This window comes from Collinsella aerofaciens, assembly GCF_018785245.1.
In the GTDB taxonomy this organism is placed as follows: Bacteria; Actinomycetota; Coriobacteriia; order Coriobacteriales; family Coriobacteriaceae; genus Collinsella; species Collinsella aerofaciens_AD.
Map to the genome: position 1 here is coordinate 56,440 of NZ_WQPL01000015.1, position 52,804 is coordinate 109,243.

At 59.9% G+C, this 52,804-nt stretch carries 47 protein-coding genes and 1 riboswitch (1 of these 48 cut by a window edge); of the genes, 29 read left to right on the forward strand and 18 right to left on the reverse strand.

Translation table 11 applies throughout. The features are described 5' to 3' along the window. Nucleotides 1-656 carry the end of a B12-binding domain-containing radical SAM protein gene (locus GPK39_RS09720; protein ID WP_215673816.1) on the forward strand. It extends 1,597 nt beyond the left edge of the window, so the window shows 656 of its 2,253 coding nt (coding positions 1,598-2,253); its start codon lies beyond the left edge, outside the window; its stop codon occupies nt 654-656. A 186-nt stretch (nt 657-842) separates the two neighbouring features. Here GPK39_RS09720 and GPK39_RS03455 read toward each other — a convergent pair whose 3' ends face one another. Further along, nucleotides 843-1,637, reverse strand: a complete 795-nt coding sequence (locus GPK39_RS03455; RefSeq protein ID WP_338404386.1) for an IS30 family transposase — start codon at nt 1,635-1,637, stop codon at nt 843-845. Nucleotides 1,638-1,782: 145 nt separating this feature from the next. Here GPK39_RS03455 and istA point away from each other — a divergent pair, with 145 nt between their 5' ends. Both istA and GPK39_RS03465 read left to right on the forward strand, forming a co-directional pair. Then, a complete protein-coding gene (gene istA, locus GPK39_RS03460; protein WP_338404387.1) occupies nt 1,783-3,090 on the forward strand; it encodes an IS21 family transposase in 1,308 nt (435 codons plus the stop codon). Then, nucleotides 3,087-3,914 carry an ATP-binding protein gene (locus GPK39_RS03465; protein ID WP_149926431.1) on the forward strand — a complete coding sequence of 276 codons (828 nt, stop codon included), beginning with the start codon at nt 3,087-3,089 and terminating at the stop codon, nt 3,912-3,914. The genes istA and GPK39_RS03465 overlap by 4 nt, the downstream gene beginning before the upstream one ends. A gap of 85 nt (nt 3,915-3,999) precedes the next feature. Here the strand turns inward: GPK39_RS03465 and GPK39_RS03470 are convergent, their stop codons facing one another. After that, entirely contained in the window at nt 4,000-4,515 is a 516-nt protein-coding gene (locus tag GPK39_RS03470; protein WP_252204623.1) for a helix-turn-helix domain-containing protein, read from the reverse strand. A 510-nt stretch (nt 4,516-5,025) separates the two neighbouring features. On the opposite strand from GPK39_RS03470, the gene GPK39_RS03475 reads away from it, so the two are divergent. The 5 genes from GPK39_RS03475 to GPK39_RS03495 all read left to right on the forward strand — a co-directional run bounded on the left by GPK39_RS03475 (nt 5,026) and on the right by GPK39_RS03495 (nt 11,851). Next, entirely contained in the window at nt 5,026-7,026 is a 2,001-nt protein-coding gene (locus GPK39_RS03475; RefSeq protein ID WP_215673818.1) for an NAD(+) synthase, read from the forward strand. Between the two features lie 118 nt (nt 7,027-7,144). Further along, nucleotides 7,145-8,308, forward strand: coding sequence for a pyridoxal phosphate-dependent aminotransferase (locus GPK39_RS03480; RefSeq protein ID WP_215673820.1), 1,164 nt, complete (start codon nt 7,145-7,147; stop codon nt 8,306-8,308). Nucleotides 8,309-8,509: 201 nt separating this feature from the next. Continuing rightward, nucleotides 8,510-9,460, forward strand: coding sequence for an L-lactate dehydrogenase (locus GPK39_RS03485; protein WP_006234343.1), 951 nt, complete (start codon nt 8,510-8,512; stop codon nt 9,458-9,460). A gap of 114 nt (nt 9,461-9,574) precedes the next feature. After that, the gene (locus tag GPK39_RS03490) at nt 9,575-10,735 is read left to right on the forward strand and encodes a DUF2974 domain-containing protein (protein ID WP_006234342.1); all 1,161 of its coding nucleotides are present in this window, start codon (nt 9,575-9,577) and stop codon (nt 10,733-10,735) included. Between the two features lie 111 nt (nt 10,736-10,846). Then, nucleotides 10,847-11,851 carry a nucleoid-associated protein gene (locus tag GPK39_RS03495; RefSeq protein WP_215673822.1) on the forward strand — a complete coding sequence of 335 codons (1,005 nt, stop codon included), beginning with the start codon at nt 10,847-10,849 and terminating at the stop codon, nt 11,849-11,851. Nucleotides 11,852-11,954: 103 nt separating this feature from the next. On the opposite strand, the gene dapD is transcribed toward GPK39_RS03495, so the two are convergent. From dapD to dapA, 3 genes are read right to left on the reverse strand one after another with little or no spacing between them, the layout of a single operon-like run. Continuing rightward, a complete protein-coding gene (gene dapD / locus GPK39_RS03500; RefSeq protein ID WP_148332713.1) occupies nt 11,955-12,674 on the reverse strand; it encodes a 2,3,4,5-tetrahydropyridine-2,6-dicarboxylate N-acetyltransferase in 720 nt (239 codons plus the stop codon). A gap of 39 nt (nt 12,675-12,713) precedes the next feature. Continuing rightward, nucleotides 12,714-13,454, reverse strand: coding sequence for a 4-hydroxy-tetrahydrodipicolinate reductase (gene dapB / locus GPK39_RS03505; protein ID WP_215673824.1), 741 nt, complete (start codon nt 13,452-13,454; stop codon nt 12,714-12,716). Continuing rightward, nucleotides 13,447-15,756, reverse strand: coding sequence for a 4-hydroxy-tetrahydrodipicolinate synthase (gene dapA / locus GPK39_RS09475; RefSeq protein WP_252204625.1), 2,310 nt, complete (start codon nt 15,754-15,756; stop codon nt 13,447-13,449). Before dapA ends, dapB begins: the two co-directional genes overlap by 8 nt. 65 nt (nt 15,757-15,821) lie before the next feature. Continuing rightward, nucleotides 15,822-15,990, reverse strand: a riboswitch (Lysine riboswitch). Nucleotides 15,991-16,134: 144 nt separating this feature from the next. On the opposite strand from dapA, the gene GPK39_RS03520 reads away from it, so the two are divergent. The 7 genes from GPK39_RS03520 to GPK39_RS03550 all read left to right on the forward strand — a co-directional run bounded on the left by GPK39_RS03520 (nt 16,135) and on the right by GPK39_RS03550 (nt 20,913). After that, nucleotides 16,135-17,322, forward strand: a complete 1,188-nt coding sequence (locus tag GPK39_RS03520) for an N-acetyldiaminopimelate deacetylase (RefSeq protein ID WP_252204627.1) — start codon at nt 16,135-16,137, stop codon at nt 17,320-17,322. A gap of 102 nt (nt 17,323-17,424) precedes the next feature. Beyond that, on the forward strand, nt 17,425-17,706 hold the full coding sequence (locus GPK39_RS03525; protein ID WP_006234335.1) for a type II toxin-antitoxin system RelE/ParE family toxin: 282 nt from the start codon (nt 17,425-17,427) through the stop codon (nt 17,704-17,706). Further along, nucleotides 17,678-18,019 carry a HigA family addiction module antitoxin gene (locus tag GPK39_RS03530; RefSeq protein ID WP_055309779.1) on the forward strand — a complete coding sequence of 114 codons (342 nt, stop codon included), beginning with the start codon at nt 17,678-17,680 and terminating at the stop codon, nt 18,017-18,019. Before GPK39_RS03525 ends, GPK39_RS03530 begins: the two co-directional genes overlap by 29 nt. 83 nt (nt 18,020-18,102) lie before the next feature. Beyond that, nucleotides 18,103-18,372, forward strand: coding sequence for a hypothetical protein (locus tag GPK39_RS03535; RefSeq protein ID WP_195361209.1), 270 nt, complete (start codon nt 18,103-18,105; stop codon nt 18,370-18,372). Nucleotides 18,373-18,536: 164 nt separating this feature from the next. Then, a complete protein-coding gene (locus tag GPK39_RS03540) occupies nt 18,537-18,980 on the forward strand; it encodes an FxLYD domain-containing protein (RefSeq protein WP_215673828.1) in 444 nt (147 codons plus the stop codon). Between the two features lie 32 nt (nt 18,981-19,012). Continuing rightward, a complete protein-coding gene (locus tag GPK39_RS03545; protein WP_022094127.1) occupies nt 19,013-19,435 on the forward strand; it encodes a hypothetical protein in 423 nt (140 codons plus the stop codon). Between the two features lie 98 nt (nt 19,436-19,533). Further along, nucleotides 19,534-20,913, forward strand: a complete 1,380-nt coding sequence (locus GPK39_RS03550) for a serine/threonine protein kinase (RefSeq protein ID WP_215673830.1) — start codon at nt 19,534-19,536, stop codon at nt 20,911-20,913. A gap of 37 nt (nt 20,914-20,950) precedes the next feature. Here the strand turns inward: GPK39_RS03550 and GPK39_RS03555 are convergent, their stop codons facing one another. Both GPK39_RS03555 and GPK39_RS03560 read right to left on the reverse strand, forming a co-directional pair. Further along, a complete protein-coding gene (locus tag GPK39_RS03555; protein WP_117770125.1) occupies nt 20,951-22,084 on the reverse strand; it encodes a coiled-coil domain-containing protein in 1,134 nt (377 codons plus the stop codon). A gap of 234 nt (nt 22,085-22,318) precedes the next feature. After that, nucleotides 22,319-22,951: an MOSC domain-containing protein gene (locus tag GPK39_RS03560; protein WP_215673832.1), complete on the reverse strand. Its 633-nt coding sequence runs from the start codon at nt 22,949-22,951 to the stop codon at nt 22,319-22,321. A 234-nt stretch (nt 22,952-23,185) separates the two neighbouring features. On the opposite strand from GPK39_RS03560, the gene GPK39_RS03565 reads away from it, so the two are divergent. Both GPK39_RS03565 and GPK39_RS03570 read left to right on the forward strand, forming a co-directional pair. After that, the gene (locus tag GPK39_RS03565; protein ID WP_215673834.1) at nt 23,186-24,442 is read left to right on the forward strand and encodes a carboxylate--amine ligase; all 1,257 of its coding nucleotides are present in this window, start codon (nt 23,186-23,188) and stop codon (nt 24,440-24,442) included. An 84-nt stretch (nt 24,443-24,526) separates the two neighbouring features. Continuing rightward, the gene (locus tag GPK39_RS03570) at nt 24,527-25,273 is read left to right on the forward strand and encodes an aspartate/glutamate racemase family protein (protein ID WP_040358337.1); all 747 of its coding nucleotides are present in this window, start codon (nt 24,527-24,529) and stop codon (nt 25,271-25,273) included. A 124-nt stretch (nt 25,274-25,397) separates the two neighbouring features. Here the strand turns inward: GPK39_RS03570 and GPK39_RS03575 are convergent, their stop codons facing one another. The 5 genes from GPK39_RS03575 to GPK39_RS03595 form a co-directional block, all read right to left on the reverse strand. Beyond that, complete coding sequence (locus GPK39_RS03575) at nt 25,398-26,144, reverse strand: energy-coupling factor transporter transmembrane component T family protein (RefSeq protein ID WP_215673836.1); 747 nt, start codon at nt 26,142-26,144, stop codon at nt 25,398-25,400. After that, nucleotides 26,137-27,888 (reverse strand): ABC transporter ATP-binding protein, encoded by a 1,752-nt coding sequence (locus GPK39_RS03580; protein WP_215673838.1) that lies wholly within the window; start codon nt 27,886-27,888, stop codon nt 26,137-26,139. Before GPK39_RS03580 ends, GPK39_RS03575 begins: the two co-directional genes overlap by 8 nt. Before the next feature lie 212 nt (nt 27,889-28,100). Further along, nucleotides 28,101-28,673, reverse strand: coding sequence for a hypothetical protein (locus tag GPK39_RS03585; RefSeq protein ID WP_215673840.1), 573 nt, complete (start codon nt 28,671-28,673; stop codon nt 28,101-28,103). A gap of 404 nt (nt 28,674-29,077) precedes the next feature. Then, on the reverse strand, nt 29,078-30,877 hold the full coding sequence (locus GPK39_RS03590) for a C69 family dipeptidase (protein WP_215673842.1): 1,800 nt from the start codon (nt 30,875-30,877) through the stop codon (nt 29,078-29,080). Nucleotides 30,878-31,287: 410 nt separating this feature from the next. Beyond that, nucleotides 31,288-32,205, reverse strand: coding sequence for a diacylglycerol/lipid kinase family protein (locus GPK39_RS03595; RefSeq protein WP_022094107.1), 918 nt, complete (start codon nt 32,203-32,205; stop codon nt 31,288-31,290). Nucleotides 32,206-32,303: 98 nt separating this feature from the next. Here GPK39_RS03595 and rnd point away from each other — a divergent pair, with 98 nt between their 5' ends. From rnd to GPK39_RS03640, 9 genes are all read left to right on the forward strand, one after another. Beyond that, entirely contained in the window at nt 32,304-33,437 is a 1,134-nt protein-coding gene (rnd, locus tag GPK39_RS03600) for a ribonuclease D (RefSeq protein WP_195239117.1), read from the forward strand. A gap of 64 nt (nt 33,438-33,501) precedes the next feature. Next, the gene (locus GPK39_RS03605) at nt 33,502-34,206 is read left to right on the forward strand and encodes a zinc metallopeptidase (RefSeq protein ID WP_215673844.1); all 705 of its coding nucleotides are present in this window, start codon (nt 33,502-33,504) and stop codon (nt 34,204-34,206) included. Between the two features lie 115 nt (nt 34,207-34,321). Continuing rightward, the gene (xseA, locus tag GPK39_RS03610; RefSeq protein ID WP_423237414.1) at nt 34,322-35,773 is read left to right on the forward strand and encodes an exodeoxyribonuclease VII large subunit; all 1,452 of its coding nucleotides are present in this window, start codon (nt 34,322-34,324) and stop codon (nt 35,771-35,773) included. 42 nt (nt 35,774-35,815) lie between these two features. Continuing rightward, nucleotides 35,816-36,082 (forward strand): exodeoxyribonuclease VII small subunit, encoded by a 267-nt coding sequence (xseB, locus tag GPK39_RS03615; protein WP_006234311.1) that lies wholly within the window; start codon nt 35,816-35,818, stop codon nt 36,080-36,082. Nucleotides 36,083-36,131: 49 nt separating this feature from the next. Next, nucleotides 36,132-36,467 (forward strand): histidine triad nucleotide-binding protein, encoded by a 336-nt coding sequence (locus tag GPK39_RS03620; RefSeq protein ID WP_035137921.1) that lies wholly within the window; start codon nt 36,132-36,134, stop codon nt 36,465-36,467. A 41-nt stretch (nt 36,468-36,508) separates the two neighbouring features. Further along, nucleotides 36,509-37,399 (forward strand): LysR family transcriptional regulator, encoded by an 891-nt coding sequence (locus GPK39_RS03625; RefSeq protein ID WP_215673846.1) that lies wholly within the window; start codon nt 36,509-36,511, stop codon nt 37,397-37,399. Between the two features lie 119 nt (nt 37,400-37,518). Beyond that, nucleotides 37,519-38,679 (forward strand): MFS transporter, encoded by a 1,161-nt coding sequence (locus GPK39_RS03630; protein WP_215673848.1) that lies wholly within the window; start codon nt 37,519-37,521, stop codon nt 38,677-38,679. Nucleotides 38,680-38,799: 120 nt separating this feature from the next. Continuing rightward, nucleotides 38,800-39,978: an acetate/propionate family kinase gene (locus GPK39_RS03635; protein WP_154517274.1), complete on the forward strand. Its 1,179-nt coding sequence runs from the start codon at nt 38,800-38,802 to the stop codon at nt 39,976-39,978. A gap of 164 nt (nt 39,979-40,142) precedes the next feature. After that, nucleotides 40,143-41,321, forward strand: coding sequence for an acetate/propionate family kinase (locus GPK39_RS03640; protein ID WP_215673850.1), 1,179 nt, complete (start codon nt 40,143-40,145; stop codon nt 41,319-41,321). Between the two features lie 345 nt (nt 41,322-41,666). On the opposite strand, the gene pta is transcribed toward GPK39_RS03640, so the two are convergent. Next, nucleotides 41,667-42,647 (reverse strand): phosphate acetyltransferase, encoded by a 981-nt coding sequence (pta, locus tag GPK39_RS03645; RefSeq protein WP_117640338.1) that lies wholly within the window; start codon nt 42,645-42,647, stop codon nt 41,667-41,669. A 231-nt stretch (nt 42,648-42,878) separates the two neighbouring features. Here pta and glf point away from each other — a divergent pair, with 231 nt between their 5' ends. Both glf and GPK39_RS03655 read left to right on the forward strand, forming a co-directional pair. Next, on the forward strand, nt 42,879-44,081 hold the full coding sequence (gene glf, locus GPK39_RS03650) for a UDP-galactopyranose mutase (RefSeq protein ID WP_215673852.1): 1,203 nt from the start codon (nt 42,879-42,881) through the stop codon (nt 44,079-44,081). Next, nucleotides 44,074-45,105: a glycosyltransferase family 2 protein gene (locus GPK39_RS03655; protein ID WP_215673854.1), complete on the forward strand. Its 1,032-nt coding sequence runs from the start codon at nt 44,074-44,076 to the stop codon at nt 45,103-45,105. Before glf ends, GPK39_RS03655 begins: the two co-directional genes overlap by 8 nt. Before the next feature lie 373 nt (nt 45,106-45,478). Here GPK39_RS03655 and GPK39_RS03660 read toward each other — a convergent pair whose 3' ends face one another. The 3 genes from GPK39_RS03660 to GPK39_RS03670 form a co-directional block, all read right to left on the reverse strand. After that, nucleotides 45,479-46,480 (reverse strand): P1 family peptidase, encoded by a 1,002-nt coding sequence (locus GPK39_RS03660; protein WP_215673856.1) that lies wholly within the window; start codon nt 46,478-46,480, stop codon nt 45,479-45,481. Between the two features lie 101 nt (nt 46,481-46,581). After that, nucleotides 46,582-47,163: a Maf family protein gene (locus GPK39_RS03665; RefSeq protein WP_215673857.1), complete on the reverse strand. Its 582-nt coding sequence runs from the start codon at nt 47,161-47,163 to the stop codon at nt 46,582-46,584. Beyond that, nucleotides 47,160-47,702: a DJ-1 family glyoxalase III gene (locus tag GPK39_RS03670; protein WP_215673858.1), complete on the reverse strand. Its 543-nt coding sequence runs from the start codon at nt 47,700-47,702 to the stop codon at nt 47,160-47,162. Before GPK39_RS03670 ends, GPK39_RS03665 begins: the two co-directional genes overlap by 4 nt. A gap of 344 nt (nt 47,703-48,046) precedes the next feature. On the opposite strand from GPK39_RS03670, the gene GPK39_RS09805 reads away from it, so the two are divergent. Beyond that, nucleotides 48,047-48,208 (forward strand): zinc-ribbon domain-containing protein, encoded by a 162-nt coding sequence (locus GPK39_RS09805; protein ID WP_423237415.1) that lies wholly within the window; start codon nt 48,047-48,049, stop codon nt 48,206-48,208. Nucleotides 48,209-48,281: 73 nt separating this feature from the next. On the opposite strand, the gene rlmD is transcribed toward GPK39_RS09805, so the two are convergent. Together rlmD and ppk1 are read right to left on the reverse strand one after the other, a co-directional pair. Continuing rightward, the gene (gene rlmD / locus GPK39_RS03680) at nt 48,282-49,610 is read right to left on the reverse strand and encodes a 23S rRNA (uracil(1939)-C(5))-methyltransferase RlmD (protein WP_215673863.1); all 1,329 of its coding nucleotides are present in this window, start codon (nt 49,608-49,610) and stop codon (nt 48,282-48,284) included. 85 nt (nt 49,611-49,695) lie between these two features. Then, nucleotides 49,696-52,191 carry a polyphosphate kinase 1 gene (gene ppk1, locus GPK39_RS03685; RefSeq protein ID WP_252204631.1) on the reverse strand — a complete coding sequence of 832 codons (2,496 nt, stop codon included), beginning with the start codon at nt 52,189-52,191 and terminating at the stop codon, nt 49,696-49,698. Nucleotides 52,192-52,804: the final 613 nt, after the last annotated feature.

A 52,804-nucleotide genomic window follows, 5' to 3' on the forward strand; every position in this document is an offset into this window, starting at 1 on the left:
ATTTTTATATGCAAGAGGTCATAAACGGTAGCGACACAATTGACTTGCCCCAGCGGCTTCATATTTCAGAGGTGACCTGGATCCTAGATTCTATTCACGCTGTCAGGTATAAGGGACATTTGACCAAAGTAAAGCGACGGCTAACTAGTCTAAATCCAGCTGATCGAATCTGGCTGGATTCCAAGACCTCTGTCGTGCTCGTTGAGCCATTTGCCTACTTCTATAATTCTGAATACCATCATGTCTATGCTGTTTCCCAGTTGGTATACCTTAAGTTGGCCCGTTTATTGGAGGCCGATTGTAGCATTTCTCTTATCCTTGATCAGGGCGACCTCGAGCTGACAAGGGCGATAGAAGAACTGTTGCATTATGGATTGCTGAATACAAATATCGATGCCGATTATGTAATGCACGATAATGGTTTTCAATTGGTTAAAAGTTCGTTTGTGAAAGAAGTCGGACGCTCAAAAGAGGGGTTAAGAGTACTGCTGAGTTGTGCCACCCATAGAATGTGTGCGGTTAATGATTTTTCGTTCGCTTTGCTTTCGTTGTTTGAAAAGCCGATTACTAAGAACGAGGTGCGCGACATTTTGAAAAAAGAGGGACTATCGGCAAGGGTCGATTTCCAGTCTCAGCCGAACACATTAAGCGGATAGGCCGTTCCCGCAGTTAGCCGAACGCCCCCGGTGCCCCTCCCAGGCCCCGGGGGCGGCATTTTCCCAGTTGAAGGAACGGTGGAGATGTGTTTCGATGGGTCCGGTGGCCATGCTCCGCCCTCCGCCCGGCACCTCTTCCCAGACTCAGCCGGACGGTTGGTCCGTCTATTCCGTTTTCCCTTCAGACTAGGACAGCGGGGCATCGCCCCTCTCTGCGCGCGCCCGCCCTATCAGCCCCGGCGTCAGGTCGAGCTCGCCGAGCGGCACGTCCTCCACGCCGTAGGCGTCCAGCAGCGCCGCCGCGTCCTCCCCGAGCATCGCCCTGAAGGCGCGGGCGGGCGTCGTGAAGCCGAGCGCGCCGCGGGGCTCGGAGTTCACGTGCGACATGGCCAGCGCCAGGTCGGCCGGGGAGAGCCGGTCGAACCTGAGGCCGGCGCCCTTGGGCAGCAGCTTCCTTATCTCGACGTGGTTGCGCTCGCAGGCGCCCTTCTGGTCGCTCCGCCTGGGGTCGCAGTAGAACAGCCTCGTCTCGCCGGGCCCCTCGCCGAGCAGCGCCGCGATGGCGCCCTCGTCGGCGAACTCCGCGCCGTTGTCGGTGAGCACGGCGCGGAACACGCGGCGCGCCCCGTCGGCGCCGAGGACCGCCCGGACGCCCTCCAGGGCGGCCGCGACGCACCCGGCGGTCTTCCCGCCCAGCGGCAGCGCGAGCTGCAGCCTGCTGGGGCGGTGCAGCAGCGTGAGCAGGCACGCGGAGTCCTCCCGGGCGCCCTCGACGGTGTCCATCTCCCAGGCCGCGGCGCACGCGTCCTCCCCGAGGGCGAGGAACGCGGCATGCGACCTGCGGGCGGAGTGGCGCGTGGCCGCCCGCCCGGCGGCGCGCTTCCTCGGCCTGTAGCCGACCTTCCGCCTGAGCTCCATGTTCGTCATGCCGTCGTAGCCCGCCGAGACCCAGCGGTAGATGGTCGAGGGAGACAGGTCCACCGGCCCGCTGTTAGCGCCGGGCGATTTTAGCCGCTAATAGCCAAACTATTTTGACCAATCCCGGTCACCGAATAATGGCCACCGTGCCTCCCCGCCGCCACTACGCTGGTGGTGCCAACACGCCGGCGTTAGGAGGACCATTGAGGTGAACGAGAGACACGATGACCTACAGGAGATTATAGACGCGGCGCTCCGGGAGATGGCCGCGGAGGAGGGCGACGGGTTCGACCCGCAGGCATGCAACCTCGCTGAGTTCTGCAGGAGGACGGGGCTCACCCGCTCCCGCGCGAGGACGGTCAGGGCACACGGGTTCAGGGCCCTGCCCCACGGGAACAGCGGGAGGAGGGCCGCGCCGGGCGTGCTCGCCGGCCACACCGGCCTGGTGGACGACCTCCTGCGGAAGGGCGTCACCAACTCGCAGGTGATATTCGAGCGGCTGCTCGGCCAGGGCTACGCCGGCGGCCTCACCACGGTGAAGACCTACATCGCCGCGCACCGGGACCTCGTGCCCGCGAAGAGGCGGCAGGCGGCCCCGCAGGGCCGCCGCGGCCAGCGCTTCAGGACGGCGCCCGGAGAGGCCTACCAGATGGACTGGGGCTTCGTCGCGGTCGAGCGCCCCGGCGGCGAGCGGGCGCGGATCGCCTGCTTCGCCATGGTCTGCCACCATTGCGGGGGCGCCCACGTCGAGTTCTTCCCGAACGCGCGCCAGGAGAACCTCCTCATCGGGATGCTGCACGCGTTCTCGGCGCTGGGCGTGCCCGCGACCGTGCTCACCGACAACATGAAGAGCGTGGTCGTCCGCCGCGATGCCGACGGCCGGCCCGTCTGGCAGGCCGACTACGCCGAGTTCATGGGCGTCGTCGGCTTCCGCACCAGGCTGTGCAGGCCGCGCCACCCCTATACGAAGGGCAAGGTGGAGAGGCTCGTCCGCTTCGTGAAGGGGAACTTCCTCGCGGGAAGGTCCTTCACCGACCTTGACGCCCTCAACCGGGAGGCAGCCCTCTGGTGCGCCGAGCAGGGAGGCCGCTGGCGGCGCGCGGCGGCATGCGTCCCGATGCGCGAGCACGAGGCGGCGTGCTCGGCGAACACCAGGCCGCTCGAGGTCACGGCCGAGGTCGAGCGGTACCTGTGCCCGCGCCGGAAGATCTCCTTCGACGGCTTCGTGAGCTTCGAGGGGCACCGCTACGGCGTGCCCTACTGGTACGTCCGCCGCGAGTGCAGGGTGAGCCGGGAGGGGCGCGTGGTGCACATATACAGCGACGACCTCTCCCGCGAGCTCGTCGCCCACGCCGTCGGCGCCGGCGCCGACAGCTGGTGCGAGGGGCAGTGGGAGACATCGCCGGCGCAGCCCGAGGAGCTGCCGACCCAGCCGGTGGGGACCGTGGTCGAGCAAATCGCCCCGCCCAGGACGAAACCCGGTTTCGAGAGGTTCGACTTCGGGAGGGCCGAATGATGGCGGGCGCGGGGGCGAGCCCCTACGAGCTCGCGAGCGACGCCGCGTCGAGGCTCGGGATCGCCGTCGGGGCGGAGGAGCTCGCGACCCTCGCCTCGGACCTCGACCTCGGCGACGGGGAGATGGCCGCCGTGGCAGCCACCTTCTCCTACCTTGCGGAGAGGAGGAGGCTCGCCTCCATCGAGACGCTGCTGAGGCTGAGCAGGCTGCCCAGGCGCGAGCCCAAGACCTTCGAGGGCTTCGACTTCTCCAGGATCCAGGGCCGGGACGCGGCCGCGCTGGGCAAGCTCCCGTCGCTGGCCGACCTCTACGCGCACCGCAACGTCGCCTTCGTCGGGCCCGGCGGCATAGGGAAGACGCACCTCGCGCAGGCCTACGGGCGCGAGTGCTGCATGCGGGGGCTCAAGACCTACTACATAAAGGCGACCGAGCTCAGGGACAGGTTCCAGAAGGCCGTCCAGCGGGGAAACACCTCGCGGGTCGTCTCCTCGCTCGTCAAGCCGTCGTGCCTCATCGTTGACGAGGTGGGAAGATGCGTCTACGACAGGCCGTGCACCGACCTGTTCTTCGATGTCGTCGACAGGCGCTACGAGAAGGAGGGGCCGAACGCGATGGTCCTCACGAGCAACATCGCCCCGAGCGGGTGGGATGAGTTCTTCACGGGCGACGACACGCTCCTCTGCGCCCTCGACAGGCTGTTCGACAAGGCGTCGGTGTTCGTGATGCGGGGCCCGAGCTACCGCGGCAGGGGGCTTGACACCTACTCGGTGGAGGCCGTCCCCCAGGCGGTGAAGGTGAGGGGGATCCAGCCCGAGGGGATGTAGGGAAGCGATAGGAAAGACATAGATGCGGGCGTGTTGGCTAAAATGGGTCGGCCGGGATTGGTCAATCTCGGCCGACTATATTTGGCTAAATTATTCCGGCGCTAACACCGCCGTTGCGCGCCGCCATCTGCTCGGGCGACAGCCCCCGGCGCAGGCAGTCCCTGATGGCCTCCAGCCTCGCCGCGGCGGCGGGCTCGTCGGCGTCGATCCCGCGCCTGGAGGAGACGAGCACCGAGTCCGCGCACAGCTGCGCGGCGCGGGCCTCGTAGAAGACGTGCGGGCGGCGCTTGCAGCCCACCGCGCGGTAGCGGCCGCAGCCGTTGCAGCAGCGCGGCCACGCCGCCAGGCGCGGGCAGGCCGCCGACAGGTCGGTGCCGGCGTCGACGCGCTCGCCGCGCCTGGGCTTGGGCGCCGTGACGAACCTGTGCGACGACACCTCGGCGCTCACCGTCGAGGGCGACCTGCCCAGCTCCCTCGCGATCTCCCTGCACGAGGCCCTGCGCTCCAGCATCCTCTGGATGGTGTCCCGCTCGTGCCTGGTGAGCCTGCCGTAGGCCCTCGGAACCGCCCTCGCGGCGCCCTTCCCGTTCTTTCCGGACATGGTGTCCTCCGATCTCCCGGGGCCGGCCGGCCCGGCCCTCAGGGTATCGGATTCCCATATTCATCCGTACATGTACGGATGAATATGGGAGGTGTTCGGATGAAGTTGATATTCAAGGGACTATCGGCAAGCGAGGAGCAATTAAACAAGTTGGTTGATAATTGCATGAAAGCAGATATACTACAATTGATTAGATAGAGGAGGTTTCTGCATGGACGTTATTAACAAAGATCTCTTGGAGCAGCTGAAAGAGTTTCAGGAAGAGGGCGTCGTGGTAGAAGTGTTCGACTTTGAGGACTACATGGATAAATTCTGCCATTAGTTTCGGAATTTACTCGCCTCGCTTAAAGGAGAAGTCGATTATCGATTTCTCCTTTTTTAATTAAAGATATTTTTGAACTACATGCTCTTAGCACAGGTTGGCCTCTCAGTAAACTGGGAGGTTGCTTTGGCTAGTTAGAGATATGTGAACGTCCGTTAGACTGAATCTCAGGGTAGAAGGGGCCTCCAGTGTCCAGATCAACAAGGCAATGCTGCGTTTCGGCTAATAAGAACGATGGCTTTTTGCGTGTGGCGGCGGCGTCGCCGCAGATTCGCGTGGCCGATGTCGAGGGCAATGCCGAGGTTGCGTTAGCGGCTGTTCGCGCGGCTGTCGAGCGCGGCGTCCGTGCTCTGGTGCTGCCCGAGCTCAACTTGTGCGGCTATACCGCGGCCGATCTGTTCCATAACCGCACGCTGCTGCATGCCTGCGAGGCTGCTCTGGTGCATATCCTCGATGAGACTCGTGAGCTGCCGATTGTCTTTACCGTTGGCTTGCCCGTTGCGGTGGCAGAAAACATCAACAACTGCGCCGCCGTGTGCTGCGCGGGCGAGCTTTTGGGCCTTACGGCCAAGAAGTATCTGCCCAACTATGGCGAGTTCTACGAGCGCCGCTGGTTTGCTCCGGCGCCCGCAGATCCTGTGTGGGTCGAGTTTGCCGGTCAGGGTCCGGTTCCGCTGGGTTCGGGGCTTGTCTACCGCTGCTGTGATGAGGGTGCTGAGGACCTGGTGCTGGGCGTCGAGGTCTGTGAGGACCTGTGGGTACCTGCGCCGCCCTCGACCGAGATGGCGCTTGCCGGTGCGACGGTGATTCTCAACCCGTCGGCCTCGGACGAGATTATTGGTAAGGCAGATTACCGCCGCAGCCTTATCTCTAACCAAAGCGCGCGCCTGTACTGCGCCTATGCCTATGCGGACGCGAGTGAGGGCGAGTCCACGACCGATATGGTCTTTGCGGGCGAGAACCTCGTCTACGAAAACGGATCTAAGCTCGCCGCCACGAAGCTCCTTACCTGCGATATGGCGGTTGCCGATGTCGACCTCGACCGTCTGGTTGCCGAGCGCCGTCGCTCGACGACGTGGGCGCGCACCGACGATGCGCCGGAGGCCACGACCGTTGAGTTTTCGTTTGAGGGCGTGCTGGCCGAAGAACCTGTCCTGCGCGATGCCTGCGATATCGACCGCGTTTTCCCGCGCGCGCCCTTTGTGCCGGCCGACCACGGCGACTTGGCCGAGCGCTGCGAGACGATCCTCGATCTGCAGACTGCGGGCCTCAAGACCCGCCTTGCCCACACGGGTACCAAGGCTGCGGTTATCGGCCTTTCGGGCGGCTTGGACTCCACGCTAGCGCTGCTTGTGACCGTGCGTGCCTTCGATGCACTGGGGCTGCCGCGCACTGGTATCACAGCCGTGTCCATGCCCGGCTTCGGCACGACGCATCGCACCAAGTCGAATGCCGAGTCGCTCGCTCGCGACCTGGGTGTGAGCTTCCGCGAGGTTTCGATCCACGCGGCTGTGGAGCAGCACTTCAAGGACATTGAGCATGATCCAGCTGTGCAGGACGTGACCTACGAGAACAGCCAGGCGCGCGAGCGTACGCAGATTCTGATGGATCTGGCCAACCAGGCTGGCGGTTTTGTCATTGGCACGGGCGACCTGTCGGAGCTGGCGCTCGGCTGGGCTACCTATAACGGCGACCACATGAGCATGTACGCCGTCAACGCGAGCGTGCCCAAGACGCTTGTGCGCCATCTGGTACGCTATGCCGCCGATGTCTTTGGCGGGCGCATTGCCGAGGTCTTGCTCGATATCCTCGATACGCCGGTGTCCCCCGAGCTTCTGCCGCCCACGGGCGACGGCGAGATTGCGCAGAAGACCGAGGATTTGGTGGGCCCGTACGAGTTGCACGACTACTTCCTCTACTACCTGCTGCGTTTTGGCTTTGAGCCGGGCAAGATCTACCGCATGGCGCTCAAGAGCTTCGAGGGCGTCTACGACGCCAAGACCGTCCACACGTGGCTACGTACGTTCTACCGTCGCTTCTTTGCCCAGCAGTTTAAGCGCAGCTGCCTGCCCGATGGTCCCAAGGTGGGCTCGGTGACGCTCAGCCCGCGCGGCGATTGGCGTATGCCGAGTGACGCTAGCTCGCGTCTGTGGCTTGCGCAGATCGACGCGCTCAATCCAGTTGACTAAGGTTGGCTAAATTGAACCAATACGGGGGTTGCAAGCGTTACACTTTTGCAATCTGATGGCCCGTATCGCGCGGCGCTCTTGTCGGAGCGCCGCGTTTTTCATATCGAAAGGTGGCACCATGCAGGCATCGCAGCGTCTCGACCGCTTTGGCGCGGAGGTCTTCGCCTCGCTCAACAACAAGCTTCTCGCGCTGAAGGCTCAGGGCAAGACCATTTACAACATGAGCGTGGGCACGCCCGACTTTAAGCCGTACGACCACGTGGTCGAGGCGCTCACGCAGGCAGCCCAAGATCCCGAGATGTGGAAGTATGCCCTGCGCGACCTGCCCGAACTCAAGCAAGCCGTGTGCGATTACTATGAGCGTCGCTTTGGCGTTTCGGGCATTACGCCGTCTATGGTGCAGTCGTGCAACGGCACGCAGGAGGGCGTGGGCCATTTGGGCCTGGCCCTGCTCGATCCGGGTGACACCATTCTGGTTCCCGATCCGTGCTACCCGGTCTTTGAGGCGGGTGCCAAGATCGCCGATGCCAAGCTCGAATACTATCCGCTGGTTGCCGAGCATAATTACCTGCCCTATGTGGCGGGTATCGATCCCGAGGTGGCCGATCGTGCCAAGTATATGATCGTGTCGCTGCCCGCGAACCCGGTCGGCTCGGTGGGCACGCCCGAGATCTACGAGGAGATCATCACTTTCGCCCGCGAGCACGACCTGCTCATCGTTCACGACAACGCATACTCCGACATCGTGTTCGACGGCGAGCCGGGCGGCAGCTTCTTGCAGTATCCCGGCGCGCTCGAGGTGGGCGTTGAGTTCTTCTCGCTCTCCAAGTCGTTTAACGTCACCGGTGCGCGTATCGGCTTTTTGGTCGGTCGCGAGGATGTGGTCTCGGCCTTCGCCAAGCTGCGTGGTCAGATCGACTTCGGTATGTTCTTCCCGATCCAGAAGGCTGCTATCGCCTGCCTGAACGGTCCGCGCGATGAGGTTGAGGCGCAGCGTCTGAAGTATCAGGAACGCCGCGATGCCCTGTGCGACGGTCTTGAGGGCCTGGGCTGGGAGCGTCCCAACGCGCATGGTTCTATGTTTGTGTGGGCCAAGCTTCCCGGTGGTCGCACCGATTCCATGGCGTTTTGCGAGGAGCTCATGGAGAAGGCCGGCGTTGTGGTGACGCCGGGCGCGAGCTTTGGTCCTTCGGGCGAGGGGCACGTGCGCATGGCGCTGGTCCTGCCGCCCGATCAGATCGCTTTGGCTGTCGAGGCCATTCGCGAGGCGGGCCTGTATTAGAAACCTATTTCGACTCGTCAATAGCTCGAAACCGATTTCGTGCAGTTATTTTACGAATTCTGCAAACAATTTCGGTAAACGGTCGATTTTTGGCTGCGAATAGGAGCATAATCAAAGTCCCGATTGGATGTATTGGGATTACGGCAAGCCGCTCGGGTCGTTCCCGGGCGGCTTGTTTGTGGAGAGAGATGGGAGTTTCTAATGGTTAACGAGAAGAAGGTCGCTATTGTCGGTTGCGGTTTCGTCGGTTCGTCTTCGGCGTTCGCTCTGATGCAGAGCGGTCTGTTCTCCGAGATGGTCCTCATCGACGTGGACAAGAACCGCGCCGAGGGTGAGGCTCTGGATATCGCGCACGGCATGACGTTTGCCGAGCCGATGAAGATCTACGCCGGCGATTATTCCGATGTCGCCGACGCCGCCATGATCGTCGTCACCGCTGGCGCTGCCCAGAAGCCCGGTGAGACCCGCCTGGACCTGGTCAACAAGAACGTCAACATCTTTAAGTCCATTATCCCCGAGATTAAGAAGTCCGGCTTCGACGGCATTCTGCTAATCGTCTCCAACCCGGTTGATGTTCTGACCTATGCTGCCATCAAGATGTCCGGCCTGCCCGAGGGCCATGTCATCGGCTCCGGCACCGTGCTCGACACTGGCCGTCTGCAGCAGATGCTTGGTGCCCACGTCGAGGTTGACCCGCGCGACGTTCAGGCCTATGTCATGGGTGAGCACGGCGACTCCGAGTTTGTCGCTTGGTCCAGCGCCCAGGTTGCCGGCGTGCCGCTGAACACCTTCTGCGAGCTTCACGGCCACCTGGAGCATGAGGCTGCCGAGAAGCGCATCGCCGAGGACGTTAAGAACTCCGCCTACACCATCATCGAGAAGAAGCACGCCACCTACTACGGCGTCGCCATGGCCGTTAAGCGCATCTGCACCGCTGTTATGCGTGATGAGCAGACCGTTCTGCCCGTTTCCTCGCTCATGGTGGGCGAGTATGGCCTGTCCGATCTGGCCATCTCCATGCCGACGGTCGTTGGCCGCGACGGCGTCGTCTGCCGCGTCCCCGTGCCGCTGAACGATGACGAGCAGCATGAGCTCACCGCCTCCGCCAAGGCCCTCAAGGACATCATCGACAGCGTCGACTTCTCCTGCTAAATCAAGCTCGCTAGAGCGAAAAGCTACAATGAAGGCGTCCGGGTCCACACGGCCCGGGCGCCTTTTTGGTGCAAAGTAACCTGACCCCAATGCACCATAGTTGATGGGAGGGCCATGTCGGATTCGCCTAATTTTTTGACCTATGCCCAGACAGCGTTTGATCCGTTTGAGGAACGGCCGTTCTGCGCGGTGGATAGCCTGGTCTTTGCGTGGTTGTCCTATTTGCGTTTGCCGGGTGATATGGCGGAGCTGACGAACTGGCAGGGCCTAGACGTACGCGAGCTGCTGCGCGCCGAGTGCTACCAAGACATGATTGGCGACCTGTGGGATCCGGAGGGGAGTCGTGCCCTGTTGGAGGCTGTGGCAGCAAGCCCTCGCTACCGTGGCGTTCGTGTTTGCGGCTATCGTAGCGTGAGTGATGCCGAGACAACGGAGCAGTTTGCGGCCATGACGTTCCGATTTCCGGCGGGGTTTAGCTATCTTGCCTTCCGGGGGACCGACAGCACGATTGTGGGCTGGAAAGAGGACTTTAACATGGCGTTCCGGTGTCCTGTGCCGGCCCAGGAATCCGCGGCGCGTTATGTAGACGAGGCGGCGGATGCGATTGACGGGCCGCTTTTGTGCGGAGGTCATTCCAAGGGTGGAAACCTTGCGGTGTACGGTGCGGCGATGTGCCCCGATGTCGCCCGTGAGCGAATCGAACGGGCGTATTCCCATGATGGTCCGGGCTTCGTCGAGGAGTTTCTGAGCGGCAACGCCTTCGCCGATCTATCCGGTCGAATCGACAAGACGCTACCTCGGTCGTCGATCTTTGGCATGATGTTCGAGACACAGGAGGACTATGCCATCGTTGAGAGCACCGAGTTCAGCCTGCTTCAGCATAATCCCTTTAGCTGGGTGGTTGATGGTCGCGACTTCGTGTACTGTGAGCGCCTGTCCGCCGGTGCTCGATACGTTGATGGCTCCATTCGCGAGATGCTGCTTGCGGTGTCGCCTAACGAGCGCGAGCGTTTTGTAGATGCGTTGTTCTCCGTGCTTGAGGCTACGGGTGCTGAGCGGTTTGCGGATATCGCTGGGAATCTGCGCGAGAGCCTGCCCGTGATGCTCCAAGCTGCGCAAGGCTTTGACAAGGATACGCGACGCTTTGTCTCGCAGACTATCGTTGCGATTCTTAAGTGTGCGCTTCTGCCCAAACGTCCCCAGATCGACATGCCCGCTGCCGGCAAGAGCTTGGCAGAACAGCTCGAGGCTTGGCAGTCCGAGCTCCTGCGCTAACCATTGGTGCAAAGCAACCTGTCCCCGATGCACCAATCTTCGATGCGCCTGGGGCGGGATCGACCGCTATACTGGTTCGTGCCGAAATCGATCTAGAACGGAATGCCGTATATGAAAATCAATCACGCGATTCTGCATATCCTGGACTTTGACTCTGCCGTCAACGTTATGAGCCAGCGCGAGCTCGATATCGAGAGTCGTACCGTGCGCAACTTCGTGACCACACATCTGCGCCGCGCGCGTACCTCGGCCGACAACAAACGCGCCACGTTTGCCGAGAACTCTGCGTTTGGTGGTGAGCTCAAGGGCTATTTCTTTGGTGAGCGTGAGTTCGTGGATCTGTCTCAGCAGATTGCGGAGTTCATCTCTTCCGAACTTACCAAGGCCGAGAAAGCCGAGTCCACTGACGTGCTTGTGGCGGACTTTGATGACGATGAGGATGCCCGCTGGTTTGCCGTGATGCTGCTGGGCTCCAAGCAGGCTTTTATGCACGAGGTGGGTCGCGAAGAGGGCGAGGTGCGCAACGACATTGCGCGCCACTACGCCATTCTGCCGAATCCCTCGCAAAAGGTGCCGAGCTATGCAATCGTGCGTGCAAGCACCATGGAGATCGGCTATGTGGATAAGAAGCGCAAGATTGCCGGCGAGGATCGCATGCTCATTCCCGATGGCCTGCTGCAGTGCGACACGGGGGTATCGGGCAAGGAGGTCATCGACACCGTGACGCGTGTGGTCGAGGAAGTCGCCGAGGAGCACGGTGCCAACACGGCTGTAGCACTCGCCAAGGTTAAGGCTGCTGTTGCCGAGAAAGTTGAGGATGACGAGGAACTGCCCCCTTGGGATATCGTCGATGAGGTCTTTGAGGACGAGCCGGTTATCAAGGAGAGCGTGCGCGCGGCACTGACTGAGGAGAAGGTGCCTGAGCTTGTGCCCGTGGAGCGCAAGCAGGTCGAACGCGCGGCGGTGCGCAATCATAAGATCCGTACCGATACGGGTATCGAGATCAGCTTCCCGGCCGAGATGGGTTCGAACTCCGAGTACATCGAGTTTGTCAACGAGCCCAACGGCCTCATCTCCATCGAGCTCAAAAACATCGGGTCAATTGAGAATCGATAAACTGCGCTTGGACGCTGCAAAAAATAAAGGCCGAAGCCTCGGATGAGGGCTTCGGCCTTTTTACTTGGGGCTTAATACGCGGTTTGTCAAAACCGCGTAACTATTAAAGTTGACGTAAGCCCTCTTCCAGGCCGGTCTTGCTGTCGGTCTTCTCGTCGCGCATCTTGATGACGCGGGCGGGGACACCGGCCACGACGGCGCCGGCGGGGACGTCCTCGACGCACACGGCACCGGCAGCCACGACGGCGCCCTTGCCCACGCGCACGCCCTCCAAGACCACGGCGTTGGCGCCGATCATGACATCGTCTTCGATGATGACGGGCGTGGCGCTGGCGGGCTCCACAACGCCTGCCAGCACGGTGCCGGCGCCGATATGGCAGTTCTTGCCCACGGTGGCGCGGCCGCCCAGCACGGCGCCCATATCGATCATGGAACCCTCGCCGATAACGGAGCCGATGTTGATGATGGCGCCCATCATGATGACGGCACGGTCGCCAATCTCGACGCGGTCGCGGATGATCGCGCCCGGCTCGATGCGGGCGTTGATGCCCTTAAGGTCGAGCATGGGCACGGCGGAGTTGCGACAGTCGTTCTCCACATCGTAGTAATCGATGGAATCGGCGTTGGCGTCCAAGATGGCTTTAAGCTCATCCCAGTCGCCAAAGACGGTCTTGCCACGACGACCGCCGTAGACGTGCGCATTGCCCCACTGGACCTTCATGCCCGGCTTCTCGCGCACGTACAGCTTGACGGGCGTCTTTTTTGGCGCGGTGGCGATGTAGTTGATAATCTCCTGTGCATCCATCTCGGCTGCGTTGCTCATTTGCTGTCTCTCCTTTGGGTGGATCCGGTTGATACCTGGTTAGGCAAACATGATCTGGTCGAACGTATAGAAGCCGGGTTCGCGGGTGACGAGCTTCTGCGCGGCTGCTAAGGCGCCGTTGACAAAGATCTGACGGCTTGCGGCGCGGTGGGTGAGCGTGACCTCCTCGTCCTGGCCAAAGAAACTCACCTCGTGCACGCCGGCTACGGTGCCGCCGCGCAGCGAGTGCATGCCGATCTCCTTGGGGTCGCGCGCTCCGCACATGCCCTCGCGTCCGTAGACGGGGTGGTAGCCTGCCTCGGGCTCGGCCTCGACTACGGCGTCGAGCAGCAGCTTTGCGGTGCCGCTGGGGGCGTCGACCTTTTGGTTGTGGTGAGTTTCGACAATCTCGCAGTCAAAGCCGGGCAGCTCACGCGTGGCCTGGGCCACTAGATGACGCAGGGCTGCGATGCCGATGGAGTAATTGCCGGAGTGCATGACGCGGGCGTTCTGACCCAGCTCGCGCAGGCAGTCCATCTGCTCGGGTGTGTAGCCCGTGGTGCCGGAAACGAGTGCGGCGCCCGTGCGCTCGACATAGGCGACGACGGCATCGAAGGTCACGACGTTCGAGAAGTCGATAATCACATCGGCAGCCGGTGCGTTCTCGAGCTCGCTCAAATCGAAGCCAATCTGGGCCACGATATCAAAAACGGGCTGCCCGGCGGCATCGACAATGCTTTCGGCGGTGGTGCGGATGAGCGAGCCCATGCGGCCCGTTCCCATAATGACGGTCTTAATCAAGCAGACCAGCTCCCTTCAGAGCATCGGTAAGTGCGGATCGTGTGTCGTCTGCCATGGGGCACAGCGGCATACGGTAGTTTGCCTCGATCATGCCCATCTGGGCGAGCGCTTCCTTAACGGGGATGGGGTTGACCTCGCTAAAGAGGGCGTTGATGAGCGGCTGGCCGGCAATCTGGATATCGCGGGCGCGCGCTACGTCGCCGTCCAGATAAGCGCGGCACATGTCGTGTACGAGCTGCGGCTGCACGTCTGCCCACACGCTGATGGTGCCCGAGGCGCCCAGGCTCATGAGCGGCACGGTAAGCGCGTCCTCGCCCGAGTACATGCGGAAGTCGTCTGACAGCAGGTGGGCGATCTTGGCCGCGTAGGCGACGTTGCCCGAGGCCTCCTTGATACCCATGATGTTGGGGTGCGCGGCCAGGCGCTCTACGTTGCGCTCGCTGATACCGCAGCCGCAGCGGCCGGGGATGTTGTACAGGATGCAGGGGATGTCCACGGCATCGGCGACGGTTTTAAAGTGCTGATAGATACCCTCTTCGTTGGACTTGTTGTAGTAGGGGGTGATGAGCAGCAGACCGTCGGCGCCCAGGCCCTGATAGGTGAGCGACTTGGTGAGCATGGTCTGCGTGGAGTTGGAGCCCGAGCCGGCGATGACGGGGACGTGTCCTGCAACATGCTTGACCACGGCGGCGACGACGGAGTTGTCCTCGTCATCGGTCATCGTGGCACTCTCGCCGGTGGTGCCCAGGGTGAGGATGGCGTCGGTGCCGTTTTGCAGGTGGAAATCGATAAGGTGCTCGAGCGCGTCAAAGTCGACACTGCCGTCCTTTTTAAACGGCGTAACCAGGGCGACGATTGAGCCCTCGAGATTGCGGATGTCCATGTTCTTCTCCTTCGCCTCCGCGATCTGGATGCGTTTGTTCCATTGAGCTGCGACTGCTAGGCGCTCGTCTTGGGCGCGACGGCGGGCACTTTCGGCGCGCGACTTGGCCAGCAGCTCTCGGCCGCACGGCAGCACGTCGAGCGTGGCAAAGTAATCGCCCGGGCGCTCGGCGCGGCGGATAAGGTCGGCCGAGCCGTCGGGGCGCAGCAGCACCTCGGCGGAGCGCAGACGGCCGTTGTAGTTGTAGCCCATGGAGTAGCCATGCGCACCGGTATCATGGATTACAAGCAGGTCACCCATGTCGATATGCGGCAGCTCGCGATCGATAGCGAACTTGTCGTTGTTCTCGCACAGATTGCCCGTGATGTCATAGGTGTTCGTGACGGGCGCTGTGGCCTTGTCGGCGCCGCCCGGCTGACCCATCACCGTGATGTGGTGGTAAGCGCCATACATGGCGGGACGAATGAGGTCGACGGCACTGGCGTCCACACCGATATAGTCCTTGTAGATCTGCTTCTCGTGGATAGCCTTGGTGACCAGGCAGCCGTAGGGGCCCATCATAAAGCGGCCCATCTCAGTGCAGATGGCCACATCGCCCATGCTGGCGGGAACCAGGATCTCGTCGTATGCCGCGTGTACTCCCTCGCCGATGGCGCGAATGTCGTTGGCCTGCTGCTCGGGCAGGTAGGGGATGCCGACGCCGCCGGACAGATTGATGAAGGCGACGTGTGCGCCGGTCTCGCGCTCCAGGCGTACGGCAAGCTCAAAGAGGATGCGCGCGAGCTTGGGGTAGTAGTCGTTGGTGACGGTGTTGCTGGCAAGGAATGCGTGGATGCCAAAGTCCTCGGCGCCCTTGGCCTTGAGCATGCGGAAGGCCTCGAAGAGTTGCTCGGTGGTCATGCCATATTTTGAGTCGCCCGGGTTGTCCATGATGCCGTTGGAGAGCTGGAACAGGCCGCCTGGATTAAAGCGGCAGCTGACCGTCTTGGGGATGGGCCCCGCAACGCGCTCAAAGAACCCGATGTGGCTGATGTCGTCAAAGTTGACGATGGCACCCAGCTTGTCGGCGAGCTCAAAGTCGGCAGCCGGTGTGTCGTTGGATGAGAACATGATGTCGTGTCCCGTGATACCCAGTGAGCGGGCGATCATGAGCTCGGTATAGCTCGAGCAATCGCAGCCGCAGCCGTATTCGTTGAGAATGGAGATGAGCGCCGGGTTGGGGTTGGCCTTGACGGCAAAGTATTCCTTAAAGCCCGGGTTCCATGCAAAGGCGTCGCGCACTTCTTGCATGTTGCGGCGGATGCCCGCCTCGTCGTATAGATGAAACGGCGTGGGGAACTGCTCGACGATATGCTCGAGTGTCTCCTTGTCCACAAACGGCTGCTTGGCCGCATATGCCTCGTTGGGGGTCAATGCCATGTCCCGTAAACCTCGCTATCCAGACGGCGCCATCTGCGCATCGAATCCGCATAGCGTGGACCCAATGTCCGGATAGCGCTCCCGCATTGCTGCAGACAGTCCTGTGGGTGTTTCCCACAGGCCCACCAGGTTGTTCGTGCCCGAAAAACCCAGTTCGGCGGGTTTCGCCTCCCCACGGGGTCAAAGCCTGCTGGCTCGCCCGCGGTTCTTCGTGCCCGCGCCTCTATCAAGTGGTAAAGACCCTATCACGTTGCACTTTACCAAACAAGAGTATTCGTATATAACGTTTAAAAAATGCAGGGATATGCTGGAAACATGTGCGCCACAATCCTGTATCACAATAAGTTGCAACAGATGTGCCTCACGAAGGGATCCTCTATGACCGAGCTCCAAGAACTCCGTCGCTATCGCCGCGATCTCCATCGCATTCCGGAGCTCGATTTCGATCTTCCGCAAACCATTGCCTATATCGAGGGCGTGCTGGCACCGCTCACCTGCGAAGTGACCCATCCGTGCCCCAGCTGCGTCTGTGCTTTCTTCGACGCCGGCGTTGATGCCGCGCATGCCACGGCGATTCGCGCCGATATGGATGCGCTGCCCATCGCGGAGGCGACGGGAGCGGCCTTTACCTCGACCCATCCCGGCAAGATGCACGCTTGCGGACATGACGGACACATGGCCATGGCACTTGCCGCCGCGACGTATGTCGACCGTACGATTCGCGAGCAGCCGGGCGTCATTAGGCGCAACGTTCTCTTTGTGTTCCAGCCGGCCGAGGAAACGACCGGTGGTGCCAAGACGGTATGTGAGAGCGGTGTGTTCGAATGCTACGGGGTCGACCGCATTTTTGGCTTCCATGTGTGGCCCGATCTGCCCGCCGGCACGTTGGCGAGCTGCTCCGGTCCGTTGCTGGCGCGCTCGAGCGAGACGCATATCCATATTCACGGAACGAGTATCCATATCGCTAAGACCTATGGCGTTCCGGTCGAGGAGTCGCACGATGCGGCGCTGGCGGCTGCCAAGTTCTTGGTTGCCGAGCGCGAACTGATGGACGAGCTGGGTGCCGATGAGCCCTGTATCGGTAAGTTTGGTCTGCTGCAGGCTGGCACCGTCTGCAACGCCGTGGCGGGGGAGGCCCATGTTGCCGGTAGCTTGCGTGTGTTTACGGACGTCATGTTCGACCGTGCGCGCGAGGGCGTACGCCGTGTGCTCGACGAGGCGTGCACCGCAACGGGCTGCACGTATGATCTCGACTTTGCCGAGGGCTATCCACCGGTCGATAACGACCCCGAGCTGTTTGCCAACATCACGCCTGCCTTGCCCGGGCTGCAGCTTGTAGAGGAGCCGCTGTTAATTGCCGAGGACTTTGCTTTCTATCAGCGCCATCTGCCGGGCGTGTTCTTCTTGCTGGGCACGGGTATGCCAGAGGACCAAGACAACCCGAGTGATTCGGATGGCTGTCCCGCCTATGCCACAAGCGCTCTGCATACCGATAGCATGCTCTTCGACGAGGAAATCCTTCTCAAAGGCCTCGATGTCTACAAACGATTGCTTTTGCTTGACTAAGGCACAAAGGACTATTTGTTCTAGAAAACACGAACAAACGTACGATATAATAGAGATGTAAGTCTATAGAAACGTTTGACGTTACTAACGTAAGGCGATACTATGATTGCATCGTATAAAGATGAGGATACCGAACGCTTTGCCATGGGTGTGCGGGTCAGGAGGTTCGTGCCCTTTGAGCGTGTTGCGTTGAGGAAGATTCGCCAACTGCAGGTTTGTGCTTCGCTTGATGATCTTCGCGTTCCACCGGGCAACCGCCTGGAAGCTTTGAAGGGCGATCGTGCCGGTCAATATAGCATCCGTGTTAACGAGCGCTATCGGGTCTGTTTTGAGTGGAGACAGGAGATGGCTTGGAATGTCGAAATCGTCGATTATCACAAGTGATGAGACTTCGGCCGATTTGCTGTCGCCGGTGACTCCTGGTGAGCTTCTCAAAGAGGAGTTTCTTGTTCCCATGGGCATTTCTCAATATCGCCTTGCGAAAGAGACTGGGATTCCGGCTCAGCGTATCGGGCAGATTGTCTTGGGAAAACGTCGCGTGACGGCCGACACCGACCTCCGTCTTTGCCGTTATTTTGGCCTGACGGATGGTTATTGGCTGCGCGCTCAGGTGGCGTTTGACCTTGAGGCCGAGAAAAGGCGGATCGAACCGGAGCTGAATAAGATCGTTCCTGTCCAGCAGGCCGCTGCGTTGTAGTGCTCAAAGATATTGAGGTTGGAGTGACGATGGAACGACGCCGACAGTCTGCCGTTTATAGTCCCGGTGGGTGTGGATGCGGCTTGTTGTTGCTTCCGGTTATTGCTGTGAGCATTGGCGTGATGTTTGCGCTTGCTGGGCTGGCTGCGGCGGCACTCGTACTGTTTATCACTGCCATCGGCGTGACGATTTGGCTCTGCCGCAATCGCGAGCGACGCCGTGCCGGCGGTAAAACCAATGTCGGCTGGGTTGTATTCCTGGTCATTGCGTACCCGCTGAGTGTCAGCTACCTGGTGTTCTTTGTCCTGTTGATGGTCAGTGCCTTTACCGGGGAATCCGTCACGGTGGGTTGATGCGCTGCCGGCAGACGGTCGCGCAAAGTGCGTTTGCTCGGCGTTTGGATAACTGCATTGGCCGTTTACCGCAACCTTAGCTCTCAGCTAATGAATTCAAGTTCAATCCTTTCTACGATGTGCTGTATGCCGGCGCGGTAGCCGGATCGTAGGAAGGATGAATAATGGCAAAAGAGGGAAAGAAGCCGATCGGCAAGATTGTCCTAGGCGTCATCGTGGTGCTGGTTATCGTCGGTGCCGTGGGCTCTATGGGTGGCAATTCAACCGATTCGTCTGCGAGCGATTCGGCAAAACCTGCCGAGACGACACAGCAGGCTGAGGAGCAAAAAGAACCGCAAGAACCGTATGCCATTGCTGATGAGGCTGAAGACACCTCCAATCAGTTTGCCTATAAGATCACGGGCACGCTGACCAATAACACGGACAAGGAAAAGAGCTACATTCAGATTGAGTATGTTCTGTATGATGCCGATGGCAACCAGGTTGGAACGGCTCTTGCAAACACCAATCATCTGAAGGCGGGCGGCTCCTGGAAGTTCGAGGCGCTGGGCACGGTGTCTCCCGATCAGGTCGCCAGTTGGGAGCGTTCGGACGTAAGCGGTTTCTAGCATGTTGTATGCACTGGGGGAGGTGAAGTCGTATGCCCGATAAAAAGCTGACTGACGAGTTGCTCAATGAGCTTCTCGACGCGCCAAACATCGATGGCTATATCAAAGAACACGACTTTGCCGCCCCGTCGCTTTCGAACTACCTGAAGCAGCTACTGCAGGAAAAGGGCTTGGAGCGCTCGCGCGTGGTTCGTATGGCCGATCTCAATGAGACCTTTGGCTATCAGATCTTTACCGGTGCGCGTCATCCGAGTCGCAATAAGGTGCTGCAGATTGCCTTTGCGATGGCGCTGACGCTCAAAGAGACCAACCGTGCGCTGACGGCTGCCGGGGTAAGCGTCCTTAACTGCAAGGACCGCCGCGATGCGATTATCATCTTTTGCATCGATCGCGGGTGCAGCCTCCAAAAGGTCAACGAGGAGCTGTATCGCTTTGGCGAGGAGACGGTGAGCTAGCGGCTGATATCTGAGCCGGCGGAGCTGCCGAACAACGATGCAAACGAACAGGGCGCGGATGCCATGGGGTGTCTGCGCCCTGCGCTATGATGGAGGCTATGGATACTCAGACCCCAACATATTCCGATGACGAGCTGACCGCAGCGCTTGTCGAGCACCTGGCGTCGCTCGATCGCGACGACAGCTATCGCGTGGAGCGTGTACTTAAGCGCTCGTCCGTTGAAACAACCGAGCTCGTGTACTTTGAAGGAACCGGCGGTGGTTCGCTCGGCCCCTTTGTCCGTAAACGCATCGATGCTTCGGCTCAAATCGGCGGGGCATACGAGCGCCTGTTTGCCGCTCAGCGGGCAGGCAGGCGTTTTGAGCACCTGCCCAGAATCGTCGATTGTCGTCGTGTGGGCGACGAGCTCAACGTGGTTATGGAATACATCGAAGGGGAGACACTCGGGGCGCTGGTGGACCGTCTGGGAGCCACCCCCGATTATGCGCGTGAATTGTATCCTGCCCTATGCGATGCCGTGGGCGAGCTCCACGCCGGTTTTGCAATGGCGGGGGAGACGTCGGCGCCGGTGATCCATCGTGACCTCAAGCCGTCGAATATCATCGTGACGGGTGCCAACTATACGCCTGATGACGGCCTGACATTTTCATCGCTGGTGATTATCGACTTGGGGATCGCTCGCGTATGGCGCGACGGCGCCGATGCCGACACCGTCAAGTTTGGCACGCGACCCTATGCGCCGCCCGAGCAGTATGGGTTTGGGCAGACGAGTGTGCGCAGCGACGTCTACGCACTTGGCGCCCTGTTGTTCTTCTGCTTGATGGGAGTCGACCCTAAACCAGGGCTCGACATGCGCGAGCAATGCGAGGCGCGCGGCATTCCCACTCCACTTACCGATGCCGTCTGCATGTCGATGGCGCTCGACCCGGCCAAACGTTTTGCGAGTGCGGAAGCGTTGGGACGGGCGACGCGCGCGGCATACGATCTAAGTCGCCCCGTGCGGCCTCCTGCGCCTGCGCCTGTCCGTACTCCGGCCTCGGAGACGGCGTTGACGCCCCAAGGGCTCCAGAACCCCGCAGGGCTTCCTAGGCCTGCCGCCTCCGCTGCATGCGGTCTGCTCTCTCGCGTTCCGGAGTCTCTGGGGCGCATTTGGAATACGCTCGTCTGCTTCTCGCTGCTTGTGTTCTTTGCCGGAAGTCACTTTGCCGTCTTTCATCCCACCGGAGCAAACCAAAGCTACCCGACGTGGCTTCTCATAATCGAGTATTTTTTCTTTGTCGACGGCCTTACGGTGCTTATGCATTTTGCGCTGCTCGATAAGCGCCGTCTTCGTCGGCGATTCGCGCTGCTCGACAGCTATCGCGGCAAGAAACTCGCGAAACTCTGGCTCAAGGCATTGGGTGTGCTGCTCCTGTGCATGATCGTCATAGTCGCGGTTGCCAATGCGACTGGCGTCGTCGATACCTCCGCTACCTAAAAGAAAAGGGCCCCATTGGGGCCCTTTGCAGTTGCACTTAGATGCGGTTCATCTGAGCGGCGACTTTGTTGTACCAGTCCTGCCACGTGGGCGGGCAGTACTTTTTGGCCGCTGCCGGGGTAAGGGTGGAGCCGTAGTTGGCGCCCAGATAGGCAACGTGAGCGGAGATGCCCTCGCTCCAGCTGCCAAAGCTGCGCCAACCGCCGCCACGTGCACTCCAGCCCCAGGCGTTGTAAGAATTGGCACAATAAGCACCCTTGGTGCTCTCGATGCAGGCGATGGCGGGGGACCAACGGGGGTCGACACCGGTATTCCAAGCGGCGACGGCAAAGTTGTAGCCCTGGCCTGCCATGGGAGAGCCGGCGAGATAATTGTCGATGCGGCTCGTCCACTCATTAATGAACGAATCGTAATCGGAGCTACCGGTATTGGCGTTGTTCACCGTGGTGTCGATGGTGGTGTTGGTGTTGGTGGCCTGGCTGCTGGAATTGCTGCCACTCACGCCCTCGCCCGAGAGCTTTTCGGCGGCAGCGGCCTTATCGGCCTCAAGCTTGGCAAGCTCGGCGGCATTTTCCTGCTCGGCTTTTGCCTGCGCCTCGCTGCGGAGCTGCTGAGCCTGCGCCAGCGCATCCTCGGCGTTTTTCTGCTCTGCCTCAAGCTGAGACTTGGCCTGCTGGAGCTCGGCCTTGTTCTGCTCGAGTTCGGTTTGCATGTTATTGAGCTCTTCGATCTCGTCGACGCTCGAGCTCGTGATCTGGTTGGTGTATTTGCAGGTCGTGATGAACTCACCCAGGCTCTGCGCGTTGACCAGGAAGCTCACGATGGGATTGGTGCCCTTCTGATACTTGTACAGATCGCGCATGGCGGAGCTTGCCTTGGCCTGCTGCTCGGGAAGCTTAGCCTCGATTTCCTCGATGCTTGCCTCATTGGAGTCAATCTGCTTTTGCAGGTCATCGAGTTTGGTGCGGGCGTCATTGTAGGCGCTCGTGGCGGCTTCGATCTTCTGCTGGGCTGCGGAAAGCTGGTCCTGCGTTGCCTGCGAGGCGGCATACGCCGCAACGGGGGAGAGCATCGGCGTGGCCGTCAGCGCAACGGCGAGCGCGGCGCTCGTGATGATACGAGCCGGCTTCGACGCAATGAGCGCTGCGGTGCGATGATTCGAATGCTGCATCCAGTCCCTCTGCAATCAATCGTAGGTTATGGTTCGAACGGTATTCTACTACTGCTTTCGACCTCAACTTGAACCTTAAAGGTCCCAAAGGGTCAAGTTGAACTTGAGGCTTTGGCTTTGACCTGCAGTTATGATGAATTGTTGAGAAACCATAGAGTTCAACTTTAACGTTACAGAGCCCTGTTTGAGAGGAGTTTTGGTCTGTAAAAGCCATCTCAACGTGGGGTTTTACAACTACAGCGTGCCCTCCTGACGAGCCTGCTCAATCTCTTCGAGCGCCTCGGCGGGGGTGAACGAACAGGAGCCGTCGCCGAGTTTGACTACCTGGATATCGTCGCCGGTATGGACCCCTCCGCCCTTTAGTACCACGCCAAAAACGCCCTCGTGGGGAAAGATGCAGTCGCCAGCGAGATAGTAGATGGTGCAACGGGTGTGGCAGACCTTGCCGATTTGGCTGATTTCGACAAGCACCTCGCTGCCAAGCTTGAGCTGTGTGCCCAAGGGGAGCGAGAGCAGGTTGATGCCCCGGGTTGTGAAGTTCTCTCCGAAGTCACCCTTGCGCACATCGAGTCCGCGGGCCTGCGCCGTCTGGATGGACTCTGCGGCCAAAAAGGAAACCTGACGGTGCCAATGCCCGGCGTGTGCGTCGGAGGCGAGGCCAAATTGCTCTATAACGGTGTCGCGTCCATCGGCGACGGGCGACTTGCGCGTGCCCTTGTGTGCCGACGTGTTGATCGAGACGATGCGGGCGGGTCCGTTGTAGGCGTCGTTTGCCGTGCACAGGGGAGCGGTCGCTTTCGCACGTTCCGCCAGCTCGCGCCTCGCGGCATTGAGGATGGGATTATCGGTCGGATGGTCTTGGGGCACGTGTGCGCCTTTCGCTCGAAGATGTCAATACGTTGAATCCTACAACAACGGTAGGTTCATTGCCCATTGTCATACAACGGTGGGCGCCGTCTTCGTGCTGGCCTTCGTGCTGGACGATTACGTCGATTGCCATAGATACGGTGGAGCTTTGGGCGCCGGCGGCTTGGCACGCTAGAATAAATCAGTTGCGCAAAGACCGCCCGTTGTGTGGGCAGTTCATGATAGGAAGTTTCCATGGCATTGCAATTTACAGAGCGCGAGTTCATTCCCGTGCTGCTTGGTGGCGACATCAACGCCTATTCGGTGGCGCGCGCCTTCTACGAGGAGTACCAGGTCAAGAGTCTGGTCTTTGGCAAGTATCAGACGGGTCCCGCGTACCGCAGCCAGATTATCGACTACACGCCCAACGTGGATATCGACACCATGCCCGTGATGCTCAAAACCGTCAACGGCATTGCCCAAGCGCATGCCGACAAGACTATTGTCCTTGTGGGCTGCGGCGACAACTATGTCGCTCTCGTGGCTCAAGCCAAGGATGCTCATGAGCTGGCGGATAACATCGTCACTCCCTACGCGCCCTACAGCATGCTCGAGCAGTGCCAGAAGAAGGAGATCTTCTACGAGCTGTGCGAGAAGCATGGCGTGCCCTATCCACACACGTTTACCTTTACCAAGGCGATGCTCAATGCTCAGGGTGAGGCGCCTGCCGAAGTGCTCGACCAGATCGATTTTCCTTACCCGATGATTCTGAAGCCTTCTGACGGCATCATGTGGTGGCAGCATGAGTTCGAGGGCCAGAAGAAGGCCTATGAGATTGCCGACCGCGCCGAGCTGGAACAGGTCATTCGCGATTCGTATGCCAGCGGCTACACCGACGATCTGATCTTGCAGGATCGCGTGCCCGGCAACGACGAGTACATGCGCGTGCTCACCAGCTATTCCGACCGCAACGGCAAGGTGCGCATGATGTGCCTGGGCCATGTGCTGCTCGAGGAGCATCAGCCCCACGGTGTCGGCAACCATGCCTGTATCATTACCGAGCCCAACGACGAGCTCATGGGCGGCGTGCGCAAGTTGCTCGAGGACCTTCACTTTGTGGGCTATTCCAACTTTGACGTTAAGTACGACGAGCGCGACGGCTCGTTTAAGTTCTTCGATTTCAACACGCGCCAGGGCCGCAGCAACTACTACGTTACCAACAGCGGCTTTAACATTGCCAAGTATGTGGTGGACGAGTATGTGTTCAACCGTCCGTTTGAGCCGGAGTTTGTGACGGCTCAGGACGAGGCCCTGTGGATGGTCGTCCCCATGGGCGTCGTCGACAAGTACGTCAAGGATCCCGAGCTGCGCGCTAAGGTGCATCGCCTGGACAAGGAAGGCAAGGGCGCCGACCCTTCGTTTATGAAGGGCGACTTTGTCTTTAACCGCTGGCTGCGCATGTGGCACACCAAGCTGCGCCACTTTAAGCTGTTCAAGACGTATTACAAGTAGATGAGCGCGGCGCCCGTCCGGTTTGCATCGGGCGGGCGCGGGTATGATACGCGCAATTGCGCAAGCGTCACCAAGGAGGCGGCGATGGAAAAGCTGGGAGTTATCGGCGGCATGGGCGCCGAGGCCACGTCGTATTACTACGACCAGGTGGTGCGTCATACGGCTGCTGCCTGCGATCAGGAACATATCGACATGGTGGTGCTCTCCAAGTCGACCATGCCCGACCGCACGTTGGCCATTAAGACCGGCGAGCATGCCAAGCTGCTGGCGACCATGAAAGAGTGTGCCCAGGCACTCGAGTCGCTGGGCTGTGCGCACATTGCCATTCCCTGCAACACGTCGCACTACTTCTACGACCAGATCCAGTCGTTTACGAAGGTGCCGATTATCCATATGCCGCGTGAGTCGGTGCGCTATGCTCTGGCCGGTGCGGTGATGGGGGAGTGCGAGTTCGACCCCAACCTGAGTATGCCGGCCGAGCCGGTGCACAAGATTGGCATCATGGGCACCGACGGAACCGTGGGCGCGGGTGTCTACGGCCGCGAATGTAAGGCTGCGGGTGTTGAGGTTGTCTATCCCAGCGAGAAACGTCAGAACGATGTGATGTCGCTTATCTACGATGATGTGAAGGCCGGACGTGAGCCCGATATGGATAAGTTCGACCGCGTGATGTGGGAGTTCGCCCGTAGCGGCTGCGACCGCGTCATTCTGGCCTGCACCGAGCTCTCGGTGTTGCAAAAGTACCGAGAGATGCCCGAGATCACCCTCGACGCCATGGATGTCCTGGTGCGCGAATCCATCATCCGTAGCGGCGCTCCCTACCGCCTCTAGCTTCCGACCTGTCAAAAAGGGACAGGTTAATTTTGGTAGGTTTTATCTGGTGAAACAGTAAGGCCTCGGCTCGTTTGGTGCGAGCCGAGGCCTTTTGCGTTGGGCGGTTGCTGTCAGTGGTGAACTAGAACAGGAAGCCGATGGCGATGAGGACGATGCTGACGATGAGCACGGCGATGTCTAGGCCCTTGATGGGGTAGCGCTTGTACGAGCTGGCGCGCGTACGCAGATAGAAGCCGCGCTGTTCTGCCGCCAAGGCTGTGGCATCGGTCTTGCCCACGCTCGAGATGAGCAGTGGCACACACAGTGGCAGCATGAGCTTAAGCTTCTTGATGGGGTTCTTGGTGTCGTACTCGACGCCGCGTGCGGTCTGCGCCTCCATGATGGCGTTCATCTCCTGACCAAACACCGGCACAAAGCGCAGCGCCGTGGTAAAGGTGAAGGCATAGCGATACGGCACGTGCAGCACCTCGACGCAGGCGTTGGCAAGGTCGTTGAGCTTGGTCACCATGAGCATGAGGATGAGTGGTAACGCCACGCCCAGCAGGCGCAGGCAGGCCTTCGATCCTGTGATGAGACCCGTGTCGGTGATAAAGCTCCACACCACGTTGCCATCGCGCATAAAGGCCAGCTGGAGCACCAGCATGATAAGCGCGAGCGGAATCAGCAACTTGAGCAGCGAGAACAGACGGTCGACGACGCCGGCGTAAGCTCCCAGTGCGAGCGTGAGCGCCAGAAAGCCCAGCAGCGCCACGTAGGTGTCGGACAAAAAGATGCCGACGATGATGGCGGCGGCGAGGCCCAGTTTGACGACGGGATTCAGACGATGCAGCAGCGTATCGCCCGGCATGTAGTCGATGACGTTAACCACGGTGGACCATCTCCTTGGTAATTCGAACGACATCGGTGACCTCGCTCACCTGCGCAAAAGCGGGCGAGACGGAAGATGCCAGACGGCGCGAGAGTTCGATGACCTGGGGCGGCTCAACGTAGGCATGCTGCATGAGTTCGATGTTCGAGAACAGCTCGTGCGTGCGGCCGCGATCGAGGATGCGACCGTCGGCCATTACTACGATGCGCTCGGCAAAGTCGGAGACGACTTCCATGTCGTGGCAGACCATGATTACGGCGCAGCCACGCTCGGCCATGGTACGCACCGTTTCCATGACGGTCATGCACTCGCGGTAATCAAGGCCGCTCGTGGGCTCGTCGAGCACCACGATTTTGGGCTCTACGACCACGACGGAGGCGAGTGCCACCATTTGTCGCTGGCCGCGCGAAAGCGAGAAAGGCGCCTCGTCGGCCGGCAAGCCAAAGCGGTCGATGACGAGTTGGGCACGACGCAGAGCCTCGGCGCGGTCCATGCCGCCAAGCTCCAAGCCAAAGGCGACCTCGTCGAGCACGGTGTCCTTGCAGATTTGACGGTCAGGGTTTTGGAAGAGGGTTGCGACCTCGCGGGCAATGCGGCTCGTGGGGACGGTTGCGGTATCCAGTCCCGTGACGCGCACGCTGCCCGAGGCGGGCTTGAGCAGACCCGTGAGCAGCTTGGTGAGCGTGGTCTTGCCGGCACCGTTTTGGCCGACGATGCCCACGAGCTCGCCAGGATAGAGCGTCAGGCTAAGGTCGTGTACGGCGGCTCCGCCATTGGGATAGGCAAACTCAACATGGTCGAAGGTGAGTACGGGTTCGGCGTCCTTGGCATGAGGGCGCAACGACGGTGCATGCGGGGAACCGGCGGGCGCCTGGGCTTCGATAGCCGCGCGTGCGGGGTCGACGATGCCCGAAATCAGGCACTCGGCCTCATCGACATCCAAGCAAGGGGTACCGCTTACTAGACCATCGGTTTCGAGGCTATTGAAGATACGCGTGACGCGAGGGCAGTCGACGCCGATGGCACGAAGCTCGTCGGTATGCGCGAAGACCTCGTGTGGCTCGCCCTGCAGCGCGATTTCGCCATGGTTGAGCACGAGCACGCGGTTGCAGTACTCCGAGAGCAGGGCGACCTTTTGCTCAACGACGACGATGGTGATTCCAAGTGTGCGGTTTGCCTCACGCAGCGTCTCGAAGACCAACGTGGAGCTGGCGGGGTCGAGTGCCGCGGTGGGCTCGTCGAGAACCAAGACGCGCGGACGCATGGCGAGGATGGCGGCGATGGCTACCTTTTGCTTCTGTCCGCCCGAGAGGGTGGCGATCTCGCGGTCGCGCAGGTCGCTGATGCCGACGGTCTCGAGCGTTTCGCTCACGCGCTGCTCGATCTGGTCGTGGGGAACGCCAAAGTTCTCGAGGCCAAAGAGCATCTCGTCCTCGACGACCGAAGCGACCATCTGCGTGTCGATATCCTGCAGCACACTGCCGACGATTTGCGACACGTCGGTCAGCGAGACCTCGCAGGTGTCGTGGCCGTCAACCATGACGGACCCAAAGAACGTGCCGGTGTAGTGGTGGGGCACGGCACCCGACAGGCAGGCGGCAAGCGTGGACTTGCCGGCGCCCGAGGGCCCGATGATGCCGATGAAATCTCCCTTGTTCACGCTGAGCGAGATGTGGCTGAGCGCCTGCTCGGTTTGCGTGCCATAGGAGAACGAGACATCGTCGACGTTGATGATCGTTTCCATGGATACCTTTCATAGTCAATGGACGTTCTTACATGACCAGTCGTTTAAGAACGTCCCCAAAAGCTAGTCGTTTGGGACAGTCTTTGGTGGTGAAGCACGGAGACGGCTTTACGAGGGGCCCCAGGTTGGCGCGAGAAAGAGGAGCGAAGCGTACTTGGGTACGCGAGCGACGAATGAACGCCAAGATGGGGTGGCTCGTAAAGTCGAACGGGCTAGTTGAGCTTCAGGGCCTTCTGGATGGGCAAGTAGAGGGCGCCGACCAGAATGGCGTTAAAGACGGCGGTCATGGCGACGACGGGCAGCATGGCAGCGGCGAGCTCGCCCACCACGCCGAGCATGGCCATCTTGATGACCATGAAGATGACGCCCGAGACAAAGGTGGTCACGAAGGTTGCGACGATGGCGACGGCGGGTTTGACCTGGCCGTCCTTGGCGGCAGCGTTGACAATGACGGCCATGAGCATGGCGGCGATGCCCTCGGCGGCAAAATCGACGAACGGCGAGGTGGTGGTGATCTGGATCACGGCGGCCGAGATCAGGCCGATAACGAGCGCCTGGCCAATGTTGGGACGAACGACCAGGATAGTGAGGCAGAAGGCCGAGATAATGAACTCGGGGCTGATCATGCCGCCCGAGATGCCGGAGATGGCCTTGCCGACGGTGAAGTTGAGGATGAAGCCGGCGGCAAGCAGGATGGCGAGCAAGACGAGGGCGCGGACGTCGAGTTTGCCGCGGTCGGTAGTCTGGACGGTGCGGGGCTGGGTGGCGGTGGTGCTCTGAGACATGGTGAAAATCCTTTCGGAAGGGGAGTACAAGGGAAAAGCGGAGGCGCGTGATGCGAATGCGATTGGGCTCGAGATAGAAAAAGGCCCCCGGTCGAAACCGGAGGCCTTCTAATCACCTAGAGCGCAAAACAGGCGTGAGGGACTCACTGTCGACCGATCGTATTCGCATCACGCCACCACCAGTTGTTGAGAGACTTCATCGTGTTCTTCATGTTGGTGGCTCCTTTCGTGATGCCGTGGCGCGGTCGCACCTAGTTGCTGTTGCGCTGCACTATAGCACAGCGAAGTGTGTGCGGGGAAATCTTTTTTGAAAAGATTTCGGCGATGTTTCCTGCCGGTCGAATGGGTGGCTGGGCGGGCGGGCGACCTTGGCCTTCCCGCCCGCGCCTTAAGGTGAGGGGTTCTTAGGCCTTTTTGCGACGATAGAGCACGAAGCCGCAGACACCGATGACGACGACGGCGCCAACGGCCATGGCGGCCATGTTGTTGCCCTCGGACTTCTCCTCGGTTGCCTCTTCTTTAACCTCGGGCTCGGCTACATCCTCATCGGAGAGGGCCTCGTCGGCGTAGGTGATGGACTCGACTAGGCAGTCGTTGTCGGCATCGTAGTCGCTCGGGACGAACTCCTCGGAGAAGTCGCCCTCCTTAAGGTAGTCACGCATCTCCTCAAGCATGGCCTTGCACTTGAGGTAGGTGTTCTTGGTGGCAGCCTTGCCGGCCTTGTTGGCCAGGGCGGTACGGGCCTCGGTGCCTTCTTCGGCCTGCATGGCCTCGTCGACGGTCAGGTTCTGCTCGATGAGTTCCTTCTGCAGGGCGTCGAGATAGGCGCGGACGCCGGTGGCGCAGTGGTCGCGGTTCTCATAGGCGAGCGTGTTGATGTCCATGAGGACGTAGTTGATGGAGTTCTTGGGCTCCTCGTTGTTCACGACGTCTTCCTCTTCGCAGTGATCGAAGGAGACATCCTGATCGCTGAAGTAGGGGCTGACCTCGGTGAGCAGTGCGGAGTAGAAGGGGATGGCGACGGAGAATTCGGCGTTGGAGAGCATCTCCCACTGAATGGTCGCGATCTCGGGGTCCATGCCCTGACGGATCTGGAAGGTGTGGATCTCGGTGTTGCGGTTGGAGCCGATGGCATAGGCGCCGTCGGTGTTGGCGTTGAGGCCGGCGACATTCTCGCCGCGAGCGGCGAAGGAACGAATCATCTCAAAGGTGTTCCAGTCGGACTTGCCGGGCTGGAAGAACAGCGGCTGCATCTCGTGGACCAGGGCGCCGGTCGTGGCGCGAGCCTCTTCGCGCTCGTCCTTGACGATCTCGTAGTCGGTGCCCTCGGCAAGCGGAGCCATGAAGTAATCACGACCCTGGATATAGCGCGACCACTGGTGCATACCGGCCTCGCTAATCTCCTCGCCGTAGGTCTTGGCGACGTCGAACTTGCCGTCGGTGTACTCGGCAAAGCCCTTCTCCTTGGGCATGGACTCGATGCCCTCGGAATGGAGAAAGTTCTCGGTGTCATCGAGGTCGACGTTATAGGTGAGGTTGCCGATGTTGGGGTTGAGCGAGGCGATGTCATCGGTGAGCTTCATAGCAATCCACTGATGCCCGGAAAGCGCGGCGAACAGCCAGGTCTCGGTGCTGTCGGCGATGATGATCTGGTCGTTGGAGCAGACGCCCTGCTCGTCGATCAGGCTGCCGATGAGCTCGACGCCCTCGCGGGCCGTGGCGCTCTCGCCCAGGATGACGCTAGCGTAGTTGTACTCGCCGATACCGGTCTCCTCGGTGATGGGGTCGGCCTCTTCGGCCTTCTCGTTATAGGAGGTGCTCAGCGTGGCAGAGCAGGAAACGCCCTTCTCGTTGATGCCAGCCTCGGAATATGCGTCGTAGCGATCTTCCCACTGAGAGGGGTTGTCGCGAACGAAGGTGTAGCGGTAGGTTGCGCCCTTGGACTTGTATTCAAAACCGGACTCGACCGAGGTGTACTCGTTGCCGTTCTTGTGTGCGGGCTCAATGCCAAAGTGCTTGACATAGCGCGGACCGAAGTCCTCGGAACGGCCGTAGTACGTGTTGCCGTCTGCCGTAAGCTTGCTGCCCATGTAGATCTGGGTGCAGGCGAGCGCCGAAGTCGGCATGGCCATGATGGCCGCTGCTCCAAACGCAAGGCCGCAGCCGAGCTTTTTGAGCGTGTTGACAGGATGAGTAAACCTCATGATCCCTCCCAACCGTTGAAACCCCGCGGAACCATGCAGGATTTCAGCTAATAAATACATCTATTAGCCTATCGGAAGTCTAAATAGTATTCATCTATTTCGATGAAATACTCGATGAGCGTCCTAAAATATGCGATGAGCGGACAAGAATACTCATTATCTAGCTTTAGTTAAATAAAGACGCCCTGCAATTACTGTATCTGAATAAAGCGCCTTGCACGGGGCACAAAGAAAAATCCCCCGCTGTCTGGCAAATGCATAAACAACGGGGGAAATGATAATTGGATGAATATCATACCAATGTGGAATTACTTCTTCCGGCGGTGGATCACGTTAATCGCATAGCCGACGAGCATGGCCAAGACGATGACGATAAAGCCAATCAGGGGGTTGTCGTTCATGGGGTCCTCCTATTTTCCGAGCGGGGAGAATTCGTCGACGATGAGGTCGAGGCATTGCGGAAGCGCGCGGGCTCCAAAGACGCCCGAGTTGCTGGAGATGATCTCGCCATCGAACTGCATGCCCAGCGACGGCGTGCAGGTGATTTTGGCTTCCTTGGTCTGGATGATCTTGAACTGCGGACGGCCGAGCACCTTGCCGGCGGGGTCGAGCGCGGCGGTGATCACAGTGGGCAGGAGCTGGACGGTTTTTACGGGCTCGATGACCGCGATGTCGACCATGCCGTCGTTCATGCGGCAATCGGGGAACAGGTTGATGTCGTTTTGAATGACCGAGGTGTTGCCGGCCATGCAGCAGATGCCATCGAGCTCCTCGACAATGCCGTCATGCTCAATCGTAAAGTGCGCCACCGTGGGGTTGGGTGTGGCGAGCGCCGACAGGAAATAGGCGATCTCACCGATGTCGTTTTTGGCGGGGGCGGCCTTCATCATGATCTCGGCGTCGAAGCCCGAGCCGGCGATGATGATAAAGCCGTGGCGCTTCTCGTTGCCGTTCTCGTCGAGCCAAAAGAGCTCGCCCATGTCCACTTTGACCGTGCGACCGGCGCGGCAAGCCTTGGCAAGCGCCGCTGCCTCGGGGGCATTACCGATGTTGTTAAAGAACAGGCAGGCCGTGCCGGAGGGGAAGACGAGCGTGGGGACACCGCACCCGCGCATTTGGTCGAGCACGTTGGAGACGGTGCCGTCGCCGCCCGAAACGACCACGCGATCAAACTCGCGCACGTCTGCCACGGCGTCCTCGGGTTCCATGCCATCGCCGATAAAGCGCATCACGACCTCGTCGCCGCCCTGCGCGAGGGCGTGCGTGAACGCGTAGATTTCATCTGAGCTGGGGCCCGATGCCGGGTTGTGGATGATAAGGCAGCGCATACTTACGTTCCCGTTCTGTGACTAACCGAGTATAGTTGTAAGGCAATGCCGATATCCTACCCGTGTTTTTCGGGCCTAACCTTATTCGATGGGTTGATATGTACATTTCCACACATCAGGCTCTACTCGACTTTTGCCAGCGCGCCCGCGAGTTCGACGCGATTGCCGTCGATACCGAGTTTTTGCGCGAGCGCACGTTCCACCCGCGCCTGTGCTTGGTCCAGATTGCCACCCCTGCCGAGAGCGTCGCGGTCGATCCTCTGGTGATCGACGACCTATCGCCGCTGGCCGAGCTTATGGGCGATGAGAGCGTGACCAAGGTGTTTCACGCTTGCTCGCAGGATATGGAGGTTATGCTCCATACCGTGGGCGTGCTGCCGCGTCCCATTTTTGACACGCAGGTGGCCGCCGCCTTTTTGGGCGAGCGCCAGCAGATTTCCTACGGCGCGCTCGTGCAGACGTTTTGCGGCGTCTCATTGCCCAAGACCGAGTCGCTTACCGATTGGTCGCGCCGCCCGCTGACCGATAAGCAGATCGAGTACGCGATCGATGACGTCAAGTACCTGATCGTTGCCTATACCGAGATGATGAGTCGCCTGCGCGAGCTGGGCCGGGTGGACTGGGTGCTCGACGAGTTGCGTCCGCTGGCCGACGAGTCGCACTATCGCGCCGATCGTCACGAGGCATTCCGCAAGGTCAAGCGCATCAACTCCTGCAGCCGCCATCAGCTGGGCATTGCGCGCGAGCTTGCCGCTTGGCGCGAGGACCGCGCCGAGCGCCGCAACATCCCACGCAAGTGGGTCATGTCCGACGATACGCTGCTGGCCCTGGTTAAACGTAATCCCGTTCGTGTTGAGGAGTTCCGCAGCATTCGCGGTACCGACCAGCTGGGGGAGCGCGACGTGGACGGCGCGCTCATGGCCATTAAGCGCGGTGCGAGCTGCCCACACGATCGCCTACCGCTCATGGTGCGCGGGCACCGTCAGATTTCGCCGGAGTTGGAGAGCGTGACGGACCTGATGTATGCGCTCATTCGCCTGGTTGCCGAGCGCTCGGGCGTGGCGACCTCGGTCATTGCCTCGCGCGATGACCTGGCCGACTATATTGAGCATCCCGAGCAGAGCCCCCTGCGCGAAGGCTGGCGCTTTGAGCTCGTGGGCTCGCGCCTGGACGATTTGCTCTCGGGCAATATGGGACTCACCGTGAAGGACGGAAAGATTGAGTTGTTATAGGGAAGCCTAGCCGGCTGAGTGGGTAGAATGCCTCCAACGTGTAACTCGATTCGGAGGAATTCGCATGCCTTATTACTATGGATACGGCTTTGGCATTGACCCGCTGTACCTGCTGGTTGTTCTTGTCTGCACGGTGCTCGGCCTTGCCGCGCAGAGCTATATCAACTCGACGTACAAGACGTGGTCCAAGGTGCGCTCGGACGGCGATACGGGTGCCACGGTCGCTCGCCGCATGCTCAATGCCAACGGCTGTAGCGCCGTGGGCATCAAGGGCGTTGCCGGCGAGCTCACCGATCATTACAACCCGCAGGACAACAACCTGTATCTGTCGGATGCCAACCGTTCGGGCGGGTCGGTCGCAAGCGTTGCCGTCGCCTGTCACGAGGCGGGCCATGCCGCCCAGCGCCAAAGCGGCTATGCCATGATGAAGGTACGCACCGCTTTGGTCCCCGTCGTCAACTTTACCCAGAACACCTGGACGATCGTGCTGCTCATGGGCTTGTTCATGAACATTGCGGGACTCACGACCCTCGCGCTGGTCTTCTTCTCGTTTAGTGTGCTGTTCCAACTCGTTACGCTGCCGGTCGAGATTGATGCCAGTCGCCGCGCCGTGGCGTATATCGAGCAGTCGGGCATGAGTTCCAAGCAGGTCAACGGTGCCAAGAAGGTGCTGACGGCAGCCGCGCTCACCTACGTGGCGGCGGCGCTCACTTCGATCATCCAACTGCTCTACCTTATGGCTCGTTACAACAGAAACTCCAACCGATAACAAATTGGGTCGCTGGGCGCCGCGGGGATTCGTGTCCCCGCGGCGCTGTACTATGTGTTGGACTTGAATTTGCGCAGGGCCGGAGCCCGTGTGCACGATGACGAAAGGGGGCTGCGTGGCAGGCTGGAATCTGACCGGCAATACCGTTTCCGCCGAGTTCGACGGATCGGACGAGCAGGAGCGCAAAGAGCTCAGCGTGAGCCAAGCGGTGGAGATCGCCGCCGGCGCGCTCGATGCCATTCCGCAGCTGAGCGTTTTGGGTGAGGTCACGGGTTTTCGTGGTCCCAATGCCCGAAGCGGCCACTGCTACTTCCAAATCAAGGACGACTCGGCGGCCGTCGACTGCATCATCTGGAAGGGCGCCTACCTTAAGCGCACCTTCGATCTGCGCGACGGCATGCAGGTAAGCTTTAAGGGCAGCTTCAATCTCTACAAGCCTACGGGTCGCATGAGCTTCGTCGCCCGCTCGTTCTCGCTGGCGGGGGAGGGCTTGCTGCGTCAGCAGGTGGCTCAGTTGGCCGAAAAGCTACGCCGCGAGGGCCTGATGGACGAAGCGCGCAAGCGCCGCATCCCGGTGTTTTGCTCGCGCGTGGCGGTTGTCACCTCGCTTTCGGGCGCCGTAATCGACGACGTCAAGCGTACGCTGCGCCGTCGCAACCCGCTCGTCGAGCTTGTCTGCGTGGGCGCAAAGGTCCAGGGCGAGGGTGCGCCGGCAGAGCTTATTGAAGGCTTGCGTCGCGCCGCTGCCATTACGCCGGCGCCCGATTGCATTTTGCTCGTGCGTGGCGGCGGTTCCTTCGAGGACCTCATGACCTTTAACGACGAGGAGCTTGCCCGTGCGGTGGCAGCCTGTCCCGTGCCCGTGGTGACGGGCATTGGGCATGAGCCCGATACCTCGATCTGCGACATGGTGAGCGACCGTCGCGCCTCCACGCCCACGGCTGCGGCAGAATCGGTGGCGCCGGCTATGACGGAGTTGGTCGATGTGCTCGAGACGCGCCATCAGCGTCTGGGCGCCGCGATGGCTTCGATGATCGGGTCGGATCAGGTCGATTTGGAAATGCTCGACCAGCGCGGTCGTCGGGCCTGGGACACCTATACGGCTCGTCTGGGCGCCGCGCTCGATGCAGCCGCGTGCCGCCCGTGCCTCAACGACCCCACGTTTATGGTCGAGCGTCGCGAGTCTGAGCTCGCCCTGACGGCCGATCGTCTGTCGGGCGCCATAACGCGTTCGGTTGGGGCCTTCCGCTCCAACTTCGAGCGTCTGCCCGAGCGCTTGGTTGCAAGCACCTCGGGGCTCGATGGCAAGCGCCATGCGCTCACACTTGCGAGTTCCCGTCTGGAGCATCAGGGGCGCACGATGCTCAGCAAATCCGCGTCCGACCTGGGCCGAGCTGCCGCGTCGCTCGATGCCTTGTCGCCGCTCAAGGTGCTTGCCCGCGGTTACTCCATCGCGTACAGCGAGGACGGTGTGGCTACGAGCGTCAAGACCTTTAAGCCGGGCGACGCTATTCGCGTGCGCATGGCGGACGGCAACGTGGCAGCAACCGTCGATACGGTCGAGTAAGTCGCGTTTCATAGCGATAAACCTTTAGGAAAGGAAACAGATATGGCAGAGAAGACCCCGGTCGAGCAGCTTACGTACAAGCAGGCTTCGCAGGAGTTGGAGCTCATCATCCGCAGCTTGGAGTCGGGCGATATGGAGCTCGAGGAGTCGCTCGAGAGCTATACCCGCGGCGTCGAGCTCCTCAAGAGCCTGCGCACCCGCCTGTCCGATGCCGAGCAGAAGGTCTCGGTGCTTCTTAAGGACGTCGACGGCAACGACGTGCTCGCCGACGGCGAAGCCGCCAACACGGACGACAACCTCTCGTTCTAACCATCCCGACCAAATATAATTGGCTTGGTCTGTGAGAAAGGAACCAACCATGTGCGATTGCATCTTCTGCAAAATTGCCAACCACGAGATCCCCTCGACCGTTGTCTATGAGGACGACCAGGTCATCGCCTTCGACGACCTCAATCCCCAGGCGCCGGTCCATACGCTCGTGATCCCCAAGAAGCACTACAGTGACATCGCCGACAACGTACCTGCCGAGACCATGGGCGCCATGGCTCACGCCATCCAGGAGGTCGCTAAGGCCAAGGGCTTGGAGGACGGTTTCCGCGTCATCTCCAACAAGGGCGTCAACGCCGGCCAGACCGTCATGCACTTCCACATGCACGTTCTCGGCGGCAAAAACCTGGGCGAGAACCTCATCTGAGGACGCACGGCCCGTCGACTTGGCTGCCTTTGGAGTAACCTATGCAGCTTTCTCAACTCGAATACCTTCAAGCGGTAGCGAACTACGGCGGCGTGCGCAAAGCGGCTCGCGCCGTTCACGTGAGCCCACAGGCCGTTTCGTCGGCAATCAAAAAGTTGGAATCTGAGTATCAGATTGTTTTGCTCGACCGATCGGCGGGGGAGGCTGTTTTGTCTCCGGCGGGCAGAGAATTTGCGCGTCGTGCACGCGTGATCCTGGCACAAGTCGACGATCTCAAAAAGTACGCTCAATCGGGGAACGGCGGCGTTTCGCCCGACGGCCACTTCCGTCTTTACGCCCCCTGTCTTCACGGGCGGGGGCGTCTTTTTTCCGAAAACTGGTACGACTCGTTTGAAAGCTTGCACCCCCAGATTCACCTTGATGTTTGGCATCAGCCAACGGCCACATGCTTTGAATCACTTGTGCTTGGCATTTCGGATGCGGCCATCTCATTTGAGGAACCAAGGGATAGTGTCCTTTCTTCGAAATACTTGGGTGAAAAGGAGCTCAAGGTTCTTTCGTGTCCAGCGGGTCATCAATCTGTGGGTGCTATGACCGTTCGTGAGTTGCTGGGCGGCAGGCTGGCTGTTCCCATTAATTTGTCACCCTGTCTCAATGCAATCAACCAATGTCCCGAGGCTCAGCTGGTTAATTTCCGCTTCCGCGACGTCGAATACGAAAACAGGGCGCAGACTGAGTTTCTTCAAGCCGGGGGATTGATATTGAGTTTTTCTGGCTCTTCTCTCGCAACAGATGGACTGGAAGTGAGCGAGTGCTCCATTGAAGGCTCGCATGACGTGGCCTTGCCCATCTATTTTTGCTATCGACAAAATGCCTGGACCGATCGACACCAGACGGTATTTCTTCACCTATTGCGTCATCTCGCTTCGTGAGGCCATTTGGCCTCGTGGCGTCAAGTGAATGTTGACGCCTTGTAACACATGACTGACGGCTTTGCCCTCATACTTTTCCAAGATTTCGGTTTGGGCTATTGGCTCTTGGAGGGCGGAGCATGAAAAACCGTACGGTTTTGCTTTATATGACGTTCGTTTTTCTGTCGAACTTCAGCACCATTTTGTATTTTCTGACGGTTTACCTTGAATTCGTCGGATTCTCGATGGTAGCGATTTCTAGCATGATGATTGCATACCAAGTGAGTAAGTTCATTCTTGAGGTTCCTACTGGTTATATTGCTGACAGGTTTGGACGAAAGACAAGCGGTCTCGTTGGCGTCGTGGGAATGCTTGGATACTACGCCGCCCTACTTTTCGCCCGTTCTCCTCTGCTTTTAATCGGCGCGTTTGCTCTCAAAGGATTTGCAGTTGCATGTGTGAGCGGATCCATAGAAGCGATCTACATTGACAGCGTCTCTCAGGACCAGCTCGTAAGACTTAATGTCGTTGAGCGATTTGTTTTCTATGCCTCTTATGCCATCTCCGCTTGCGTGGGCGGTTTCATTTCGTCTGTCGGTGCATATCTCATTGGTCTTTCGGCAGATATCATCGCAATGGTGTTGACGTTGGTTGTCGTTGCCTGCATTCCTGAGATGCGAAGAGGGGACACTGCAGCGACACCTAAGCGTGGAATTAGCCCGAAGATGATCGGTGCCGCTATTGCGCGTAACGGCATTCTTCGTTCAGCGTTCATCATGGACTGCTCTCAGGCATTTGCTTTTGTCGCCCTGGAAGACTTTTTCTCACTGCTGCTTGCGGGTCGCGGAATGAATGCCGTCGCTTCGGGTGTGACCATTGCGGTCCAGCTCCTTGCCTCGGCTTCCATGGGGCTTATTGTGCCGAGTGTGATTGCTCATGTCGACAAGGGCCGTTTTGCGCGTATTTGCGGCATCGTGCGCCTTTTCCTGACTGCTCTGTTTTTGATTCCCTTTACTCCGGTCTATTTGCTGCCCGTGTTCTATGTACTGCAGACGGTTGCTTACTCGTTATTTGCTCCAATAAAATACTCAATTTTTCAAAATGCTGTCGATTCTTCGATGCGCTGTTCACTGATTTCGGTCCAAAGCCAGATGGTGGCGGTGGGTGCCATCCTTTTCTATCTGTTCAATGCTGCGTTGAGCAGCATCGCGGGTATTCGAGTCATATTGCTTGTAGCGCTCGGGATATCTTCTTTGGTGTATATCCCCGCGCTATTTCGTCTTACAAGTCAAAGGCCGTGAGTATTTGGGCACCGATAACTTATATATCAACGCAATAAACCCGAGCGCGAGGGCGTTTGGGTTTATTATTGAAGCGTATGTAACCTGGCGGCGCCACACCGCCTGTTAGTAGGGAGACACATGAACGTTCTGGTCGTCAACGCAGGATCTTCGACCCTTAAGTATCAGGTCATCGATACCAAGTCCCACAAGGTGTCCGCAAAGGGCTCCTGCGAGCGCGTCTGCTTTACCGGCGGTACCTTCACCCATGCTGCCAACGGTTCCAAGAAGGTGACCGAGAACATCGAGTTCCCCGACCATAAGGTCGCCATTGAGGTCGTTCTGAAGGACCTCGAGGCCAACGGCGTCAAGATCGAGGGCATCGGCCATCGCATCGTTCAGGGCGGTTGGTACTTTGGCGACTCCTCCCTCGTCGACGAGGACGTTCTCGCCAAGATTCGCGAGGTCGCCCCGCTCGCGCCGCTGCACAACAACCCCGAGGCCAACGTTATCGAGTACTGCCTCGAGCAGTATCCCGATCTGCCCAACGTCACGGTCTACGACACCGCTTTCCACTTCAACATGCCCGAGGTCGCCAAGACCTACGCCCTTCCCAAGGATGTTTGCGACAAGCTGCACATCCGTAAGTATGGCGCCCACGGCACCAGCTATCGCTACATCTCCAAGAAGGTCGCCGAGATGACCAACGGCGAGGCCCGCAAGGTCGTCGTGTGCCACATTGGCTCCGGCGCTTCCCTGTGCGCCATCGAGGACGGCAAGTGCATGGACACCACCATGGGCTTGACGCCGCTCGACGGTGTCATGATGGGCACCCGCTGCGGCTCCATCGACCCTGCTACCGTGTGCTACCTGCAGCGTGAAGGCGGCTACACCTTCGACGAGGTCGACGAGATGATGAACAAGAAGTCCGGCCTTTTGGCTGTGACCGGCGGCAAGACCAACGACTGCCGCAACGTTGAGGAGCTCGCCGCTGCCGGCGACCCCGAGGCCCAGCTCGCCTTCGACATGTTCGTCTACAAGATTGCCGCCAAGGCCGCCGAGATGGCCACTTCCATGTGCGGCATGGACACCCTGGTCTTTACCGCCGGCATCGGCGAGCACGCTCCGGCCGTTCGCGCTGGCGTGGCCGACCGTCTGGCCTTTATGGGCGTCAAGATGGACCATGCCCGCAACGCCCTTCGCGGCGACGGCGCTTGGTGCCTGTCCGCCAAGGATTCCAAGGTCAAGATCTTCGTCATCCCCACGGATGAGGAGTTCATGATCGCTTCCGACGTCGAGCGCATCGTCAACAGCAAGTAATTGCAAGAGGGGAGGGGCTGGACGACCAAGTGCCGTTCAGCCCCTCTTTTGCGCTCGTTTGGCGATATGTCTGATAGCTATTTATCAAGATGTGATAACTTCTTATTAAAATGCGGTCGCCTTAAGAGGTCTGCGTCGACCGTATTGCACTGCAAAGGAGTCTCATGAACGTACTTGTTGTCAACGCCGGCAGCTCAAGTCTTAAATATCAGCTTCTGGATACCGATACCCGCGAGGTTTTCGCCAAGGGCAACTGCGAGCGTATCGGCTCGGACATGGGTATCTTTGGTCATTCCGAGAACGGTGGCGCCAAGCAGACCGAGGAGGTTCCCTTCCCCGATCATCGCTCTGCTATCGCTCGCGTGCTCGAGGAGCTCGAGAAGACCGACTTTACGATCGATGGCATCGGCCACCGTATCGTTCAGGGCGGCTGGCACTTCGATGATTCCGCAGTCGTCGACGATGAGGTCATGGCTAAGATCCTTGAGGTGGCCCCGCTCGCCCCGCTGCACAACTACGGCGAGGCCGCGGCAATCGAATATTGCCGCGAGAAGTATCCGGAGCTGCCCAACGTGGCCGTCTTCGACACCTCGTTCCACATGACCATGCCCGAGGTCGCCTACACCTACGCCCTGCCCAAGGACGTGTGCGACAAGTACCACGTGCGCAAGTACGGCGCGCACGGTACGAGCCACCGTTACGAGTGGATGATGGCCAAGGAAATCCTGGGCTCGCGCTGCCATCGCCTGCTTTCGTGCCATCTGGGCAACGGAGCCTCGCTTGCCGCCATCGAGGACGGCGTTTGCCGCGATACCACGATGGGCCTCACGCCGCTTGACGGCCTGATGATGGGCACCCGTTGTGGTTCCATTGACCCGGCCACCGTGTGCTATCTTCAGCGCGAGGGCGGCTACAGCTACCAGGAAGTCGACGACATGATGAACAAGCAGTCCGGTCTGCTTGCCATCTCGGGCATCTCAAACGATGCCCGTGACATCCGTACGCGCGCCTCTGAGGGTGACGAGCACTGCCTGCTCGCCTTCGATATGTTTGCCTATAAGGCCATGCAGCAGGCCGGCTCCATGATCGCCTCCATGGCGGGCGTGGATACCATCACCTTTACCGCTGGCATCGGCGAGAATGACTGGTCGATCCGCAAGGCCTTCTGCGACTGCTTTGAGTGGCTGGGCGTGCGCATCGACAACAATAAGAACCGCGAGGCCGTGGGCAACGGCCCGCAGGTCATCAGCGCCGCCGGCTCTTCCGTCACGGTCATGGTCATCCCCACCGATGAGGAATACATGATCGCCCACGACGTCGAGCGTCTGACCAAGAACAACTAACGCATTCGTCTGTAATTGAAAAAAGGCCTCCAGAGCAACAGCTCCGGAGGCCTTTTTGCTAGCAAGCGGAAATCCGAGTCCCAAAGTGATCGCCACCAGCAACGCCTGCGCTCCCAGCAACGACACCCATCCGTTCAGATTTTCAGCCCCAATTCGTAGCCAAGCCGCCGTCCACTCCAGATTCCCTGAGCACCACGTAGCGGCAGGGACCCTACAGGGTAAAGCTCTGAAAACAATCCGCAAGGCGCGAGAAGCCCCGCCGCACGTAGTGCGCAGCGGGGCTTCTCGCATGCCTGAGGACGTTTTCAGAGCTTTACCCTGTAGGGTCCCGAGCGGATCAGTACGCTACTCAGCCATCTGAGCCTGGACGGCGGTGATGGCCACGACACCCACGATGTCGTCGGCAGAGCAGCCGCGCGACAGGTCGTTGACCGGCTTGGCGATGCCCTGCAGGATGGGGCCGTAGGCGTCAGCGCCAGCGAAGCGCTGGACCAGCTTGTAGCCGATGTTGCCTGCCTCGAGGTCGGGGAATACCAGCACGTTGGCCTTACCGGCGACGGAGGAGCCGGGAGCCTTGAGCTGGGCGACGGTGGGGACGATAGCGGCATCGAGCTGCAGGTCGCCGTCGATGGCGAGCTCGGGAGCCTTCTCCTTGCAGAACTTCACAGCCTCCTGGACCTTCTTGGCGACCTCGCCACCGGCGGAGCCCATGGTGGAGTAGGAGAGCATGGCCACGTGCGGTTCAACATTGCCCATGAAGGTGGACCAGGAGTGGGCCGAGGCGATGGCGATCTCGGAGAGCTCGTCGGAGGACGGGTTGATGTTGAGGCCGCAGTCGGCAAAAATCAGCGTGCCGTCGGTACCGAACTGCGGAGTGTCGGTGCACATCACGAAGAAGGCCGAGACCAGCTTGGTGCCCGGGGCGGTCTTGAGGATCTGCAGTGCGGGGCGCAGGGTGTCGGCGGTGGAGTGGCAGGCGCCGGAGACCAGGCCGTCGGCGTCGCCCATCTTGACCATCATGGTGCCAAAGTAGGTGGCGTCCATCACCTGGGCGCGAGCCTGCTCGATGGTGACACCCTTCTTGGCGCGGAGCTCGGCAAACTTCTGCGCGTACTCCTCGTGCTTCTCGGCGTTGCGCGGATCGATGACGGTGGCGCCGGGAACATCGATCTCGTCGGGGTTGCCCAGGATGACGAGCTTTGCCAGGCCCTCCTCGATGATTTTGTTTGCCGCGACGATGGTACGCGGATCCTCGCCCTCGGGCAGGACGATGGTCTTAAGGTCGGCCTTGGCGGCAGACTTCATACGGTTTAGGAAATCGCTCATGTTACTCCTTACAAGCGTTTTGCTAAGCTCCAGGCCCTCGGCTGTACACGAATAAACCCGCTGCTAGCGGGTTTACCTTTCAATTATGTACGCCGCGGTGCTTGAGCTTTCCTTGTGTGGCAAGCTCATTATAGGACGCATTAGCGCTATAATCGCTCTGATAAATATGTCTCGAAGAATGTTCGAGAAATGCCCAGCTAACGAGCACGTGGCTTTTGACAAGGAGTATCGATGCAGATTACCTCAGGCCTGCCTGAAGGCATTAACGCCGGCGCGTACGACATGATTGTCGTCGGTGCTGGATATGCCGGTGCCGTTTGCGCCCGCCGTCTTGCCGAGACCATCGGCTATCGTGTTGCCGTTTTGGAGCGCCGTAGCCACATTGCGGGCAATGCCTTCGACTGCACTGACGAGGCGGGAATCCTTGTCCACGAGTATGGCCCGCACATCTACCATACCTTTAACGAGCGCGTGCATAACTTCCTGTCGCGCTTTACCAAGTGGACGGACTACCAGCACAAGGTGCTCGCCAACATCAACGGTACCCTTATGCCCGTGCCCTTTAACCATGCGAGCCTTAAGCTTGCCTTTGGCGATGAGCGCGGCGAGGAGCTGTACCAAAAGCTCGTGGAGACCTTTGGCAAGGACGTCAAGGTGCCCATCATGGAGCTGCGCAAGAAGAACGACCCGGATCTTGCCGAGGTCGCCGATTACGTCTACGAGAACGTCTTTTTGCATTACACCATGAAGCAGTGGGGCCAGACGCCCGATCAGATCGACCCCTCGATCACCGGCCGCGTTCCCGTCTTTGTGGGCGATGACGATCGCTACTTCCCGCAGGCTCCTTTCCAGGGCATGCCGCAGGACGGCTATACCGCGCTGTTCGAGCATATGCTCGATCACGATCTGATTGATGTGTTCTGCGACGTGGACGCCCGCGACCTCTTCGAGATCGACGAGACCACCGTCAAGATCGACGGCAAGGTCTATGGTGGCGAGATCGTCTACACCGGTCCGCTCGACGAGCTGTTCAACCTCGACCTGGGCGCGCTGCCGTACCGCACGCTCGATATGAAGTTCGAGACGCTCGATATGGACCAGTTCCAGCCCGTGGGCACCGTCAACTACACTACGAGCGAGGACTACACGCGTATCACCGAGTTCAAGAACATGACCGGCCAGGTCCTGCCCGGCAAGACCACCATCATGAAGGAGTACTCCAAGGCCTATACGCCCGGCTCGGGCGAGACGCCGTACTACGCTATCCTGGAGCCCGAGAACCGTGAGCTCTACGAGCGCTATCTCGAGCGCGTCCAGAACCTGACGAACTTCCACCCGGTGGGTCGTCTGGCTGAGTATCGTTACTACGATATGGACGCCGTGACCAATTCTGCCCTCGATCTTTCGGATGAGATTATCGCCTGCCATGCATAAAGTCATAACATTCGGTATTCCCTCGTATAACGCCGCCAAGGACATGGACCATTGCATCACCTCCATCTTGGAGGGGAGCAATTACGCTACCGATATCGAGATTATCGTAGTGGACGACGGATCCAAGGACGAGACGGCCGCCAAGGCCGACGAGTGGGAGGCACGTTATCCTGGAATCATTCGCGCGGTGCACCAGGAGAACGGCGGCCACGGTATTGCCGTCCTTTCGGGTCTGCGCGAGGCGCAGGGCACCTACTACAAGGTTGTCGACTCGGACGACTGGCTCGACGGAGCGGCGCTTTCGACCATGCTGTCGATTCTGCGTGGCTTTGAGGAGCGCGACCAGCGCGTTGACCTGTTTATCTCGAACTACGTGTACGAGAAGGTTTACGAGGGCACGCATACCGCTATTGGCTACAAGTTTGCCCTGCCGCGCAAAAAGATTTTCTCTTGGGACCAGATCGGGCACTTCCGTCCCGATCAGAACCTGCTCATGCACAGCCTGTGCTATCGCACCGATGTACTGCGCGAGTCGAATCTGCCTATGCCGGCACACACGTTCTACGTGGATAATATCTACGCATATGTGCCGCTGCCGCGCTGCAAGACCATGTACTACGCCGACATCGACCTCTATCGCTACTTTATCGGTCGCGAGGGTCAGAGCGTCAATGAGGCCACGATGGTCAAGCGCCTGGGTCAGCAGTTCCGCGTAACGCGCATCATGATGGAATCGTTCCACCTGTACCAGGACGTTGAGTCCTCGCGTCTGCGTTCGTACATGATGGGCTACTTCACCATGATGATGGCGATTTGCTCGGTGCTCACCAAGCTTTCCGAGGAAGATTGTGCCGATGAGCGCCTGAAGACGCTGTGGAAGGACCTGAAGGAGTACGACGAGCGCATGTATCGTCGCGCTCGCTACGGCGTGGTCGGATTCTTTACCAACCTGCGCGGACGGGCCGGAGACAAAACCACACTCGGCCTATACCATCTTGCCTCAAAGATCTTCAAATTTAACTAACTGCTGAGTAATCGCTGCTGATAGGTTGACTGGGCCCCTTGGCCTTTAGTTTGCTACTGCGAACAGTCCTGCTCGCACGGAAAGCACATTAAGTGCTTTCCGGCTCGTGCGGAACTTGTATCAAACTAAAGGCCAAGGGGCCTTTGCTATAAGAATCGATTGTCAGGCTGCCTGAATTTGAAGATCTTGGACGCGCGGTACACAGGGGCCTGGGCTGAAAGGGATCTTGTTGAGTAGGTTGCCCGGTGGGGCTTGGTTATGTTTGTCGCGAGTTCCGCACGAGCCGAAGAGCACTTAATGTGCTCTTCGTGCGAGCCAGGACTGTAGAGCAGCAAACATAACCAAGCCCCACCGGGCAACCGGTCAGGTTAGGTTACTTTGCGGCGCCGGGGATGCCGTGGGAGGTTTTGGCGGTTTTGGCTCCGTTTACGATGGCGGTTTGCAAAGCCCTTACGGCGAGCATGCCCAGCAGGTCTAGGGGGACGGCGGCGCTTGCCTGGGCACTCAGTTTGCCGCTGGCGAGGGTGTAGATGGTGTCGCCGTCGTTGGTGGTGTGCGTGGGGCGGATTGCGTGCGCATAGGCGTCTGCTGCCATCTGGGAGACCTTGGTGGCCTGAGCCTTGGTGAGCTCAACGTTGGTGACGATGCAGCTGATGGTGGTGTTGGTGCGGTCGAGCGGCATCTGCATAGAACCGGCTGCGGCAAAGGCTGCGAGCTCCATGTCGACGATCTGGTCGCTATCTGCTGCAGCGCGCATACCAGCGACCCATTCACCGGTGAAGGGGTCGACGATATTGCCGCAGGCGTTGACCGAGACCACGGCACCCACCTTAACAGGGCCGAGTGCCACGGCGGCAGCGCCTAGGCCGGCCTTCATGCAGGTGGCGGGGCCCATGAGCTTGCCCACGGTGGCACCGGTGCCGGCACCTACATTGCCCTGCTCGAGCATGGTGGGGGTGTTGTCGAGCGCCTCGCGCACGGCGGAGATGCCAGCCTCAATGTCGGGGCGTACGGTGGGGTCGCCAAACGCGAGGTCGAAGATGCAGCTAGAGCACACGATGGGCACCTGAGTGGGGCCGACGGGAAGGCCGATACCGCGGCTCTCGAGCTCGCGGGCGACGCCGCTTGCGGCCTCCAGACCAAAGGCCGATCCACCCGAAAGGCAGACGGCGTGGACCTTGTCCACGGTGTTCTCGGGACGCAGCAGGTCGGTCTCGCGCGATGCCGGTGCACCGCCGCGAACGTCAACACCGCCGGTGGCGCCCTCGGGTGCCACGATTACGGTGCAACCGGTGCCGGCCTCCTCGTCCGTATAGTTGCCAAAGCAAAAGCCATCGACATCGCAAACGTCAATGGCCTCAAGCAGTGTATCCATGTTTTACTCCTATCGGTTTTCCGCTGGGCCTTATGCCCGGTCGGGATCCGTACGGTACGCCGAAATTGTAGGCGCTGGGGGATACCCAGCGCCAGATGCAATTACGATAGTTTTTGAATCGCGCGCGCGACGCGAGCGATGGGCAGGCCCACTACGTTGTAGAAGTCGCCCGAAATATCATGCACGAGCATGCGCCCACCGACGCCCTGGATGCCGTAGGCGCCGGCTTTGTCCATGGGCTCGCCTGAGGCGACGTAGCGCGCAATCTGCTCGTCGGTGAGCTCATAGAACGTCACGTCGGTTACATCGACAAACGACAGGCTCTCGGCGGCGTGCGGGGCTGTGACGTCTCCGGCTCTAACGATGCAGACGCCGGTTGCGACCTGGTGCGTGCGCCCCGAGAGCTCGTGGAGCATGGTGCGGGCTTCGTCCTCGTTTGCCGGCTTACCTAAAATCTTGCCATCGAAGGTGACGATGGTGTCGGCCGCGATGGTCAGCTCACTAGGATCGGCGTGCTCAGCGGCAACGGCGGCAGCCTTAGCGCGAGCTAAGCGCTCGACAAGCGTAAGTGGGGCCTCGTCATCAAAAGGAGTCTCATCGATGTCGGCGGGAATGACGCGGATGTCGTAGCCCGCTTCGCGCATCAACTCGATGCGGCGCGGTGATTGCGAAGCCAAAATCATAGCTGAATGCCCTCGGCAACCTTCTCGACAGCCTTGTCGCCGGCGAGCGTACGCAGCAGCTCAAGCGCAAAGGGGAGCGACTGGGCCATGCCGTTGGCGGTGATGATGTTGCCGTCGTGCGTGACCTTGTCGCCGGTATAGGCACCCTCGGGGAAACTCTTCTCAAAGCCGGGGAAGCACGTGGCGTGGCGTCCCTCGAGCAGGTCAAGCTCGCCCAGGATAAACGGGGCGGCGCAGATGGCAGCGACGTGCTTGGTCGCGGCGAAATCGCAGACTAAGTCGCAGACGCGCTGGTCGGCGCGCAGGTTGGTGGCACCGGGCAGGCCGCCGGGCAGCACGACGCAGTCGTACTCGTCAAAGTTAATCTCGTCAAAGAGTGCGTCGCAAGTTACGGGAATCTGCAGCGAGCTTACGACCTCGCGCGTGGGCATGATCGAGACGAGCGTGGCGCGCACACCGCCACGACGCATGACATCGACCATGGTCAGGCATTCAATCGTTTCAAAGCCATCGGCGGCAAGAACGGCAACGCTGGGCATAAGGGTTCCTTTCATAGGGCGGCATACAATTAGCCGTCTTATACCCCGATGACCCCCGCTTGCCACGCACCATTCCCCAATGATTTTGATCCCCGCCCCAGAAAATCATGCAGGGTGGATGTGTGTTGCGCACTAGGAGGGGCTTGCGGCGCGGCGATAAAATCTCGGCATCCGTCATCTTTCGCTACATGAGGAGCTGATTTGCGATGATAGGCCTTAGGGTATTCGATCTTCTTGTTTTGCTAGTTGTGTTTGGTGGTGTCGCGGCTGTCGCCTTTGCTGTTATCTTGAACAAGGAATCGTCGAACAAGCCTCAGCCTCCGCAGTCCAATCCGTACCAGCAAATGCCTCCCGCGCAGCAGGTCCCGCCGACGCAGCAGACGCCGACCGCGATTGATGATGCTCAGCCAGTTGAGTCCGCTCATTTTTGCCCACAGTGTGGCTCAATGTTGGAGGCAAACGCATCCTTCTGCCAAAACTGCGGCGCTCCGGTCAGCCATCAGTAATGAAATAGGGCGGGGTTCAGCAATCATTCACCACTCGATGATTGCTGAACCCCGCCCCCTAAAACAGATTAGTTTAGTTGCGCTTGAGGTGGACGACTGTTTCGCAGTGGAAGGTTTGCGGGAATAGGTCGACCGGCGTGATCTTGACGGGGGAGAAGGTGCCTTCTTCGACAAAGCGTTTGAGATCGCGCGCCAGGGTGGCCGGATCGCAGCTCACATAGGCGACATCGCGTGCGCTTGTGCTGGCGATGAGGTCGATAGCCTCGGGCGCCAGACCTGCACGCGGCGGGTCGACTACCAGGACATCGGCATCCTGGTCGGGGAACTCGCGCACGGCATCGCCGCCGATGACGTCGACGTTATCGAGCTTGTTGATCTCCAGGTTGCGACGCAGGTCGCGCACGGCCGGGCCGTAGGCCTCGACGGCGGCGACGTAATCGCAGCGGCGGGCGAGCGGCAGGGTAAAGGTGCCGGCACCGCAGTACAGGTCCACGGCCAGCTCGTCTTCCTGCGGGTCGAGGGCGTCCATAACGAGCTCGATCAAAATCTCGGCACCCTTGGTGTTGACTTGGAAGAACGACGGAGCGGACAGGCGCATCTGGCCTTCGGCGATGTTCTCGGTCCACGAGCCCTCGCCGGCGAGCATCTCTACCTTAGAGACGCGGCGGGCCTTCTTCTCGCCCTTGCTCATCACGCGCACCACGCTTGTGGGGTGCGCGGCGTCTGCCAGCACGCGCGAGACTTGCGAGCGCGGGAAGGAACCCGTGGGCGTCCAGAGTGCGACTTCGAGCGCCTTAGTGCGGCGCGAGGCGCGAATGCCCACGCGCTCGAGGCCCAAATCATGGCTGCCGCTTAGATAGTTGAGTGCGCCGACGACCGATTTGAGCGCCTTGGGAAAACGCTTATCGAACAGCGGGCACGCATCGACGGTCACGATCTTGCTGGGGTCGACACCGTGCATGCCAAGGCGCACGCGACCGTTGACGACGGTCGGTTCGAGCTCGATTTTATTGCGGTAGCCCCAGTCGTCCTTGGTGTGGCGGATGGGCTGCACCAGCTCATCGACCTGCTCAGGAGCGAACTTGCCAATGCGTTCGAGCGTGGAGCGCAGGTTTTGCTCCTTGGCGGCGAGCTGTGCCGTGCGTGAGAGATTGCCCCACGAGCAGCCGCCGCAGATGCCCACGAAGGGGCAGGGAGGCTGAATGCGATCGGGGCTTGGCTCCAGAATCTCGGTGGTGCGGGCACGCATGAATGACTTGCCGTCCTGCACGACCTCGGCCTCGACGGTGTCGCCTGCCACAGCGCCCTGCACAAAGACGGCCTTGCCGTTGTCGGCGTGCGCCAGCCCATCGGCGCCGTAGGTCATCGATTCTATAGTGAGCTTCATATCCCTGCCTGTCATTCGCGTTGTTGTCCGCACCATGGTAGCAGGGAAAAGCGCCCCGCATCCGAGGCTTTCCTCAAATGCGGGGCGCTTCTACAAACGTCTATTTCGTCTTGCCGGTAATGAGCGTCTTAAGACCCAGGCCGATCAGACCCAGTCCCATGCGCACGCGACCGGGGCGATGGCGCTCGATGGCCTTGGTCTTGCCAGCGGGCTTCTCGCGGCGGGCACTCGTCTCGGGTGCGGGTTTGGTGACCTGCGGCTCGGGCTGAGGTGCAGGTGCAGGCTCGGGCTCAATGACGGTCGCCTGGACCTTCTGAACCTCGGGCGCTTTCTCCACGGCGGGCTCTGCGGCAGCCACGGGTTCATTCACCGGGGGAGCGGCAACCGTTTCCGGTTTGGCAACTGCCCCATGTTCAACCTCGGCCTGAATAGCTTCTTCGGCCACGCGTTCCTTCTCCTGTGCGCGCTGCTGCCCGGCGGCCTCGGCGTTGCGATAGGCACGCTCCAGCAGGGCTTCCTGCGAGTTGAAGGGCTTCTCGCCCTCTTTGCGCTCCACGGGAACCCAGGTGCCGTCGCTCGTGAGGCTGCGTGCCTTCACGTTGTCGCGCAGCTGCATGCCCATGTACTCGTGCACCAGGGCGCGGCAGGTGGGGTCGAGCACGGGGAAGGCGATCTCCACGCGGTGCTCGGTGTTGCGCGTCATCATGTCGGCCGAGCTCAGATAGATCATGTCCGAGTCCACGCCAAAGGCGTAAACGCGCGCATGCTCCAAAAAGCGTCCGACGATAGAACGGACATGCACGTTCTCGGTCTTGCCCGGAACGCCCGGCTTGAGGCACGAGATGCCGCGGATGATCATGTCCACGCGAACTCCTGCGCACGACGCCTCGGCGATCTTGTCGATGACCTCGCGGTCGGTGAGCGAGTTGAGCTTAAAGAACACGCGGGCGGGCTCGCCAACGAGGGCGCGCTGGATCTCGCGATCCAGGCCGCGCATGATGAGCGGCTTCAGGCCGACCGGCGCCACGCCCAGGAAGCGGTAATCGCCGCGCAGGTTGCCTAGCGACAGGTTGCGGAAGAACAAGTTGGCGTCCTCGCCGATGCCGGGATGCGCGGTCATGAGCATAAAGTCGCTGTAGAGCTTGGCCGTCTTCTCGTTAAAGTTGCCGGTGCCCAACAGCGTCAGGCGTGTAAGCGCCATGCCCTCGCGATAGGTGAGCTGGCAGATCTTGGAGTGGCACTTAAAGCCTTCGGAGCCGTAGATGACGGTGCAGCCTGCCTCTTCCAGACGCTCGGCCCACTCGATGTTGTTCTGCTCGTCAAAGCGGGCGCGGAGCTCCATGAGCACCGTGACCTCTTTGCCGTTTTCGGCGGCATCGATCAGCGACTCGCACAGACGGCTCTGCTTAGCCACGCGGTAGAGCGTGATGCGCAGCGAGATGCACTCGGGGTCGTAGGCGGCCTCGTGTACCAGATCCAGGAAGGGGTTCATGGCCTCATAGGGATAAAAGAGCAGTTTGTCGTGCTGAAGCACCTGCTCGCGGATGGAGCGGGACATATCGATGGTGGGGTTGGGCTGCGGCTTAAATGGCGTAAAGAGCAGCTCGTTGCGCAGGTGCTCGGGAATCTTGCCCTCAATGCCAAAGACATAGCCCAGGTTGAGCGGGATATCGCAGGTAAAGACCGAGCGACGCGAGAGCTCGAGCGCCTTGCGGATAGTCTTGAGCGTCTGCTTCTCGAGTGAGCCCGAGACGGCGAGCACTACCGGCTGCAGGCGCAGGCGCTTCTTGAGGATGCGCTTCATGTGCTGGCGGTAATCCTCTTCCTCCTCGACGCCCTCGCCGTCCGGGTCGATGTCGGCGTTGCGGGTGACGCGGATGAGCGCGCGGTCGAGCGGCTTATAGGAGCCAAAGCAGCTGTCCAGGCAGGCGAGGATGACGTCCTCGAGCAAGATGTAGGAGTAGGTGCCGGTGGGCGAGGGGATCTCGACCACGCGGTTCATCGAGGCGGGAATCTCGATCAGGCCCAGCAGACTTTCCTCGTCGGTGACGCCGTCCAGGCCGCACGCCAGGTAGAGCGCGCCGTTGCGCAGGTTGGGGAAGGGGTGGCGCGGGTCGATCACCAGCGGTGAGATGACCGGCGACACGTAGGCCTGGAAGTAGCGGGTTACAAAGGTGCGCTCCTCGGGCGAAAGCGAATCGATGCGGGCGCGGTGAACGCCCAAGGTATCGAGTTTGCCCTCGATGCTCTTAAAGATGGACTCCCAACGGGTAAGGAGCCCGGGCATTTCGGCCATGACAGCATCGACCTGTTCGGAGGCGGTCATATTGCTCTTGTTGTCGACAGGTTGTTTTTTGAGCTCTGCCAGATCGGACAGGCCGCCCACGCGCACCATGAGAAACTCGTCGAGGTTGGACTCGAAAATCGACACGAACTTTAGACGCTCGAACAGCGGAACGGTCTCATCGAAGGCTTCGTCAAGCACGCGGTTGTCAAAGCGCAGCCAGCTAAGCTCTCGGTTTTGCGTGTATGAGAAGTCGCGCGGCGGTTTGCGCAGCTTTGCGGCGGCTTGCTTCTTTTCGATTTTGCTCGGCATATGCATCTGTCCGTTCAGTCCCCACAGAGGACGGTAGCCTAACACTTTTCACTATTGTCTCAATTTAGTCGACCGCTGGCACGGACGTATCGCGCGAACGGTATCTTTACCTACTTCTTACGCTGCCAAGGCATGCAACTAACTGCCCAACTCGTTTAGAAACAATCTATATCCATACTCAATTGGTGAGGATGTATGAATAAGAATGATTGCGAGCTGAATATAATCGAATCCAAATTGAATCATGGACAAACGACATATATATGCAGAAAACCGTTTTAGCTATGCAATTCCTAAACATGAAAATATTTGTGCAATCTAGCTTAATTCCTTAGAAAAAAGAACATTTACCTTTGAAAACCTGCTTTAGAGAACCGAAGTGCATCATGGGGGAATCATATGCGATATACCGTTCATCGCACTTTGCTGACCGTTCGGGGGCGAGGTGGAATTGCAGGTGGTTTTTGGATATAACTAGAGCTGTTAGCAAGCAGCGTCCCATACGGAGGGGCGCTGATACATTCGGCCAGTAAGGCCCGAAAGAAAGGTAGGAGGCCATGACGAAAGGTCTGCACGTGCCTTCCGAGATCGGCAAGCTCAGGAAGGTCTGCCT

Excerpts from the sequence above, each read along its gene's own strand:
- GPK39_RS03565 (WP_215673834.1), top strand. The coding sequence starts at position 23,186 with ATGGCATTGCAATTTACAGAGCGCGAGTTCATTCCCGTGCTGCTTGGT.
- pta (WP_117640338.1), bottom strand. The coding sequence starts at position 42,647 with ATGAGCGATTTCCTAAACCGTATGAAGTCTGCCGCCAAGGCCGACCTT.
- GPK39_RS03570 (WP_040358337.1), top strand. The coding sequence starts at position 24,527 with ATGGAAAAGCTGGGAGTTATCGGCGGCATGGGCGCCGAGGCCACGTCG.
- GPK39_RS03545 (WP_022094127.1), top strand. The coding sequence starts at position 19,013 with ATGCCCGATAAAAAGCTGACTGACGAGTTGCTCAATGAGCTTCTCGAC.
- GPK39_RS03665 (WP_215673857.1), bottom strand. The coding sequence starts at position 47,163 with ATGATTTTGGCTTCGCAATCACCGCGCCGCATCGAGTTGATGCGCGAA.
- GPK39_RS03485 (WP_006234343.1), top strand. The coding sequence starts at position 8,510 with ATGGTTAACGAGAAGAAGGTCGCTATTGTCGGTTGCGGTTTCGTCGGT.
- GPK39_RS03540 (WP_215673828.1), top strand. The coding sequence starts at position 18,537 with ATGGCAAAAGAGGGAAAGAAGCCGATCGGCAAGATTGTCCTAGGCGTC.
- ppk1 (WP_252204631.1), bottom strand. The coding sequence starts at position 52,191 with ATGCCGAGCAAAATCGAAAAGAAGCAAGCCGCCGCAAAGCTGCGCAAA.
- GPK39_RS03530 (WP_055309779.1), top strand. The coding sequence starts at position 17,678 with ATGTCGAAATCGTCGATTATCACAAGTGATGAGACTTCGGCCGATTTG.
- GPK39_RS03525 (WP_006234335.1), top strand. The coding sequence starts at position 17,425 with ATGATTGCATCGTATAAAGATGAGGATACCGAACGCTTTGCCATGGGT.
- GPK39_RS03550 (WP_215673830.1), top strand. The coding sequence starts at position 19,534 with ATGGATACTCAGACCCCAACATATTCCGATGACGAGCTGACCGCAGCG.
- rnd (WP_195239117.1), top strand. The coding sequence starts at position 32,304 with ATGTACATTTCCACACATCAGGCTCTACTCGACTTTTGCCAGCGCGCC.
- GPK39_RS03585 (WP_215673840.1), bottom strand. The coding sequence starts at position 28,673 with ATGTCTCAGAGCACCACCGCCACCCAGCCCCGCACCGTCCAGACTACC.
- GPK39_RS03480 (WP_215673820.1), top strand. The coding sequence starts at position 7,145 with ATGCAGGCATCGCAGCGTCTCGACCGCTTTGGCGCGGAGGTCTTCGCC.
- GPK39_RS03520 (WP_252204627.1), top strand. The coding sequence starts at position 16,135 with ATGACCGAGCTCCAAGAACTCCGTCGCTATCGCCGCGATCTCCATCGC.
- GPK39_RS03635 (WP_154517274.1), top strand. The coding sequence starts at position 38,800 with ATGAACGTTCTGGTCGTCAACGCAGGATCTTCGACCCTTAAGTATCAG.
- GPK39_RS03620 (WP_035137921.1), top strand. The coding sequence starts at position 36,132 with ATGTGCGATTGCATCTTCTGCAAAATTGCCAACCACGAGATCCCCTCG.
- GPK39_RS03630 (WP_215673848.1), top strand. The coding sequence starts at position 37,519 with ATGAAAAACCGTACGGTTTTGCTTTATATGACGTTCGTTTTTCTGTCG.
- GPK39_RS03580 (WP_215673838.1), bottom strand. The coding sequence starts at position 27,888 with ATGGAAACGATCATCAACGTCGACGATGTCTCGTTCTCCTATGGCACG.
- GPK39_RS03555 (WP_117770125.1), bottom strand. The coding sequence starts at position 22,084 with ATGCAGCATTCGAATCATCGCACCGCAGCGCTCATTGCGTCGAAGCCG.
- GPK39_RS03490 (WP_006234342.1), top strand. The coding sequence starts at position 9,575 with ATGTCGGATTCGCCTAATTTTTTGACCTATGCCCAGACAGCGTTTGAT.
- GPK39_RS03495 (WP_215673822.1), top strand. The coding sequence starts at position 10,847 with ATGAAAATCAATCACGCGATTCTGCATATCCTGGACTTTGACTCTGCC.
- GPK39_RS09805 (WP_423237415.1), top strand. The coding sequence starts at position 48,047 with ATGCCTCCCGCGCAGCAGGTCCCGCCGACGCAGCAGACGCCGACCGCG.
- dapD (WP_148332713.1), bottom strand. The coding sequence starts at position 12,674 with ATGAGCAACGCAGCCGAGATGGATGCACAGGAGATTATCAACTACATC.
- GPK39_RS03465 (WP_149926431.1), top strand. The coding sequence starts at position 3,087 with ATGATGGCGGGCGCGGGGGCGAGCCCCTACGAGCTCGCGAGCGACGCC.
- glf (WP_215673852.1), top strand. The coding sequence starts at position 42,879 with ATGCAGATTACCTCAGGCCTGCCTGAAGGCATTAACGCCGGCGCGTAC.
- GPK39_RS03605 (WP_215673844.1), top strand. The coding sequence starts at position 33,502 with ATGCCTTATTACTATGGATACGGCTTTGGCATTGACCCGCTGTACCTG.
- dapA (WP_252204625.1), bottom strand. The coding sequence starts at position 15,756 with ATGGCATTGACCCCCAACGAGGCATATGCGGCCAAGCAGCCGTTTGTG.
- xseB (WP_006234311.1), top strand. The coding sequence starts at position 35,816 with ATGGCAGAGAAGACCCCGGTCGAGCAGCTTACGTACAAGCAGGCTTCG.
- GPK39_RS03590 (WP_215673842.1), bottom strand. The coding sequence starts at position 30,877 with ATGAGGTTTACTCATCCTGTCAACACGCTCAAAAAGCTCGGCTGCGGC.
- GPK39_RS03660 (WP_215673856.1), bottom strand. The coding sequence starts at position 46,480 with ATGGATACACTGCTTGAGGCCATTGACGTTTGCGATGTCGATGGCTTT.
- GPK39_RS03470 (WP_252204623.1), bottom strand. The coding sequence starts at position 4,515 with ATGTCCGGAAAGAACGGGAAGGGCGCCGCGAGGGCGGTTCCGAGGGCC.
- rlmD (WP_215673863.1), bottom strand. The coding sequence starts at position 49,610 with ATGACAGGCAGGGATATGAAGCTCACTATAGAATCGATGACCTACGGC.
- GPK39_RS03595 (WP_022094107.1), bottom strand. The coding sequence starts at position 32,205 with ATGCGCTGCCTTATCATCCACAACCCGGCATCGGGCCCCAGCTCAGAT.
- GPK39_RS03640 (WP_215673850.1), top strand. The coding sequence starts at position 40,143 with ATGAACGTACTTGTTGTCAACGCCGGCAGCTCAAGTCTTAAATATCAG.
- GPK39_RS03625 (WP_215673846.1), top strand. The coding sequence starts at position 36,509 with ATGCAGCTTTCTCAACTCGAATACCTTCAAGCGGTAGCGAACTACGGC.
- GPK39_RS03655 (WP_215673854.1), top strand. The coding sequence starts at position 44,074 with ATGCATAAAGTCATAACATTCGGTATTCCCTCGTATAACGCCGCCAAG.
- GPK39_RS03670 (WP_215673858.1), bottom strand. The coding sequence starts at position 47,702 with ATGCCCAGCGTTGCCGTTCTTGCCGCCGATGGCTTTGAAACGATTGAA.